This is a genomic window from Streptomyces sp. NPDC049627, assembly GCF_044465645.1.
Classification (GTDB): Bacteria; Actinomycetota; Actinomycetes; order Streptomycetales; family Streptomycetaceae; genus Streptomyces.
Genome location: NZ_JBITLW010000002.1, coordinates 230,137 through 286,277 on the forward strand (window position 1 = coordinate 230,137; position 56,141 = coordinate 286,277).

Genomic DNA, 56,141 nt, shown 5'->3' on the forward strand with positions numbered 1-56,141 from the left:
CAGGGCCCGGTAGGTGAGCCGGGCGACTGTGGGGTCGTACATCTTCGGCCTCCTACGCCGCGACCAGATACGAGAAGACGGACTCGAGGGACTCGTCGGACGGCGAGACCGTGAGCAGGCGGATGCCGTGATCGCGCGCCACCCGCGGCAGCAGGGCGGTGAAGCGGCCGAAGTCGACGGCCTGGATGTGCAACGCGCCCTCGGCCAGGTCGACCTCGATGCCGGACGTCGACGGGTCGGCGATCAGCGCGGCCGCGAGGGTGCGGTCGTCGCTGGAGCGGACCAGATAGCGGTGCGGGCGATCGGTCATCAGACGGCGGATCTTGCGGAAGTCGCCGCTGGCCGCGTGGCGTCCGGCGACCACGACCTCGATGTGCCAGGCGAGTTGCTCGACCTCTTCGAGGATGTGCGAGGAGAACAGCACGGTGCGGCCCTCGTCGCCCATGCGGCGCAGCAGGTCCATGAGCTGCATGCGCTGGCGGGGGTCCATGCCGTTGAAGGGCTCGTCGAGCAGGAGGAGGGACGGGTCGTGCACCAGGGCGCTCGCCATCTTCACGCGCTGCCGCATGCCCTTGGAGTACGTCGAGATCTTGCGGTCCTGCGCGTACTCCATCTCGACCGTGGCCAGTGCCTTCTGGGCGGCCTTGGCGCCCAGGCCGTGCAACTCGGCGTTGGCGACGACGAATTCGCGGCCGGTGAGGAAGTCGTACATCGCCTCGCGCTCGGGGACGATGCCGATGTGCTGGTAGATGGCCTCGTTGCGCCACACCTGCTGTCCGTCGAGGGTGACGGTGCCGGTGGACGGGGCGAGGAAGCCGCCCATCATGTTGATCAGGGTGGACTTTCCGGCGCCGTTGGGGCCGAGGAGGCCGGTGACGCCGGGGCCGATGGTCATGGTGATGTCGTTGACGGCGACCACGTTGCCGAACCAGCGGGAGACGTGGTCGATCTGGAGCGTGGTCACAGTCCCACCTTCTTGTAGCGGCGCATCAGGAGGCCGTAGCTGGCGGCGATCAGGCCGAGGACGGCGAGGACGTAGACCACGCCCACTCCATTGCTGGGGCCGACCCCGCCCGGGAACGCGGAGCTCGCGCCCAGGAAGGCGGACTGCACTCCGTCGATGAGCGTGACCGGCGAGAACAGGCCGATCCAGGCGATGGCGCCGCTGCTGCCGCCGCCGTCACCGAGGGACTGCGCGTCGGCGATGGCCTGGAGGGTGGAGACGGCGCCGTAGGAGATGGTCATGACGGCGATCACGGCCGCGATGCCGAAGCCGCGGCGCGGCGTGAACGACGCGATGACCAGGCCGATGCCGGCGAAGAGCAGTGAGAGCAGTGCCACGGAGACGAGTCCCTGCGCGAATCCCTTGGTCTGGTCGGCGAAGTCCAGCTTGGCCAGCAGCGCGCCCACATACAGCACGAGCAGCGGGGCCGCGGTGAGGATGAACAGGGCGGAGGCCAGCGCCGCGAACTTCGCGCGGACGTAGTCGGCGGTCTCGATGGGCCGCGAGAAGTACAGCGGTACGGTCTTGAAGCGCAGGTCGCGCGAGACGGACTGGGGTGCCTGCGAGGCGACGTACAGGCTGATCACGGCCTGCATGATGATCGCGTAGCGCGTGTAGTCGACGGGCAGGTCCTTGGCCTTGGTGGCGACCGCGACGGCGACCATGATGGCCGCGGGCACGCACATCACCACGAACAGCAGCATCGGCAGCACCTTGGACTTCACCGAGCGGCCGAGGCCGTAGGCGCCGCGCAGGGACTGCGAGTAGAGGGAACGGGTGGCGTACGCGCGGCCGAGGCGGGGGCCGTCGTAGGAGCGGTAGCCGATGTTGTGGATGCGGGTCTGGTCACCCGACGTCGCCGCTGCGGGGTGCTCAACTGCCATGGCCGACCGCCTCCTTCCGCTGTGCGTCGGTGCTCTGCTCGCTGCCCTGGTCGCCGTCCGTGAAGACCTCGGAGATGTGGTGCCGGCGCTGTTCCATGCGCACCAGGCCGAGGCCGAGGTCGGCGACCACGTCGCGCACCAGGTCGTAGGTCTCGTCGCCCTGCGCGGTGAGCAGCAGGATGTGGCCGGCGCCGGGGAGGCCGCCGCTGCCGTCGAGGACGTCCACCCCGCGCGCGTGGAGCGCGTCACGCACCGCGCGGGTGCCGTCGGGGTGGTCGTCGGTGTCGGTGACCTCGATGGCGAGGGTCGTCGTGGTCTGGGTGAAGTCGGTGGTGGAGCTGGAGCGCAGGAGCTTGCCGCCGTCGATGACGACGACGTGGTCGCAGGTGCGCTCCAACTCGCCCAGCAGGTGGGAGGTGACCAGGACCGAGATGCCGAAGTCGGTGTGGATGCGGCGGATCAGGCCGAGCATCTCGTCGCGGCCGACCGGGTCGAGGCCGTTGGTCGGCTCGTCCAGGAAGACCAGCTGCGGGTCGTGCACGAGGGCCTGCGCGAGCTTCACGCGCTGCTTCATGCCGGTGGAGTAGCCGCCGATGGGGCGGTAGCGCTCCTCGTACAGACCGACGTGGCGCAGTGTGTCCGCGGTGCGCTCGCGCGCGGCGGTGGGCGGCAGGCCGGACATGCGGGCCATGTGCACGACGAACTCGGTGGCCGAGACGTCGGGCGGCAGGCAGTCGTGCTCCGGCATGTAGCCGACGCGCTCACGGATGGCGGCGCCCTTGGTGGCGACATCGAGTCCGAGCACTTCGGCACGGCCCTCGGTGGCGGGGGACAGACCCAGCAGGATCTTGATCAGTGTGGACTTGCCGGCTCCATTGGCTCCGACGAGTCCGGTCACACCGGGCCCGACGTCCACGGAGAGCCGGTCAAGCGCGGTCACCCTGGGGAACCGCTTGCTCAGGCTTTCGGTCGCGATCACAGTCACGCTTCGAAGGTAGTGACGCGCACCACGCCGGTCGTCACCCCGCAGAGCTGTCTTGAAGTCAGACCTCAGGTGTACGGGACCCTAGGGGTCACCCTCAGGTCGAACAACGCCGCCCGGGTTTTCCCCATAGGCACGGTTGTCCACAGGCCGGGGCAGCGCTATTGACGCAACCTCTAACAACTGTCACATTCATCGGTGTCAAGTTACGGGCACGTACCGCAGTCGATGTGGACAGGTGGGGCGGTGGCATGACTTCAGCGGTGACACGCGAACTCTCCGCGCAGTTGCAGGGGTTCAGGACGGTCCAGCGGCTGGCGTACGAGTGCGCCGAGGCCGTCGCGGCGCAGCTGGAGCCGGGCATCACCGAGCGCGAGGCGGCGCGCATGCAGCGCGAGTGGCTGCGGGAGCGCGGGGTGCGGGACTGGTTCCACCTTCCGTTCGCCTGGTTCGGGGACCGCACGGCGTTCGTGAACTTCCGCATCCCGCTGCAGTTCTTCCCCACGAACCGCCGCCTGGAGCCAGGGATGCCGTTCATCCTGGACATGGCCCCTGTGTACGACGGCTGCACGGCCGACATCGGCTACTCGGGCTCGCTCGGCATCAACCCCGTCCAGGACAAGCTGATGGCCGACCTGGCGGCGCACCGGGACCTGATCCTGCGCGAGGTGCGCGAGCGGCGGCCGCTGCGGGAGATCTACGAGGACGTGGACCGGCTCATGGTCCGCCAGGGCTATGCCAACCGGCATCGCGCGTATCCCTTCGGCGTGATCGCGCACAAGGTCGACCGGGTCAAGGAGCGCCGCTGGTCACCGCATGTGTTCGGGTTCGGCACGCAGTCCCTGAAGGGCCTCGTGAGCGACGCGCTGCACGGTCACCGCGAGGGCTGGTCCCCGCTGTGGTCGCCGTACCGCTTCTCCGACCACCCGCCGCAGCCGGGTCTGTGGGCGGTCGAGCCGCATCTGGGCTTTCGGGGCACGGGCGCGAAGTTCGAGGAGATCCTGGTCGTCACCGACTCCGCGGATCCCGAGGAGAGCGCCTTCTGGCTGGACGACGATCTGCCGCATGTGCGGCGCTGGGCGGAGGAGCAGTGACAGTGCCGGTGACTCTTCTGGGCGCGCGTGAGCGCCGGGTGCGGACCGGCGGCGTCGAGCTGTGCGTCGCCGAGCTGGGCGACCCCGGACAGCCGACGGTGATCCTCGTGCACGGATATCCGGACAGCAAGGAGGTGTGGTCCGAGGTCGCGCCACGGCTGGCCGACCGCTTCCATGTCGTGTTGTACGACGTCAGGGGCCACGGCCGGTCCACGGCGCCGAAGCCGCTGCGGGGCGGGTTCACGCTGGAGAAGCTGACGGACGACTTCCTGGCCGTCGCGGACGCGGTCAGCCCTGACCGGCCCGTGCATCTGGTGGGACACGACTGGGGCTCGGTGCAGTCCTGGGAGTTCGCCACCGTCCAGCGCACCGAGGGCCGGATCGCCTCCTTCACCTCGATGTCCGGCCCGTCCCTCGACCATTTCGGCCACTGGATCAACCAGCGCCTCAAGCGCCCCACCCCGCGCGGGGTCGGCCAGCTGCTCGGCCAGGGCGCCAAGTCCTGGTACGTGTATCTGCTGCACACGCCCGCGCTGCCCGAACTGGCCTGGCGCGGCCCCCTGGGCAAGCGCTGGCCCAAGCTGCTGGAGCGCTTCGAGAACGTCCCCGGCGGCGGCTACCCGACCTCGTCGCTGCCGAGGGACGCGGCGCACGGCGCATGGCTGTACCGCGACAACGTCCGGACCCGGCTGCGCCGCCCGCGCACGGACGCGTACGCGCACACGCCCGTGCAGCTCATCACGCCCCTCGGGGACGCGTTTCTGTCCGAGCGGCTCTACGACGAACTGGAGCTGTGGGTGCCGCAGTTGACCCGGCGCACGCTCCCGGCGAAGCACTGGATCCCGCGCACCCGGCCCGACCAACTGGTGTCCTGGATCACGGAGTTCGTGACGTCCGTGGAGGGCGGGCGGCCGGACGGGGTGACGGCGACCGGGAAGTACGCCGACCGCTTCGGCGGGCAGCTCGTCCTGGTCACCGGCGCCGGCAGCGGCATCGGACGGGCGACGGCGTACGCGTTCGCCGAGGCCGGTGCGCGCGTGGTGGCCGTCGACCGGGACGCCGAGGCCGCGGCCCGCACCGCGGAGATGTCCCGGCTGATCGGCGCCCCCGAGGCCTGGGCGGAGACGGTCGACGTCTCCGACGAGCAGGCCATGGAGAAGCTCGCCGAGAAGGTCGCCGGCGAGTACGGCGTGGTGGACGTACTGGTGAACAACGCCGGGATCGGCCTGGGCGGCTCCTTCTTCGACACCACGCCGGAGGACTGGAAGAAGGTCCTCGACGTCAACCTGTGGGGCGTCCTCCACGGCTGCCGGCTCTTCGGGAAGCAGATGGCCGAGCGAGGGCAGGGCGGCCACATCGTCAACACCGCGTCGGCGGCGGCGTACCAGCCGTCCAAGGCGCTGCCCGCCTACAGCACCTCCAAGGCGGCCGTGCTGATGCTGAGCGAGTGCCTGCGCGCGGAGCTGGCCGGCCAGGGCATCGGCGTGAGCGCGATATGCCCCGGCTTCGTCAACACCAACATCACGTCGACGGCGCGCTTCGCCGGGGTCGACGCCGAGGAGGAGAAGCGGCGCCAGAAGAAGTCGGCGCGGCTGTACGGGCTGCGCAACTATCCGCCGGAGAAGGTCGCCGACGCGATCCTGCGGGCGGTGGTGCGTGGTGAGGCCGTGGTTCCGGTGACGCCGGAGGCACGCGGGGCGTATCTCATGTCCAGGTTCACGCCCAGGGCTCTGCGGGCGATCGCACGACTGGAGCCACCGCTGTGAGGATCGGAGGAGGGCGGGCACGGCCTGCGGCACCGGGCACCTTCAGACTGGCCGTACCACAGCGGACCGGGGGCGACCGAGCGTGGACGAGACGTACCGCATAGAAGACCTGGCCCACCTCAGCGGCGCCACCGTCCGCACCATCCGCGCCTACCAGGACCGGGGCCTGCTCCCCCGCCCCGAGCGCCGTGGCCGCGCCAACGTCTACGGGGACGCCCACCTCGTCCGCCTGCGCCAGATCGCCGACCTGCTCGACCGCGGCTACACCCTTGCCTCCATCAAGGAGCTGCTGGAGGCCTGGGACGCCGGCCGCGGCCTCGGTGGGGTGCTGGGGCTGGCCGCCGAGGTGGACGGGCCGTGGACCGACGAGGAAGCGGTACGGATCTCGCGCGCCGAGCTGAGCGAGCGCTTCGGCGGCGCTCCGGACGACGCGGCGGTGGCCGATGCCGTGGAGCTCGGCGTGCTGGAGCCGGTGCCCGGCGACGGGGACTCCTTCCTCGTGCCGAGCCCTCAAGAGCTCGCCGTCGCCGTCGAGTTGCACGCTGCGGGTGTCCCGCTGTCGGCCATCGCCGGTCACCTAAGGGAGTTGAGGGGGCAGGTCGAGCACATCGCCGCCCGTTTCCTGGAGTTCACCACCGAGCACGTCTTCGCCCGCTACCTCGACGGACCGTACCGGCCGACGGACTCCGAAGCGGCCGAGGCGGCCTCCCTCGTACGCCGTCTGCGCCCGCTCGCACAACAGACGGTGGACGCGGAACTCGCCCGGGCCATGCGGTTGTTGGCGGTACGGCAGTTGCGTCAGCACCTGGGGAAGGACGAGGCGCCGGAACTTCGGAATCAGACCCGAAACGTGTCGATTCCGGCGGAAACAATTCAGGCGGTGGAGAACCTGGTTGGCCCGGAGCAGGCCCCGGAGTTCATCGCACTGGCCGCCGAACGCGAAGTGCGGGCGCGCGCCTTGGACCGACTTGCCGCAAGTCACGCCCCGTCCGCTGATCTTGACGAAACTCCTTGAGACGACGCCGCGTTGTCCACAGAATCGCCAATTCCCCTGTGGATAACCGCACTTGGTTGTGGATCAAACATCCGGAGCGAAATCATTCGCGTGATTGGTGCCGCTCCCGCACCCTGAAGGTATGAGCACGAGAGATCACAAGCCGATGGACGAGAGACGCACCGTAAAGGTGTCGAAATACCTCTCGAAGCATCTGCGCCACCAGCCCGAGCGGATCGGGCTCACGCTCGACGAAGGCGGCTGGGTCGAGATCGACACCCTGATCGCCGCGGCGGCGGCCCACGGGTTCCGGTTCACGCGCGAGGAACTCGATCATGTGGTGGCCACGAACGACAAGAAGCGCTTCGCCGTCGAGGGCAACCGCATCCGCGCCAGCCAGGGCCACACCATCGAGGTCGATCTCGGTCTGCCCCCGGCGACGCCACCGCCGTACCTCTACCACGGCACGGTGGCCCGCAATCTGGACGCGATCCGCGCCGAGGGGCTGAAGGCCATGGACCGGCACGACGTGCACCTGTCGCCCGACCGCGAGACCGCGATCCGCGTCGGCTCCCGCCGAGGCCGCCCCGTCGTGCTCTCCGTGGACGCCGCTGCCATGCACCGTGACGGCTACGTCTTCCACGTCAGCGAGAACGGAGTCTGGCTGACCGATTTCGTGCCGCCGCAGTACGTGCGGTTCCCCGAGACGCACTGACCCCTCTCGTGATCCACGTCGCTGCGTGGCCGAGCAGCCGCGTGCGGTGACTGTTTCACGTGAAACCCATTCAGCCGCTTAGGCTCGAGCCATGAGTCTGCGCCTGAGCACCGTGATCCTCCCGTACCGTCGCTGGTCCGAGGGGGGTCGCGCGGCATGGCAGCGCGCGGAGCAGCTCGGCTTCCACGCCGGGTACACCTACGACCACCTGTCCTGGCGCAGCTTCCGGGACGGCCCGTGGTTCGGCGCCGTACCGACACTGACCGCCGCCGCTGCCGTGACCGACCATCTGCGGCTGGGCACCCTCGTGACCTCGCCGAACTTCCGTCATCCGGTGCCGTACGCCAAGGAACTGATCTCCCTCGACGACATCTCCGGCGGCCGGTTGACCCTCGGCGTCGGTGCGGGTGGCTCGGGGTTCGATGCCACCGTGCTCGGTCAGGACCCGTGGTCGCCGCGCGAGCGGGCGGATCGGTTCGCCGAGTTCGTCCAGCTCCTGGACCGGCTGCTGACCGAGGACTCGGTGTCGTACGAGGGCGACTTCTATTCGGCGCACGAGGCGCGGAGCATCCCGGGATGTGTGCAGCGCCCCCGGCTGCCGTTCGCGGTCGCCGCGACCGGGCCGCGCGGACTGCGGCTTGCGGCGCGGTACGGGCAGGCGTGGGTGACCACCGGGGACCCCAAGCTGTACGAGAACGGCACTCCTGAACAGTCGGTTCAAGCCATTCGCGGACAGGCCGAGAAGCTGGCCGACGCCTGTGCCGAGATCGGCCGGGACGTGGCCGGGCTCGACAAGATCCTGCTCACCGGTTTCACCCCGGATCGTGGACGTCCGCTGGAGTCCCTCGACGCCTTCGTGGACTTCGCGGGGCGTCACCAGGAGCTGGGATTCAACGAGATCGTGATCCACTGGCCGATCCCGGACTCGGACTTCGCGGCCGACGAGAAGGTCTTCGAGCAGATCGCCATGGAGGCACCGGCGCAGCTGCGCTGAGCGCGAGCCGCGAGACGGTGCTGGTCAGGGTTCTGTGGACGGTCTCCTCGGGGACGGTTTCTCCTCAGCGACCGCCTCAGATGTGCGGTCCCCCGCACGGCCGTGCGGGCATATGCGGGAGAATGGCCCGGTGACCTCAGCGACTCGACAGCCCCAGACCCCGGCCGCCGCCGTCCGCCCGCGGCTCATCGCCACCGACCTGGACGGCACCCTGCTGCGGGACGACAAGTCGGTCTCGCCGCGCACGGTCGCCGCACTGGCCGCCGCCGAGGAGGCGGGCATCGAGGTGTTCTTCGTCACCGGCCGCCCGGCCCGCTGGATGGACGTCGTCAGCGACCACGTCCACGGTCACGGCCTGGCGATCTGCGGGAACGGCGCCGCGGTGGTCGACCTGCACGGTGGTCCGGGCACCCACCGGTTCGTGAAGGTGCGGGAGCTGGCGCGGGCGAACGCGCGGGACGCCGTACGGCTGCTGCGTGAGGCGGCGCCGGGCACGATGTACGCCGTGGAGCAGACGTACGGCTTCTACCAGGAGCCGGACTATCCCAAGCTGCACATGGAGATACCGGACGATCTCGCACCGGCCGAGGACCTCCTGGCACCCGACGGCCCCGGCGCCGACGAGCCGGTGCTCAAGATCCTCGCCTACCACGCCACCCTCGACCCCGACGCCTTCCTCACTCTCGCCCGCCTCGCCATCGGCGACCGAGCCAACGTCACCCGCTCCAGCCCGAGCGCCCTGCTGGAGATCAGCGGCCCCGGGGTCTCCAAGGCCAGCACGCTCGCCCTGTGCTGCGCCGAGCGCGGTATCTCGCACGAGGAGGTCGTGGCCTTCGGTGACATGCCGAACGACGTGGAGATGCTGACGTGGGCGGGCCAGTCGTACGCGATGGGCAACGCGCACCCCGATGTCATCGCCGCCGCCTCGGGGCGGACGGTCGCCAACAACGACGACGGTGTGGCGGTCGTGATCGAACAGCTGCTGGAGCGGAGGGACTAGCCGGGCTCGCGCCGGGACGGCCGCCCTATCCGAGCGGCACTCCCCGCGCCGCCAGCCAGGGCACCGGATCCACCGCCGAGCCCATCTGCGCGGTGACCCGTGTCTCGAAGTGCAGATGCGGGCCGGTGGAGTTTCCGGTCGTGCCCGACTGGCCGATCCACTGCCCGGTGTCGACCCGTTCGCCCTGGTCGACGGCGACGGCGGCGAGATGGGCGTACTGCGTGTAGTAGCCGTCCGCGTGCCGGAGGACGATTTCCATCCCGAAGGCGCCCCCGCACGACACCTTGACCACGCGTCCGTCCCCCACGGCCCGCACCGGCGTGCCGATCGGCACAGCGAAGTCCTGCCCGGTGTGCCGGTTCGCCCACCGGAGCCCTCCGCTGCCGAACCCCGCGGACAGCTCGTACGACTCCACGGGCGCGACCCACTCGCTCGTGAAGTCCGTCTTCGGCTGGTCGAGCCGGACGGCACCACTGCAGGAACCGGCGGCCACGGACGCTTCGGCCTGCCCCTGCAACTGCCACCGCGCCTGTTCCAGCTTCTGCTCGATGCCCTTCTTCAGTTCGGCAAGTGCGGCGTTGCGCTTCTCCAGGGTCTGCCAGGCCGTCGCGGCCTTGGCCTCGTCCGTGGCGAGCCGCTTCTCGGCGCGTCGGCTCTTCTCGATGGCGTTGCCGACGGCCAGGTTCGTCTGCGAGAAGACATGCTGACCGCGCATCAGCTGCTCCGGGCTCTTCGCGAGGATGATCTGCGCGGTGAGCGGCATCCCACCGCTGGTGCGGTACTGGGCGCGTGCGATCCGGCCCAGGTCCTCGCGCAGGACGCCGATTTCCTTCCGTTCGCGTTCGAGCAGCGCCTCGATCCGCTGTGCTCTGGCCCGCTGAGCCTCCGCCTCCAGCCGCCCGGCCTCGTACCGCTGCGTCGCCCGGGCCGCGTCCGCGTACAACTGCACCACCTGCGCGCTGAGGACGGCGTCGCCATCGGTTCCGGTGTCGTTGTCGCCCGGGGTCCCCTTGCCGTCGGCGGGTCGGGCGGCAAGTGAGGCGAGCACGCACAGCAGCGCCGGAAGCAGCAGGAGACGGCGGCGGTATGAGCGCATGTCAGCGATCGTCGCCCGCGGGAAGGGTCGGGGTCCTGTTCGGGTGGTACGCCTGGGGGACGTGTTGCTGCGGACGGGTCAGTACGCAGGTTGACGCGAGCGGCGGAAGCGCTGTCGATCCCTCTCGACACCGACGGATACAGACGATCCGGCGCTACGGCGTCCCCACGAGCAGATCCGCCTGCTCCTCCCGCTCCACCATCTCCCGCAGGGGCCCGTCCGCAGCGGCCAGCTCCGCGAACGTCCCCCGCTGCACCACACGTCCCTCCGCCAGGACGACCACTTCGTCCACGGCCTCCAGTCCGGCCAGTCGGTGGGTGATGAGCAGGGTCGTCCGGCCTTCGGTGGCGGCCAGCAGGTCGGCGGTGAGCGCGTCGGCGGTGGGCAGGTCGAGGTGCTCGGCGGGCTCGTCGAGCACCAGGACGGGGAAGTCGGCGAGCAGGGCGCGGGCCAGCGCGAGCCGCTGCCGCTGTCCGCCCGACAGGCGCGCCCCGTGCTCGCCCACGAGCGTGTCGAGGCCGTCGGGCAGCCCGTCGGACCAGTCCAGCAGCCGGGCGCGCCTGAGGGCGTCGCGCAGTTCGTCCTCGGTGGCGCCCTTCTTGGCGAGGAGCAGGTTCTCGCGCACGGAGCTGTCGAAGAGGTGCGCGTCCTGCGCGCACAGCCCCACGAGCCGCCGTACGTCATCGCCGTCCAGCGCGTACGCGTCCACGCCGCCCAGCGTGAAGGAGCCGGCCCTCGCGTCCAGGAAGCGCAGCAGCACCTGCGCCAGTGTGGTCTTGCCTGACCCGGACGGCCCGACGACGGCGATCCGACGGCCCTGTTCCAGGGTCAGGTCGAAGCCGGCGAGGGCGTCCCGGTCCTGGCCCGCGTGGCGGGCGGTCAGGCCCCTGACAGCGACCGGGAACGGCGACGCGGGCGCCTCCTGGGGCCGCTCCGGTTCCCGTACCGGCTCGGGGGCGTCCAGCACCTCGTACACCCGCTCGGCGCTCTTGCGCACCCGCTGCCGGTACTGCACGGCGAGCGGCAGCCCGAGGACGGCCTCGAAGGCGGCCAGCGGGGCGAGGACGACGACGGCCATCGTCACGCCGCCCAGCCGCCCGTCGGCGACCGCCTGGGCTCCCACGAGGGCGGTGGCGGCGACGGTGAGCCCGGAGATCAGCGCGGTGAGTCCGTCGCCCAGCGCGGTGGCGGTGGCGGCCCGCGAGGCGATCCGGGTGAGCGCCCAGTCGGCGCGGCGCGCTTCGGCCGTACGACTGGGCAGGGCGCCGGCGACGGTCAGCTCGGCGGTGCCGGTGAGCAGGTCCGTCACGCGCGTCGCGAGCACTCCGCGGGCGGGGGCCAGCCTGCGCTCGGCGCGGCGGGCGACCGGGCCGGTGAGGAGCGGGACTCCGGCGCCGGCCGCCAGCAGCCCCACCGCGAGTACGGCACCGGCCGCGGGCAGCAGCCAGGCGGTGAAGCCGACGGCCCCCGCGGACACGACGGCCGCCGCGGCGGCGGGCAACAGCCACCGCAGCCAGTAGTCCTGCAGCGTGTCCACATCCGCGACGAGCCGCGACAGCAGATCGCCCCGCCGCGTGCGGCGCAGCCCTGCGGGCGCCAGCCGCTCCAGCCGCCGGTACACGGCGACCCGGGTGTCGGCCAGCATCCGCAGCACCGCGTCGTGCGACACGAGCCGCTCGGCGTACCGGAACACGGCCCGCCCGATGCCGAAGGCCCGGGTCGCCGTCACCGCCACCATCAGATACAGCACGGGCGGCTGCTGCGAGGCCCGCGAGATGAGCCACCCGGAGGTGGCCATGAGCCCGACGGCACTGCCGAGCGCGAGGCTCCCGAGCAGCAGTGCGAGGGCGAGGCGGCCGCGCCGGGCGCCGGACATGGCGCGGACGCGGGCCAGGACATCGCGACCATCGCGGTTACCGGCCGTGTCCGGCGCGGCGTCGGGCTCGTCCGCCGGTTCCTCCGCGCTCGGGCGGGTGGTCGTCACCCTGGGTCCGGTCTCCGTGCCGTTGTGGGACGCGCTCTCCACGTGAGCGGGAGTGGCTGTCTCCTCCAGCCGCACCACGCGGTCCGCCACCCCCAGCAACGCCGGCCGATGCACCACCAGCAGCACCGTCCGCCCCACCGCCAGCCTGCGCACGGCTTCCACGACCTCGGCCTCGGTGGCCCCGTCGAGCGCGGCTGTCGGTTCGTCCAGCAGCAGCACAGGCCGGTCCGCGAGGAACGCCCGGGCCAGCGCGAGCCGCTGCCGCTGCCCGGCGGACAGCCCGGCCCCGTCCTCACCGAGCACGGTGTCGACGCCCTGGGGCAGCGCGTCGACGAACTCCAGCGCCCCGGCGTCCCCCAGCGCCCGTCGCACGGCGGCGTCGTCCGCGTCGGGACGCGCCAGCCGTACGTTCTCGGCGATGGTCCCGGCGTACAGGTGCGGCCGCTGCGGCACCCAGGCGATCCGCGAGCGCCACTCCGCCGGATCGAGGTCGGCGAGGTCGGCTCCCCCGACCAGCACCCGCCCCGCGCTGGGCCGCACAAACCCCAGCAGTACGTTCAGCAGCGTGGACTTGCCCGCGCCGCTGGGCCCGACGAGCGCGACCGTCTCGCCGGGCTCGACGGCGAAGGACGTGCCCGCCACGGCATCGGTGGAGCGGCCGGGGTAACGGACCGAGATCCCGTCGAACGCGAACGACATCGCCCCCGCCGGCACCGCCGCCGCACCCGAGGCCGGCGCCGGAGTCTCCAGCACCTCGAAGATCTCCTCGGCCGCGGAGAGCCCCTCGGCCGCCGCGTGGTACTGCGCGCCCACCTGACGCAGGGGCAGATACGCCTCGGGCGCCAGCACCAGGACGACCAGACCGTCGTACAGATGCATCTCGCCGTGGACGAGCCGCATGCCGATCGTGACGGCGACCAGGGCCACGGAGAGCGTCGAGAGCAGCTCCAGCGCGAAGGAGGAGATGAAGGCGATCCGCAGGGTCCGCATGGTCGCCCTGCGGTACTCGCCGGTGATCCGCCGGATCGACTCGGCCTGTGCCTTGGCCCGCCCGAACACCTTCAAGGTCGGCAGCCCGGCGACGACGTCCAGGAAGTGTCCGGACAGCCGGGACAGCAACTGCCACTGACGGTCCATCCGGGACTGCGTGGCCCAGCCGATCAGCATCATGAAGATCGGAATGAGCGGCAGGGTGCCGACGATGATGGCCGCCGAGACCCAGTCCTCGGTCACGATCCGCGCCAGCACCGCCACGGGGACGACGACCGCGAGCCCCAACTGCGGCAGGTACCGCGAGAAGTAGTCGTCCAGGGCGTCGACACCCCGTGTGGCAAGGGCAACCAGCGATCCGGTCCGCTGCCCGCTGAGCCAGCCGGGCCCCAGCGTGGCCGCCCGCTCCAGCAGCCGCCCCCGCAACTCCGACTTCACGGCGGCGCTCGCCCGGTGTGCGGCTAGCTCCGTGAGCCAGGAGACCAGCGCGCGGCCGACCGCCACGGCCCCCAACAGCAGCAGGGGAGTGCGGAGGTCAGCGGCGGACAGCCCGTGCTGGAAGGCCCCGACCACCACCTCGGCGATCAGCATCGCCTGGGCGATGACCAGCAGCGCTCCGACAGCGCCCAGGCTGACGACCGCGCCCAGGAAGAGGCGGGTGGCACGGGCGTACCGCAGCAGACGCGGATCGATCGGTTTCACGTGAAACACACCTCAGTGCACTGTTTCAGCGATGTGCTGGGTGCCGATCCGCTTGCGGAACACCCAGTAGGTCCATCCCTGGTAGAGCATGACGACCGGGGTGGCGATCACCGCGCACCACGTCATGATCTTCAGGGTGTACGGGCTCGACGAGGCGTTGGTGACCGTGAGGCTCCACTCGTCATTGAGGGAAGACGGCATGACGTTCGGGAAGAGCGTCAGGAAGAGCATCGCCACAGCGGCCACGATCGTGACGCCGGAGAAGGCGAACGACCATCCCTCACGTCCGGCCTGGTTCGCCGCCAGCGCCGCCACCAGCGCGGCCACGGCCACCACGAGCGCGACCAGGCTCTGACCGTCGCCGCTCTCGATCTGCGTCCAGAGCAGGAAGAGCAGCGCCAGCACGGCAGTGACGAGGCCGACGCGCAGGGCCAGCGCCCGCGCCCTCTCCCGGATCTCCCCGACGGTCTTGAGCGCGGCGAACACCGCCCCGTGGAAGGTGAACAGCGTCAGCGTCACCAGGCCCCCGAGGAGCGCGTACGGGTTGAGCAGGTCCAGGACGGAGCCGACGTACTCATGACTCCGGTCGATCTTCACGCCCCGCACGATGTTGCCGAAGGCCACGCCCCACAGGAACGCCGGGATCAGCGAGCACCAGAAGATCGCCTGCTCCCAGTTGCGCTGCCAGTTCTCCTCGGGCCGCTTCGCCCGGTACTCGAAGGCGACGCCCCGGACGATCAGGCAGACCAGGATGAGCAGCAGGGGGAGGTAGAAGCCGGAGAAGAGCGTGGCGTACCACTCGGGGAAGGCGGCGAAGGTGGCGCCGCCCGCCGAGAGCAGCCACACCTCGTTGCCGTCCCAGACCGGCCCGATGGTGTTGATCAGCACCCGCCGCTCCGGCCTGTTGCGGGCCAGCAGCTTGGTGAGGACGCCGACTCCGAAGTCGAACCCCTCCAGGAAGAAGTAGCCGATCCACAGAACGGCGATCAGGACGAACCAGACGTCGTGAAGTTCCATGACTGTGCAGCTCCCTCGGCCTAGTACGAGAAGGCCATCGGCTTGTCGGCGTCACGGGAGTCGCCGCCGATCTTCGTGGGCGGGTTCAGGTCGGCCTCGGTGAGTTCGGGCGGGCCGGCCTTGACGTACTTCACGAGCAGCTTGACCTCGACGACGGCGAGGATGGCGTAGAGCGCGGTGAAGATGATCATCGAGGTGAGCACCTCGGCCTGGGAGACGCCGGGGGAGACCGCGTCCCGGGTCTGCAGCACGCCGTAGACGACCCACGGCTGACGGCCCATCTCGGTGAAGATCCAGCCCCAGGAGTTGGCGATCAGCGGGAAGCCCAGCGTCAGGATCGCGATGCGCCAGTACCACTTGGTGAGCTTCGGGCCGAGGGCCTTCTTGGGCAACAGCACCAGATGCGGCACCTCGTCGTCGCCGACCCTCAGGTGCTGCGGCAGCATGAACTTCTTACGGGTCAGCCAGAGCCCGGCCAGCCCGATGGCGAAGGACGCCATGCCGAAGCCGATCATCCACCGGAAGCCCCAGTAGGCGACGGGGATGTTGGGCCGGTAGTCGCCGGGCCCGTACTTCTCCTGCTCGGCCTTGTTGACGTCGTTGATGCCGGGGACGTACGAGGTGAAGTCGTCCTTGGCCAGGAAGGACAGCAGGCCCGGGATCTCGATGGCGACCTTGTTGTGGCCCTTGTCGACGTCACCGACGGCGAAGACCGAGAAGGGCGCCGGCTTCTCGCCGTCCCACAGCGCCTCGGCCGCGGCCATCTTCATCGGCTGCTGCTCATACATGATCTTACCGAGGACGTCACCGCTGATTGCGGTGAGCATGCCGCCTATGACGACGGTGACCAGGCCGAGCCGCAGCGAGGTCTTCATCTCGCGGATGTGCTTCTTGCGCAGCAGGTGGAACGCGGAGATGCCGACCATGAACGCGCCACCGGTGAGGAAGGCGGCCGAGAGGGTGTGGAAGGCCTGGGCGAGCGCGGTGTTCTGGGTCAGCACGAGCCAGAAGTCGGTGAGCTCGGCCCGCCCCTTCGCCTCGTTGATCCGGTAGCCGACGGGGTGCTGCATCCAGGAGTTGGCCGCGAGGATGAAGTAGGCCGACAGGATCGTGCCGATCGAGACCATCCACATGCAGGCCAGGTGGATCTTCTTCGGCAGCTTGTCCCAGCCGAAGATCCACAGGCCGATGAAGGTGGACTCGAAGAAGAAGGCGATCAGGGCCTCGAAGGCTAGCGGAGCGCCGAAGACGTCACCGACGAAGCGGGAGTAGTCGGACCAGTTCATGCCGAACTGGAACTCCTGCACGATGCCGGTGACCACACCCATCGCGATGTTGATCAGGAAGAGCTTGCCCCAGAACTTCGTCGCTCTGAGGTACTTCTCCTTCTCCGTACGCACCCAGGCGGTCTGCAGTCCGGCCGTCAGAGCGGCCAGCGAGATCGTCAGGGGGACGAACAGAAAGTGGTAGACGGTGGTGATACCGAACTGCCAGCGCGCCAGAGTCTCCGGCGCCAAAGCCAGGTCCACGTCGCCGCTCCTTACCTACGCTTGTGAAAGCGTTCACATTCACAAGCAATTATGCAACATGGCTGTTCGGCGGTCGATGGGCGGGGGGTCCCTAAGTCGACCCACCCAATCCCCCCAGGTAGGGCCCGACAGGCCCATGGCGCACGCAGGGTTCCCAACCGATTCAACATATTGTTGAATTCGCCGCATGGACACACCTCAGCACATGCGGATACGGATCTCCTGGCCCGCAGGTCACCTCACCGCGACCCTCGACAACACGCCAACGGCACAGGCCCTCACCAAGGCCCTGCCACTCGTCTCCACCGCCCGAACCTGGGGCGAGGAGGTGTACTTCGACACAGGAGTGTCTGTTTCACGTGAAACGGACGCCCGGCAGGTCGTCGAACCGGGCACGGTCGCCTTCTGGACCGACGGAGATGCGCTCGCCCTCCCCTACGGACCCACGCCGATCTCGCGAGGCGACGAGTGCCGCCTCGCAAATCCGTGCAACATCCTGGGCGCCATCGACGGCGACCCCCGCCTGCTGGCGACGGTGCGCAACGGTGACCCCGTGCGCGTGGAACTGGCCGAAACCGCCGACGCCTAGAGCTCCTTGCGGAACCCGTCCGTCACCTTCAGGAAGATGTCGTTCGCCTCGGCCTCCCCGACCGTCACCCGCACACCCTCGCCCGGGAACGGCCGGACAACCACACCGGCCTGCTCACACGCCTCGGCGAAGGCCACCGTCCGCTCCCCCAGCCGCAGCCACACAAAGTTGGCCTGGGTCTCGGGCACCGTCCAGCCCTGAGCGCGCAACCCGTCGACCACGCGGTTGCGCTCACACACCAACGAGCCGACCCGGCCGAGCAATTCGTCCTCGGCCCGCAGCGACGCGATGGCCGCCTCCTGCGCGAGCTGGCTCACCCCGAACGGTACGGCCGTCTTGCGCAGCGCCGCCGCGACCGGCTCATGGGCGATCGCGAAGCCGACACGGAGGCCGGCGAGACCGTACGCCTTGGAGAACGTCCGCAGGACACAGACATTGGGCCGCTCGCGGTAGATCTCCACACCGTCCGGCACCTCGGGGTCGCGAATGAACTCGCGGTACGCCTCGTCGAGCACCACCAGCACATCCCCGGGCACCCGGTCGAGGAACCGCTCCAGCTCGGCCCGCTTCACCACCGTGCCCGTCGGGTTGTTGGGGTTGCAGACGAAGATCAGCCGGGTCCGGTCGGTGATGGCGGCGGCCATCGCGTCCAGGTCGTGCACATCGCCCGGCGTCAGCGGCACCTTCACCGACGTCGCCCCGCTGATCTGGGTGATGATCGGGTACGCCTCGAAGGACCGCCAGGCGTAGATGACCTCGTCGCCGGGTCCGGAGGTGGCCTGCAGCAGCTGCTGGGCGACGCCGACCGAGCCGGTGCCGGTGGCCAGGTGGGAGGCGGGGACGCCGAAGCGCTCGGAGAGCTCGTTCATCAGCGCCGTGCACATCATGTCCGGGTAGCGGTTGAAGGACGAGGCGGCGGCTGTCACCGACTCCATCACGCCCGGCAGCGGTGGATAGGGGTTCTCGTTGGAGGACAGCTTGTAGGCCACCGGTCCACCGGCCGCGGCAGGCTTGCCCGGCTTGTAGGTGGGGATACCCTCCAGCTCGACGCGCAGCTTGGGGCTCGTCTCGCTCACCGCAGTCCTCCTCGCGACCACTGGCGGCCCATCATCACCGCCGCCTCCAATACCCCTCACCTTATGAGGATTCCCCGCCGATGCGTACAGGTGCGACGTCCTCGACTGCCAACCTCTTCTGTCACACAGGCATCAGGGGCATCACTGTACGAAGCTGTACGAATTGGGGGGCGCGTCACACATATATCTATGCGCCGGTGGCTCGCGCCGTAGCGCGCATCACCCGTGAAGGTGAGTTGAGACCTCTTCGAAACATCGAGCACTTGGCAGGCCCATACGCGCCGACAAGTCAGGTCTTACCATTGGATCGTTCAACTCCCTTGCTTTCCAAGGCTTTTGACGCTCCATGACCTTGCAGAAACGTGCCTGTCAACGCGTGCATATGCGTCCGCACTACCCCACCGCATGAGCCCTACTATCGGCTCGCCATGACAGCAGCAGGGAAGCACCAGGTGAGCCGCGCGGAAACCTCACGCCGAGGCAGTCGGCCCGGGCGGGCCGGCATCAGAGACGTGGCCGCCGCTGCCGGAGTCTCCATCACAACCGTCTCCGACGCCCTCAACGGCAAGGGCCGGCTCCCGGACGCCACGCGACGCCATGTCCGCGAGGTCGCCGACCGGCTGGGCTACCGGCCCTCGGCCGCCGCCCGCACGCTCCGTACCGGCAAGTCAGGACTCATCGGCCTGACCGTGACGACCTACGGGGATGAACCTTTCACCTTCACCGAGTTCGCGTACTTCGCCGAGATGGCCCGCGCGGCCACCTCGGCCGCGCTCGCCCGCGGCTACGCCCTCGTGATCCTCCCCGCGACCTCGCGCCACGACGTCTGGTCCAACGTCGCCCTCGACGGCACGGTCGTCATCGACCCGTCCGACCAGGACCCGGTCGTCAGCGAACTGGTCAGACAGGGTCTGCCGGTCGTCTCCGACGGCCGCCCGGCCGGTTCGCTCCCGGTCACCGCATGGGTCGACAACGACCACGAGGCCGCCGTACTCGGCATCCTCGACCACCTGGCCGACGCCGGTGCCCGCCGGATCGGCCTGCTGACGGGCACCACGACGGACACGTACACCCACCTGTCGACCACCGCATATCTGCGCTGGTGCGAGCGGGTGGGCCAGGACCCGGTGTACGAGGCCTATCCGGCGCACGATCCCTGCGCCGGCGCCGTCGCCGCCGACCGGCTGCTCGCCCGCCCCGACCGCCCCGACGCCGTCTACGGCCTGTTCGACCCGAACGGCACCGACCTGCTCGCCGCAGCCCGCCGCTACGGACTGCGCGTACCGGACGACCTGCTTCTGGTCTGCTGCAGCGAGTCCACCGTGTACGCCAACACCGAGCCGCCCATCACCACGCTCTCCCTGAAGCCGCGCCGCATCGGCACCGCCGTGGTCCAGCTCCTCATCGACGCGATCGAAGGGGTGGAGTCGGACCAGCCGGTCGAGCAGGTGATACCGACGGAGCTGATCGTGCGTACCTCGTCCCAGCGACGGCCGCCGCGTACGACGGTCAGCCCGCCTCGGTCGCCCGAGGAGCGGTAGAAGCAGGTCGGGGAAGTGGCAGACGCGGGGCGGGGGAGGCCCGGGAGCAGGTCCGGGAGTGCCGGAAACAGGTCGGGAAGCGGCGGGTGGCGCGGTCATCAGGTGGCCGAAGCCCTGCCAATCGGGGCGAAAGCCGCGGTGAACAGGAGTCCTGCTCCGATTCACCACCCCTGGGTCATCACATGGCGCGATCGGCATTCCTATGATGGGCCCACGACACCGCGGGCCGCTGCGACCAGGCAGTCCGATGCGGTGCAGCTGCGGCGCGATGGTGGAGGGGTCTGATGACTCAGGGGGCCGGTCAGGGACCCGAGGTGGAGCGGACGGCGACGTTGCGCGACTTCCGGGTGCCCGCTTACGTCCATGAGACCGGTCCCTACGCCCACAGCACTCACCCGGGCGAGGTGGCCCCGCTCCTCGACGAGACGTATCCGGAGGGGTACACGCCCACCCAGCGCGACCTGCCCGTCATCAACCGCGGTGACACGGTTCAGGTGCATGTCGACCCCTCCTCCCTGCCGGTCCAGCAGTCGGCGGGCGGGCCCGGTCCGCTGTTCGTCGTCGGCGACGTGCACGGCTACCTCGACGAGCTGATGGCCGCCCTCCAGGAGAAGGGCCTGATCGACGCCGCCGGGAACTGGTGCGCGGGCACCGCCCGGCTGTGGTTCCTCGGCGACTTCACGGACCGCGGCCCCGACGGCATCGGCGTCATCGACCTCGTGATGCGGCTGTCCGCGGAGGCGGCCGCGGCCGGCGGCTACTGCAAGGCCCTCATGGGCAACCACGAGCTGCTCCTGCTCGGCGCCAAGCGGTTCGGCGACACCCCCGTCAACTCCGGCGCCGGCACCGCCACCTTCCAGGCGGCCTGGCTGCTCAACGGCGGCCAGAAGACCGACATGGACCGCCTCCAGGACCACCATCTGCAGTGGATGTCCCGGCTGGACGCCATGGAAGAGGTAGACGGCCATCTGCTCGTGCACTCGGACACCACCGCCTATCTCGACTACGGCGACTCGATCGAGGCGGTCAACGACACCGTCCGCGAGACACTCACCCGCAATGACGCCGACGAAGTCTGGGATCTCTTCCGCAAGTTCACCAGGCGTTTCTCCTTCCGCGACGAGGGCGGCGCGGACCATGTGCGCTCCCTGCTCGATACGTACGGCGGCACCCGCATCGTTCACGGCCACAGCCCCATTCCGTACCTGCTGGGCGAGGTCGGCTCCGAGGACGGCGAGGACGACAGCGGGCCCTCGGTCGAAGGACCGCACGTCTACGCCGACGGCCTCGCCATCGCCATGGACGGCGGCGTGACCATGGCCGGAAAGCTGCTGGTCCAGCAACTTCCCCTGGATATTTGACCGTTCACGGGGCAGGCGTCGCCCCATGCGGCAGTGACGGAAGTCGGCGCAGGCCAGGGCCCAATTTTGTCAAACCCCCTGTCACCGTGTGCCGTCACCGCTCTACCATCGGCTTATCCGTAGCAGGCTCCCCTCCGTTTCTGCCCGACGGCTCGTTGCCATGCGAGCCCCAAGCCCTACGGAGCATCGGGGGATGCACATGAACAGCGTTCCGCAGCACCTGCTCAGCGAGGACCGCCAGGACTACGAGCGGATCCTCGACGAGGCGCTGCGCTCCGCACCACACCGCCCGGAACTGACCGCTGTCGGACAGCGGCTCAACCCCGAACAGCTGCGCACCATGGCGCTCAACGCCACCGCACTCATCACGGCGGCCGCGGCGACCGAGTACCAGCACTACGTGAAGGTCCGCGAGGAACTGCGCCAACCGGCGCCGTCCACCCCGTCGTCCGCCCGCGAGACCGGCTCCATCGAGCCGGGCACGGGCGCGATGGGGCTCGCCACCACCATGGGAGAGGTCGCCGAGACCGCCGGCCCCGGTGTCATCGCCGTGGTCGCCGTCCTGGCACCCGTCCTCGCCGGCACCGCCGCGGCGATCTTCCTGCTCGTCGGCTACATCCTCAAGATGTTCGACCCCGAGGCGGCGTTCGCCCAGACGATGCTCACCACCGGGTGGGTGTTCGGCGCCGTGGCAGCGGCCGCGATCCTGGTCGCCGCCGTGGGACTCGTGCTCACAGCACTGCGCAACCGGCCCGCGTTCGACGCCGGACCGTACGGCGAACTGAGCGAGGAGGTCGCCCGGGCCAGGGAAGCCTGGCGCGAGGCCCTGCTGGAGCGCGGCATCGTGCCCTTCCTGCGCGAGGCACTCACCGACCCCGGCACGGCATCGGCAATGCACCGCACGCCACCGTCGACGCCGGCCGGCCGCATCCCGAGCCTCGGCTACGACCGCCCGGGTTTCAGCAGCCCGGACGACGGAGCCTCCTCGGGCTCGCGACCGAGCTTCAGCAGCCCGGACTACACGAGCCCGGACTTCGGAGGGCCGGAACACCAGCCGGAGTAGCTCCTCGGCTTGCGCCCCCGCCGTAGGAGAGCCCCCTCTCGGGGAACCCTCCTTCTCGACGGAGCCCCGAGGGACCTCCTCGGGGAGGCGCAAGCCGAAGATCTCGGCAGCACGCCCGGCACCGGGGCATGGCGCCCTGGGTCAGGACGTCGACGTCAGTCCGCGATCGGCAGGTACACCCGGTTGCCCGCCGCCGCGAACTCCTTCGACTTCTGAGCCATGCCCTCCTCGATCTCCTCCTGGGACCCGCCGTGTTGGCGGCGGATGTCCTGGGAGATCTTCATCGAGCAGAACTTCGGCCCGCACATCGAGCAGAAGTGAGCCGTCTTGGCGGGCTCCGCCGGCAGCGTCTCGTCGTGGAACTCCCGTGCCGTGTCCGGGTCGAGGGCGAGGTTGAACTGGTCCTCCCACCGGAACTCGAAACGGGCGTCGGACAGCGCGTCGTCCCACTCCTGCGCCCCGGGGTGCCCCTTGGCGAGGTCGGCCGCGTGGGCGGCGATCTTGTACGTGATGACGCCGGTCTTGACGTCGTCCCGGTTGGGCAGGCCCAGGTGCTCCTTGGGGGTGACGTAGCAGAGCATCGCCGTGCCCCACCAGGCGATCATCGCGGCGCCGATGCCGGAGGTGATGTGGTCGTACGCCGGTGCGACGTCCGTGGTCAGCGGGCCGAGCGTATAGAACGGAGCTTCATCGCAGATCTCCTGCTGAAGGTCGATGTTCTCCTTGATCTTGTGCATCGGGACATGTCCCGGGCCCTCGATCATGGTCTGTACGTTGAAACGCTTGGCGATCGTGTTGAGTTCCCCGAGCGTCCTCAACTCCGCGAACTGCGCCTCGTCGTTGGCGTCCGCGATCGAGCCGGGCCTGAGGCCGTCGCCCAGCGAGTACGTGACGTCGTACGCGGCGAGGATCTCGCAGAGTTCCTCGAAGTTCTCGTACAGGAACGACTCCTTGTGGTGCGCCAGGCACCACGCCGCCATGATCGAGCCGCCGCGCGAGACGATGCCGGTCTTGCGGTTGGCGGTGAGCGGGACGTACGGCAGGCGCACGCCGGCGTGAACCGTCATGTAGTCCACGCCCTGCTCGGCCTGTTCGATGACCGTGTCCTTGTAGATCTCCCAGGTCAGCTCCTCGGCGCGGCCGTCGACCTTCTCCAGCGCCTGATAGAGCGGCACCGTGCCGATGGGCACGGGGGAGTTGCGCAGCACCCACTCGCGGGTGGTGTGGATGTTGCGGCCGGTCGACAGGTCCATGACCGTGTCGGCGCCCCAGCGGGTCGCCCAGGTCATCTTCTCGACCTCTTCCTCGATGGAGGAGGTGACCGCGGAGTTGCCGATGTTGGCGTTGACCTTCACCAGGAACCGCTTGCCGATGATCATCGGCTCGATCTCCGGGTGGTTGACGTTCGCGGGAAGCACCGCACGGCCTGCGGCGATCTCCTCACGCACCACCTCAGGAGAAACGTTCTCGCGGAGGGCCACGAACTCCATCTCCGGCGTGATCTCGCCCCGGCGTGCGTAGGCGAGCTGCGTGACCGCCTTGTCGTCACGGCTGCGACGGGGCTGCCGCGGCCGTCCGGGGAAGACCGCGTCGAGGTTGCGCAGGCCGCCGCGTGGCGAGGTGTGCTTGATCCCGTCATCCTCGGGACGGACGGGACGACCCGCGTACTCCTCGGTGTCGCCGCGGGCGATGATCCAGTTCTCCCGTAGCGGAGGCAGTCCCCTGCGGACGTCGGTATCGGCGAGTGGATCGGTGTACGGGCCCGACGTGTCGTACAGCGTGACCGACTGCCCGTTGGTGAGATGCACCTGGCGGACCGGCACCCGCAGATCGGGGCGGGAGCCCTCGATGTACGCCTTGTGCCAGCCGATGGACTTCCCGGCCTCCTGGGACTTGTCGTCCTGGACGGAGGCAGGCGTGCGTGCGTCCTTGTTGGTCATGAGACCTACTCCCTACGCCGGCATTACCCGGTAACAGGTTCGGCGGTCGACGCAGCGGTTTCCGTCTGCCGACGTTTCGTGTGAAACATCACTCGCGATGGGTGATGTTTCATGTGAAACATCGCTGGGACGGAGGTCAGCGCCCTCTCAGCCCGGTGCTCCGAGCTCCCGCGTGTACAAAGGTGGCACCACGCTAGCGTCAATTCGGGCGCGGTGAACAGGGGGCCCCCGTCGTTCTTGCGATGATCGGTCGGTGACCACACCGCATGAACCTCCGTACCCACCGCCCGAGCGGCCCCGCGGCTCCGGGCCCGGAAACGGCCCCGGGCGCGGCAACGGCCGTGCAGACGGCCGGGGTTCAGGGATGCCCGGAGCAAGATACGACGGCGGATACGGCCGTGGCTCCGACGGTGGCGGTCACGACGAGCACTCGGCTGGATCCGGCGGCTGGCACGAGCACGGTCCCAGGACCGAAGGGATGCAGGAGCACGGCAGCGAGGCCGGCGGCGGGCACCGGCACGGCTTCGGTTCCGGCGGGCCGTACGGTCACCGTCCCGGTTCCGGCGGCCTGCACGATCATGGTCCCGGCTCCGGCGGCTCAGCGGAGCAGGGGTCCGGCCCGGATGACGGACACGGGCATGATTTCGGTGGTGGCCATGGGCACGATTCCCATGGCGGCCATGGGCACGGTCCCGGATCCGGCGGTTCGCGCGGCGGCGGAGCCGGTGGCGGCGGGCACGGACACTCCCACAGTCACGCCCACGGTCCCGCGGCGCCCGTCTCCCAGCACCTGCGCAAGGTCATCGCGGCGATCCTGATTCCGTTCGCCGCGGCGGTGGTGGTGGGGCTCGCGGTGCTGTGGCCGGGTGGGGCCCCGCCGCACGAGCGCACGGGGGTCGGCTTCGACCGGCAGACGCAGCAGGCCACGGTCACCAAGGTGGTCGAGGTGAGCTGTAAGGCCGCCGGGGCCTCGGGAGTGCCTCCGACCGGTGACACCTCCACCGCCGAGGGCTCCTCAGCCGTGCAGCAGGAGAAGGGCACCTGCAAGAAGGCGACGATCCGCGTCGACACGGGCAAGGACAAGGGCCGTACGTTCACGGAGATCGTGCAGCCCGACCAGTCACGGCAGTTGCACGAGGGCCAGGAGGTCGTGGTCGCCTACGAGCCCTCGGCGCCCAAGGACCTGCAGTACTCGGTCACCGATGTGAACCGCCGAGTGCCGTTGGCCGTGCTCGCCGGCATCTTCGCACTCGCCGTCGTGGTCGTCGGGCGGATGCGAGGCGTCATGGCGCTGATCTCGCTGGCCATCAGCTTCCTGGTGCTCAACTTCTTCATTCTGCCCGCGATCCTGCAGGGCTCGAACCCGCTCGTCGTGGCAGTGGTGGGATCGAGCGCGATCATGCTCATCGCCCTTTATCTGTGCCACGGCCTCTCGGCCCGCACATCGGTGGCGGTGCTCGGCACGCTGATCTCACTGCTGCTGATCGGCATTCTCGGCTCGGTGTTCATCGACTGGGCCGCGCTCACCGGCAACACCGATGACAACACCGGCCTGATCCACGGGCTGTACCCGGCCATCGACATGAGCGGTCTGCTGCTCGCCGGCATCATTATCGGCTCGCTCGGTGTCCTCGACGACGTGACCGTCACGCAGACGTCCGCGGTCTGGGAGCTGCACGAGGCCAATCCGACGATGGGCTGGCGTGGGCTGTACCGCGCGGGCATCCGGATCGGCCGCGACCACATCGCGTCCGTCGTCAACACCCTCGTCCTCGCCTACGCGGGCGCCGCGCTGCCGTTGCTGCTGCTCTTCTCGATCGCGCAGAGCGGGGTCGGCACGGTCGCCAACAGTGAGCTGGTGGCGGAGGAGATCGTGCGCACGCTGGTGGGTTCCATCGGCCTGGTCGCCTCGGTGCCGGTCACCACGGCTCTCGCGGCCCTGGTGGTCGCGGCCGACCGGCCGGAGAAGGGGACGGGGCCGGCGGGTACTCAGCCGGCCATGGCGGGCGCACAGCCGCCCACTGGGCAGCCGGGTCCGGGGCGCGGCGGGCGGGGACGACGGCGGAAGCGGTGACGGCGCGCCGGGGCGAGCCCGGCGTCGTCGAGGCGGCACGGTCGACGGGCCCGGCGAGATCGCTATGGCGCTGCGCGTCAGTACGGCCGCGGGGAATCGGTGCGTGAGACGGCCGCGGTGGAAGCGGTGACGGATACGGCCGCCGGGAAGCAGCGACGGGTACGGCCGCGGCGGAAGCAGTGACAGGTACGGCCGCGGCGGAAGCAGTGCGGACACGGCTGCCGATATCGGGCACCCGTCCCTGCCGCTCCGGCGGAGCCCCGAGTACGCCCCGCGCAGAAGAAGCGTTCCCGCGCGCCCCCACAGCGCCCGGCGAAGCGTTACGCCACCCCCCGCGCTGCCGTAACGCCTCAGCCCGCGCTCTGCTCCTCCGCCAGGATGCGGTCCAGGGCTTCGTCGAGGTGGGCGTCGAAGTCGGCGAGCGCTCCCTCCTGCCCGAGCGGTACCAGCTTGTCGGTGCGGTCGAGGAAGGCCACGAGCGGCGCCACCGAGGACCGGAACAGCGCTTGGTCGGCACCCACCTGAAGCCGGATCAGGACATCACCCAGTGTCTCGGAGCCGGCCGGCGAGACCCGTACGTCACCCTCGCCGCACGGCCGGCCCACCCCGTCGACCAGGAGCTCACGGCCGAAGGCCCAGGTCACCGGGGCATCGCCGGGCAGATGGAAGGTCAGCCGTACGGCATAGGGATCACAGGTCTCGTAGCACAGCTCCACCGGGATGCGGAAGGACAGCTCCTCGGAGACGAGAAAGCTCATCATGACCTCTGCCTGTACGGACTCGCGCATCGCTTACCCCGTCGGTTGCCTTCGACTGGCCGGGAACGGACCCCGACACTGGTGGAATCTTGCTGAACGTACACGAGAGATCACAAGGAGTGAGTTTTCAGATACTGATAGAGATCGCCAGTGACCCCAGGAGTCGCCCGATTTCGTCCTGCAGCTGCCGCGCCGCAGTCAGCAGCCGGTCGGCCTGATGGACGGGCAGCGAAATGGCCATCGTCGCGGCCGTGGTGCCCACCGTGATCGGGATCGCGGCGCACACGGTGCCCAGCGCGTACTCCTGGCGCTCGGTCACGGGCTCCATCCGGCGGGTCCGTTCGAGGCGTTGTAGCAGCGTGCGGCTGTCGCGCACGGTGTACGGGGTGATGGACTGCACGGGATGGCGGGCGAGGTGATCCCGGCGGGCGTCCTCGTCCAGTTGGGACAGCAGACACTGGCCGATGGCGTGCGCGTGGCCGGTCTCACGGAAGTCGGCCCACTCCTCGACCGCCGGATTGCCCGGAGTGTCGGAAACGCACATGACCTCGATCTCGCCGTCTCGGTACTGCGCGTAGTAAACGGGGACACCGATGGCATCACGCCATTGGGCGAGCGCGTCAGCAACCGTGCTGCGACGTTTCTGCTGGGCTCCACTACTGCTCAGCCGTACGGCTGCGTCGCCGAGGAAGAACAGCCCCTTGTCGCGGTGCAGATAGCCCTCGTGCACCAGCGTGCGCAACAGGTGGTAGGCGGTGGGCAGCGCCAACCCGGTCTCGCGGGCCAGTTGCTTGGCGGGGGCGCCGTACTCGTGCGAGGCGACGCATTCCAGCAGGCGCATCGCCCGCTGGACGGATCCGATGAGGGTCGCGGAATGCGGCTGTTCGGTGGGGGTGCGGGACGCCTGCCGCGGAACCTGGGGTGCTGAGGAAAGCGGCTGTCCCAAGGGCGTGTGAGGCTCTGAGGGTGCGTGGGGGTCTGAGGGTGCGGTGTCAACCGTGGCCAAGGGTCACTCCCGAAGCGCGAGGGGGGAGCCCGTGCGGGGGAACACGGGAGGGGGTGCACGCCGCTCACGGGGTCGTCCCCGCGTCGATTTCCGGACTCTATTCGTCCGCCACCGCTCGCAGACGCCCTGCCCGGAAAACTTCCCTCGCCCGAGGGAACCGGCGATTCCTGTTACCGCCTCCCTGTCCCCACGGCTCTCACCAGTCGCTGCGGGACGAGGAACTCGAGGTGAACTTCCGTACGACGTAGATCAGTCCACCGACCAGGGCCACGAAGACCAGCACCTTGAAGAGCAGTCCGATGACGAACCCGACGACGCTGGCGATCAGCCCGCCGAACACGACCAGGGCGATGACCGGCACCGCGACCCACTTCACCCACCACGGCAGTCCTGCGAAGATCTCGCGCATCGCTCTCGTCCTTATCTCTCCGCCCGTCACTGTGCCGGGTCCTGATTCTTCGAATCTGCTGATTCCCTGCACTCGATGCTAGGGCGGGCAGGTGCCCCGGCGGGGGCCTCGCAGCCCTTGTCCTCCCCTGATCGATCCCCTAGGGAACCCTGAGGCCGGAAGTCAGCTCTCGGGTGGAGAGAACACGACGAGCACCCGCAGGTCCTCGCTGATGTGGTGGAACTTGTGGGCGACCCCGGCCGGCACGTACACCACGCTGCCGCGCGCCACCTGCGTGGTCTCCATGCCGACCGTGATGTGGGCGCGGCCGCTCACAACGAAGTAGACCTCGTCCTGGTTGTGCGGCTTCTGTGGATCGTGCTCGCCGGCGTTGAGTGCGTACAGGCCGACCGACATGTTCCGCTCCCGCAGAAACTGCAGGTAGGCGCCCTCGTTGGCGGCGCGCTCCGCCTCCAGTTCATCCAGCCGGAATGCCTTCATCGCTGTCGTCCGCCCTTGTCCCACTGCTCATGGCCGATTTCGTCTGCCACGATCAGACACATGAAGAATTTCGTAGTCAAGACGATCGCCAACGCGGGTGCCCTGGCGGTCGCCGTATGGCTGCTCGACAAGATCACCCTGACCGGTGACAGCACGGGCAAGAAGGTCGGCACCCTGATCATCGTCGCGCTGATCTTCGGTCTGGTGAACTTCCTGGTCAAGCCAATAGTCAAGCTGCTCAGCCTGCCGCTGCTCATCCTGACGCTCGGACTGTTCACCCTGGTCGTCAACGCGCTGATGCTGCTGCTCACCTCGTGGCTGGCCGACCAACTCGACCTGAGCTTCCACGTCGAAGGCTTCTGGACCGCGGTTCTCGGCGGCCTGATCATCTCGATCGTCTCCTGGGCGCTGCATGTCGCCCTGCCCGACGGGGACTGAGCCTTCGATGACCTACCGCGTCTGCTTCGTCTGCACCGGCAACATCTGCCGCTCGCCCATGGCCGAGTCCGTCTTCCGAGCCCGGGTGGAGGAGGCCGGGCTCGACGGGCTGGTCGAGATCGACAGTGCCGGCACCGGCGGCTGGCACGAGGGCGACCCGGCCGACCCGCGCACCGTGTCCGTCCTCGAGGAACACGGGTACGACAGCGGCCACACGGCCCGGCAGTTCCAGCCGTCCTGGTTCGAACACCTCGACCTCGTCATCGCGCTCGACGCCGGCCACCTCAAGGCCCTGCGCCGCCTCGCCCCCTCGCCACAGGACGCGGAGAAGGTGCGGCTGCTGCGTTCCTACGATCCCGCCGCGGGCGACGACCTGGACGTTCCGGACCCGTACTACGGCGGCCGGGACGGCTTCGAGGAGTGCCTCGAGATGGTGGAGGCGGCCGGCACGGGACTCCTCGCGGCGGTCCGCGAGCAGGTGAAGGGACAGTCGGCATGAGCGATACGGGTGGGCAGCGGCTGTCATCCGGTGACGGGGAGGGCACGCGCGCAGTGCGGGCCGGGCTGCCCGAGCCGGTCAAGTACGAGCCCGCTCTGCCCGGCCCGGTGTTCGCCGCGCACTACCACCTGCCGGGCGAGCCCACGGGCCCGTACACCTACGGCCGCGACGAGAACCCGACCTGGACCCACCTCGAGCGCGCCATCGGCGAGTTGGAGACGCCGGGAGAGGGCGGCGTCGAGACGGTGGTCTTCGCGTCGGGCATGGCCGCGACGTCGTCGGTGCTCTTCTCCCAGCTGCGCGCCGGGGACGCGGTCGTCCTGCCCAGCGACGGCTACCAGGCGCTGCCCCTGGTGCGCGCGCAGCTGGAGACGTACGGCATCGAGGTGCGCACGGCGCCGACCGGCGGGGACGCCCAGCTCGGTGTCCTGGACGGCGCGAAGCTGCTGTGGATCGAGACCCCGTCCAACCCCGGCCTGGACGTGTGCGACATCCGGCGGCTCGTCGAGGCGGCACACGCGCGTGGCGCCCTCGTCGCCGTCGACAACACTCTCGCGACGCCGCTCGGGCAGCGGCCGCTGGAGCTCGGCGCCGACTTCTCCGTGGCCAGCGGCACCAAACAGCTGACCGGGCACGGCGATGTGCTGCTGGGGTACGTCACCGGCCGGGACGCCGAGGCCATGTCCGCCGTACGGCGCTGGCGCAAGATCACCGGGGCGATTCCGGGGCCCATGGAGGCCTGGCTCGCGCACCGCTCCCTCGCCACGCTCCACCTGCGCGTGGACCGGCAGAATGCCAGCGCACTCGCGGTGGCGGAGGCGCTGCGGGGGCGGCCCGAGGTGACCGGACTGCGCTATCCCGGGCTGCCCGACGACCCTTTCCACAAGGTCGCCGCGCAGCAGATGCGGCGCTTCGGCTGCGTGGTGTCCTTCACGCTGCCCACGCGCGCCCGTGCCGAGCGTTTCCTCGACGCCCTGCGGCTCGTCGACGACGCGACCAGCTTCGGCGGGGTGCGGTCCACGGCCGAGCGGCGCGGACGCTGGGGTGGCGACGCGGTGCCGGAGGGCTTCATTCGTATGTCGGTCGGTGCCGAGGATTCCGAGGATCTGGTCGCGGATGTGCTGCGTGCGCTGGACGAATCGGCTCGGTGACGGGGTTCGCCCGTGCGCCTTTCGGCGTGCGGCTGCATAGAACGGCGGTCCGAGCCTCCCCCCTCGTGGCTCGGACCGCCCTCGGTTCTGCGCGCGAAGAACCGCGCGAACAAGGCTAGTTGACTCTCTGTCAGTGTCCAATCACGGTAGCGACAGCGACCTATCGACTTATTTATAGTTGGGCCCTGCCCTGGGGGTGGGGAGAAGGGCGGGGAAAGGGAGGGTGCGGTATGGATCTGGCCTTGTTGCGCACCTTTGTGACCGTGCACCGGGCCGGTTCTTTCACCCGTGCTGCCGCGTTGCTCGGTCTGTCGCAACCGGCCGTGACCTCGCAGATCCGCACGCTGGAACGACAGTTGGGCCGTCCCCTGTTCCTACGGCAGGCCCGCGGGGTGACGCCGACGACCATCGGCGATGAGCTCGCCCACAAGGCCGCGCCGCACCTCGACGCCCTGGTGGAGATCGCCGAGACCGGCCTCGACGACGACTCTTCCTTACGCACCCTGCATCTCGCCGGCCCGCCCGAGTTCACCGCCGAGCGGGCGCTGCCCGCACTCACCGAGCTGACCGGGGAGGACGGCCAGGCCTTTGCGCTGCGCGCATCCTTCGGCAACGCCGAGGAAACTCTGGAAGGGCTGGCCGCCGGGCATCACGATCTGGCCATCAGCACGGCCCGTCCGCGCGGCGCTCTGCTCACCGCGACTCCGCTCTGCGACGAAGAGCATGTCCTCGTCGCCGCTCCCCACTGGGTCGACCGGATCGGCTCGGGGCACCTGCGCCACAAGGGAGCGCATGCCCTGGAAGACGTCCCGGTGGTGGAGGTGCACGAATCGCTGCCCTTCGTCTCCCGTTACTGGGCTTCGGTCTACGACTCCCGTCCCGCCGCCCCGGGAACCGTGATCGTCCCTGATCTGCGCGCGGTCCTCGCCTGCGCGACCGCCGGGGCAGGTCTTGCGGTATTACCTCGCTATTTGTGTGCGGCCGCCCTGGAGCATGGCGACGTCGTTGCTCTGCATGATCCGCCGGTGCCGCCGCTGCGGACGTACTTCCTGGTGGTCCGCACCGGCACCCTGGCGATGCCGCAGATCGCGCGGGCTCACGAGTGGCTGCTGCAAGCGGCTTCCGAGTGGGCCTGACCAGGGATTCTCTGGCCATTACCCGGTGAGCTCGATCGGTGACTATTCGCGATGTTTCACGTGGAACCAGCCGGGCCACATTTCTCCCATGACCGTCCGACCCGTGGTCAAGCGCACCGCCCGCGCCGTTCTGCTGCACGGTGACGACCTGATCCTGATCAAGCGCACCAAGCCCGGCATGGATCCCTACTGGCTCACTCCCGGTGGCGGGGTCGAGCCGACGGACGCCACCGTTGTCGAGGCCCTGCACCGCGAGGTCTACGAGGAACTCGGCGCGAAGATCATCGACGTGGTGCCCTGCTTCGTCGACACCGTCGAGCACATAGGCGAGGACGGCGGAGCGACCGGGGTGAAGGTGCAGCACTTCTTCGTCTGCCGTCTGGAGTCCATGGACACGTCCTTGCGCCATGGCCCCGAGGTCGACGAGCCCATCGGCGAGTACGAGATCGTGCGGGTGCCGTTCACCCGGGTCGGGATCGCCTCCGTCCATCTCGTACCGCTGTCGCTGCGGCACTACCTGGACGGGAACATCGAGGGCGTCCGCGCCATGCACGCCCCCGACCTGGGCTGATACTCACCGCCGGCCCCGCCTGCAGCGACGGCCGCTCAGCTCCCGATGACGACCAGTTCCTCCACCGAGTCATGGCGTATGCGCTCGAACGGCATGCCGATGTCTCTCAGCGCATCCACACCGCTGCGGATCATGCCGGGTGGTCCGGAGACGTAGGCGTCGTACTCGGTCCAGGGTCCGTGCTCGCGTATGGCGTCGGGAAGCTGGAGGAGCCCGTGCCGGTCCACGACCGGGCGGACATCCAGCCACGGGTGGGACTGCTGAAGCCTCAGCATCGTGTCGATGTCGTACAGGTCGTGGTCGGTGCGGGCGCCGTAGAAGACCTCGACCGGTCGCCGTTCGCCGTGCTCGGCGACGTCCTCGACGAGTGCCTTGATGGGCGCTATGCCGGTGCCTCCGCCCAGGCAGAGCAGGCCGCTGTTCGTGGTGTGGTCCACGGTCATCGAGCCGGCCGGCGGGCCGAGCCGGATGATGTCCCCCGGCCGGGCGCGGTGCACCAGCGCGTTGGAGACCCAGCCCGCGGGCACGGCCTTCACATGGAACGTCAGCAGGCCGTCGGACCGGGGCGCCGAGGCGAAGGAGTAGTGGCGCCAGATCCGCGGCCACCAAGGCGTCTCCACGCTCGTGTACTGCCCGGCGAGGAAGGGATAGGGCTGGTCGGGGCGGACGGTGACGACCGCGATGTCCCTGGTCCTGAGATCGTGCGACACCACCTCCGCGTACCACCAGGCGGGGGCGCGCAGTTCATCCGCCGCGGCTGCGTCGATCATGACCTGCGAGATCGTCGTGTAGGCCCGGACCCAGGCGGCCTCCATCTCCCCGTCCCAGACGCCGGCCGCGTACTTGCTCAGCGCGCCGATGAGGCACTCGCCGACGGCCGGGTAGTGCTCCGCCCGAGTGCCGTATTTGCGGTGACCGCGGCCGAGGTTCTGCAGGTACTCGACGAGGACGGGCTTGTTGTCGATGTGCTCGGCCGCGGTGAGCAGAGCCTTGAGCAGCCGGTCCCGCTGGGTGTCCATCGCGGCCGGGAACAGGGAGCGCAGGTCGGGGTGGCGTACGAAGAGCAGGGCGTAGAAGTACGAAGTGACCTTGTCGGCCACGGGCGCGACCTCGGCCATCGTCCGCCGGATCAGGATGGCGTCCGGTGAGGCGGGTTGGGCCGGGGCGGGGCGCTGGGTCGGAACGCTCAGTTGGAGGGAGGGCGGGGACATCGGGGTGGGTGGAGCCGGGGTCGGAGGTCCAGCAAGGTCCGGTGTGCGGTGACCGGAGTCCTCGTCCGCGGGGGCCGGCTCTGCGGGGTCATCGGTCACGGCGAGCTGTGTGCTGTCCTCGGCCGGCTTCTGTTCGGTGTCCGGGGTCGTCGCCGGCTGCTTGCGCGGCGAGAACCAGCCACCCCCGCCGCCGGAAGTGCCGTTGTCGGCCGACGTGGTGGTCGGAGCGTCCATGGTCTGCCTCGCCTCGAACATCTTTCGGTCGGTCTGCGCACTTCCCGGTCGGAAGGTGCCTGCTTCCCCCGTGACGGCTTGCTCTCCCCGTTCTTCGCTGTGACCAAGACGGCCACATTCAACCCGTCTTCACACTCGGTACGGACAAGTAGGGCGAGAGTGTGACATTGGCCGCAGTATTCACACCGCAGCATCCCATCGTGTGGGGGCACCCCGGCCACATACCGGAGAATGCGGGTCTTCGATCTCTCCGTCCCGTTAGGCTGCATTGCCTTGTGCTCGGTCCGCGCCGGGAGTCTGCATCACAGCTCGGACACGAACCGGAGTCGACCCTACCGGCCGACGCCCCGATCACAAGTCCCCCCTTCCTCTCTCACGAATGGGGCGAGGAGGCGAACGGGCAATTGCTTCAATTAGCGGCCTCTGCGCACCAATTCATAGGCTTCCCACAGATCCATCCCCATGTAGGAGTGGGTCGCGAGGCCGGCCAGATGGCGGTCGGCGTTGACCGCGACGGACACAGGGACGGCACCGAACAGGTCCTTGTCCGACAGCGAATCGCCATACGCAACGCAGTCACCCCGCTCCACCCCGAACTCCTCACAAAGCCGGTCAGCGATGCGGACCTTGGCTGCGGCGCTGAGCACCCCCGCCGGATCGACGGGTTCGGTGAACGGCACGGCCGGAAAGCGCGAGCCGTACGCCGCATGCGCGCCCCAGTCCGTCAGTCGCTCCACGAAGAAGGAGGGCGAGAGCGATATGACGGCGCAGTAGTCGCCCTGTCCCCTGATCTCCGCCCACACGTCACGGATCCGGGCCAGCCAAGGAGCGCCCTCGAACGCGGCCGTCACATGGGCCTGGGTGAGATCCACCCAGAGCTCGTGCACCCGCGTCGCATACTCCGGAGGCCCGATCAGCCCCGCCGAGATCTCTCGGTCGAGCGCCACGGTCTCGGCTTCCAACCCGAGTTGCCGTGAGATCTCCACCGGCGCCGACGTTCCGTGCAGAAGCGTGCCGTCGAGATCGAAAAGGTGAAGTCTCGCCATGGGCCATGAGGCTAATGCGACGGGCTGTCGCTCCCCCGGGCGATCGGAAACAGTTGAGCGGTCGCCGCATGGCCTCGCCTCGCGGCTCGGCGCACGCTCGCCTCTCGCCCTCAATGACCGCTCTCCTGATGGACGCTCGACGTTCGTCCATGTTTCACGTGAAACACCCGGCATCAGTCCGGCGCGTTGTGCGGTGGGCCATGACATGGCCAAAAGCTCGTACGTCTCCCCGGAAACGGCTGGACGATCAGGGCCATCGTCAGACAGCCTGACCTGCGTGCCGACTCCTTCCCTCGCCGCTCTGCCCATCCGCCGTCTGACGCCTCGCGATCTCACCGCCTGTGCCGACTTGTCCGAGGATCGGGGCTGGCCCCGTGAGGAACACAAGTGGGGATTCCTCCTCACCGCAGGGAAGGGCTACGGCATCGACGACCCCGACGGCGGCCTTGTCAGCGCCTGCGTCGTCACGGCGTACGGACCTCAGAACCGCCCCGATCTGGGTGCGATCGGCATGGTCCTGGTCGCCGAGCGGCATGCCCGCCGGGGCGTCGGACGCCGATTGATGCGTCATGTCATCTCCGCGATGGGCACGACACCGCTGACGCTGCATGCGACGCCGAACGGCCAACCGCTCTACGAGGAACTCGGCTTCAAGACCACCGGCCGGGCAGAGATGGTGCGCGGGCACTTCACGACCGGCGGCTCGGGGTCCAGGGTCACCACGCGTGCGGCCACCGCCGAGGACCTCACGGCGATCCTGCGCCTCGACGAGGAGGTGTTCGGCACCGACCGTACACACATCATCACGCGGTTGCCCGCTTTCACCGACCAGCTGCGCGTGGCTGAGGAGAACGGCCGCATCATCGGGTACGCGGGCGCCTGGCCCAATATGGACACGCAGGTCGTCGGCCCGCTGATCGCCCGCGACACAGAGACTGCGAAGGCGCTCATCGCCTCCCTCGCCGCCCACACCGATCGCCCGTTGCGCACCGACATCGACGTACGCCACGACGAGCTGCTGACCTGGGTGAAAGAGCACGGCCTGACCTCCGTCGCCTTCAACTCGGTCATGACGCATGGCATCACGGAACTGCCGGGCGACTGGACCCGGCGATTCGCTCCCCTGACGGTGGCGGCGGGCTGAGGTTCTCCGCTGCGGATTACGGCACGGAGCTGCGGGTCGAGACCCCTGGAAACGCCGGTACCCGTGAGGAACCGGCGTTTCGTCGTCGATACGGAAAACTGTCTGCCGGCTCAGTGGTGCACGGCGGCTCGCTGCTCGGCGGGCACGGTGCCGGTGACGACGGTGCCGCCGGGTGCTCCGCCGCAGCGCTCCAGTGCTGCCGAGAGGAACGCCAGCAGTAGTGCGGCCGCGGCGAGGGCGGCGCCGACCCAGTTGGGGGACGTGTAGCCGAAGCCGGCCGCGATGACGAGGCCGCCGAGCCAGGCGGAGAGGGCGTTGCCGAGGTTGAAGGCACCGATGTTCACGGCCGAGGCCAGGGTCGGGGCACCGTGGGCCTGGTCGAGGACCCTCTTCTGCAGGGGAGGGACGGTGGCGAAGCCCAGGGCGCCGATCAGCGCGATGGTGACCGCCGCGAGGACCTTGGTGTGCGCCGTGAGCGTGAAGAGCGCGAGAACGACGGCGAGGGCGCCGAGGGAGACGTACAGCATGGGCATCAGGGCTCGGTCGGCGTACTTGCCGCCGACGAGGTTGCCGCCGACCATGCCGAGGCCGAAGAGGACCAGCAGCCAGGTGACGGAGCCGTCGGCGAAGCCGGCGACATGGGTCATCATCGGCGCGATGTAGGTGATGGCCGCGAAGACGCCGCCGAAGCCGAGGACCGTCATCGCCATGGCGAGCAGGACCTGGGCGTTCTTGAACGCTGCCAGCTCGTGGCGCAGGTGCACGCCCTGCGGCTTGGGCATGTCGGGCACCAGCTTGGCGACGCCGACCAGGCCGATGACGCCGAGAGCGGCAACGATGCCGAAGGTGACACGCCAGCCGGCGGCCTGCCCGACGAATGTGCCCAGCGGGACGCCGACGACATTGGCGACGGTCAGGCCGGTGAACATCATCGCGATGGCTCCGGCCTTCTTGTCCGGGGCCACCAGGTCGGCCGCGACGACCGATCCGATGCCGAAGAAGGCGCCGTGGGCGAGCGAGGCGACCACACGGCCGATCAGCATGACGGCGAAGACGGGGGCGAGGGCCGACAACAGGTTGCCCGCGATGAAGAGGCCCATCAGCAGCATCAGCATCCTCTTGCGGGGCACCTTGGTGCCGAGCACGGTCATCAGGGGAGCGCCGAGGACCACGCCGAGCGCATAGCCGGTCACCAGGAATCCGGCGGTGGGGATGGAGACTCCGAAGTCGCCCGCGACCTCGGGCAGCAAGCCCATGATCACGAACTCGGTCGTTCCGATTCCGAAGGCCCCGATCGCGAGGGCGAGAAGCGCGAGAGGCATGAAGGGGGACACCTACCCAGAAGATTGCGAGAGCGCTTTACGTGTCACGACAATACTTGCATACGCCTGATACTTGCAAGCGCGGGCTATTGCGCTCACCGACCGCCCCTGCGACCCCACGGTGCCGCCATAGGGTGGAGACATGGGAGATCTTGAAATACGGCCCGCCGTCGCCGATGACATTCCCGCGATCGTCGCCATGCTCGCGGACGATCCGCTGGGCGCACAGCGCGAGTCACCGGACGACCTGACCCCCTACCTGTCAGCGATCGAGCGGCTCAGCAACGATCCGAATCAGCACTTGGTCGTCGCCGTCCGCGAGGGCCGCGTCGTGGGCACGCTCCAGCTCACGGTCATCCCCGGACTGTCGCGGCGAGGCTCCACCAGGTCGATCATCGAAGCCGTCCGCATCCACGCCGACGAGCGAGGCAGTGGTCTCGGCACGCAGCTCATCGAGTGGGCGATCGGCGAATCCCGGCGCCAGAAGTGCCAGCTGGTGCAGCTGACCTCCGACAAGAGCCGTACGGACGCCCACCGCTTCTATGAGCGGCTCGGTTTCACCGCCTCGCACGTGGGCTTCAAACTCGCTCTGTGAAACAGCGAAGCGCCTGTTTCACGTGAAACAGGCGCTTCGCCGGACCATCAGAACGAGCCGCTGCCCCGCCACCCGTCGGGATCCACACCACCCGGCACGGCTGCCCCCTCGTCGTACGGCTGACGCGTGAAGACGAACGACCCGAGGTCCAGATGGTCCACGGACCCGTCCGGGCGTCGCACGGCCTTCAGAAGCTCGCCCGCGTAGTAGCCCTCCAAGCCCGTCCAAGTGCCGTCGCCGTTGGCGCGGAACCGAGAGCGGCGCCCCTTGCCCGACAACGGCTCCAGTGAGACGAGTCCGTCGGCGGTCAGCCGCAGGGCGAAGGCATACGTGCCCCAGTACCACTGGCCCGTCAGCTCCAGGATCGCCGGGTCGATCTCGGACATGGGCCGCCAGGGCTCCGGAATCCTCGGCTCGGCCTCGGCGACGATACGGACGAGGTCGGCGGCGACGAGAGAGACCAGCGGACCGGAGGTGCAGTTGGCCAGCACCACGGCCGCGACGTCGTCCTCCACACTGAGGGTCAGGCTCGCCAGAAATCCCGGCAACGACCCACCGTGCCCCACGAGGAGCCGTCCGTCCCGGTGCTGGATCTGCAGACCGAGGCCGTACGCCGCACCGTCCACCACGTCGACGGCCTCGGGTGGCGCCGCAGGCGTCCGCATCTCCCGCACGGTCTCGGCGCTCAGCACCCGGTCGTCCCCCTTGGCCAGAAACACCGCGAACCTCGCCAAGTCCTCTGTTGTCGACCACAGTTGACCAGCCGGTGCCATCCGTCCCAGGTCTTCTCCAGGCTCGGGAAGCATCGCATCGGCCCAGGGATGCACCGCCCAACCTCCCGCGTGCGGCGCCTGCGGTCGCGCGCTCGTACGCTTCAGGCCCAGGGGTTCGAGCACTTCACGCCGGAGTACGTCCTCCCACGGAGCCCCACGCAGCTTCTCCACCAGAGCGCCGAGGAGCGTGTAGCCGGGGTTCGAGTAGTGGAACCGGCGGCCGGACGGATGCAGCAAGGGCCGTTCGCCCAGGACGTCGGAGAGTTCGGGCCGCAGGGATCCGGAGGTCCGTTCCCACCACGGAGCGGGTGACTCGGCCGCCAACCCGCTGGTGTGGGCGAGCAGTTCGGCGATGGTGGCCTCCCCTACACCGGTGCCCGGTAGGTGCTTCTCCAGCGGATCACCGAGGCCGAGCAGGCCCTCGTCACGCAGTCGCAGCACGAGAACGGCGGTGAAGGTCTTGGTGATCGAGCCGATGCGGTACTGCACGTTCGCGTCCGGCCCATGCCCGTCCACCGACGTACGCGAGCCGTGCCACACGGCCCGCCCGTCCCGTACGACCGCGGCCACCAGTGAGGGCGCACGCCCTTCGGCCTGGGCCACGGCGATGCGGTGCAGCAGTGCCCGGCGCGTGGTGGGGAGCAGCTCTTCCTGAGATGTCGTCATGCCCCCAGTGCATCCCGGTGGCCGTTCGGGAGTCGAGCGGATATCCCCCAACTGCCGGATCAGGTCTGTGCCATGTCCACGAATCGCGAGTAGTGCCCCTGGAAGGCGACGGTGATCGTCGCCGTCGGACCGTTACGGTGCTTGCCCACGATGATGTCCGCCTCGCCCGCGCGTGGTGACTCCTTCTCGTAGGCGTCCTCACGGTGCAGCAGGATCACCATGTCGGCGTCCTGCTCGATGGAACCGGACTCACGCAGGTCGGACACCATCGGCTTCTTGTCCGTACGCTGCTCGGGACCACGGTTCAGCTGCGAGAGCGCGATCACCGGGACCTCCAGCTCCTTGGCCAGAAGCTTGAGGTTACGGGACATGTCCGAGACCTCCTGCTGACGGCTCTCGGAGCGCTTGCCACCGGACTGCATCAGCTGCAGATAGTCGATGATGACGAGCTTGATGTCATTGCGCTGCTTCAGCCGGCGGCACTTCGCGCGGATCTCCATCATCGACAGGTTCGGGGAGTCGTCGATGTAGAGCGGCGCCGCCGAGACCTCGGGCATCCGCCGCGCCAAGCGTGTCCAGTCCTCGTCCGTCATGGTGCCGGAGCGCATGTGATGCAGGGCGACTCGTGCCTCGGCCGACAGCAGACGCATCGCGATCTCGTTGCGCCCCATTTCCAGGGAGAAGATGACGCTCGCCAGGTTGTGCTTGATCGACGCCGCCCGCGCGAAGTCCAGCGCGAGCGTGGACTTGCCCATGGCGGGACGGGCAGCGATGACGATCATCTGACCCGGGTGCAGGCCGTTGGTGAGTGAGTCGAGGTCTGTGAAACCGGTGGGTACACCGGTCATCTCACCGGTGCGGGAGCCGATCGCCTCGATCTCGTCGAGCGCGCCCTCCATGATGTCGCCGAGCGGCAGATAGTCCTCGCTGGTGCGCTGCTCGGTGACCGCATAGATCTCGGCCTGGGCGCGGTTGACGATCTCGTCGACGTCGTCGTCGGCCGCGTATCCCATCTGTGTGATGCGGGTGCCGGCCTCGACCAGGCGGCGCAGCACGGCCCGCTCATGGACGATCTCCGCGTAGTACTCGGCGTTCGCCGCCGTCGGCACCGTCTGGACCAGGGTGTGGAGATACGAGGCGCCGCCGACCTTGTTGATCTCGCCGCGTTTGGTCAGTTCGGCGGCGATGGTGATGGGGTCGGCCGGCTCACCCTTGGCATAGACGTCGAGGATCGCCTGGAAGATCGTCTCGTGTGCGGGCTTGTAGAAGTCGTGGCCCTTGAGGACCTCGACGACATCGGCGATGGCGTCCTTGGACAGGAGCATGCCGCCGAGGACGGACTGTTCGGCGTCGAGGTCCTGCGGCGGTACCCGCTCGAAAGCCGAACCGCCGTCCCACTCGCCGGTGTCCCGGCCACGCTCATGCTGGTCGTCGCGGCCACGGCCGCCGTCGCTGCGTCGGCGGGAGGCGGGCAGACGATCACTGGGACCGCTGTCGGCCCAGGGGTCGTCCAAGGGCTCGGAAATGCTCACCGAGCCACCTCCTCCCGTCCGCCGAGCGGACCTCAGCGTGCCCCTCTGTTCTACGGCACGCCACTGACAAATGAGAGGCCCAACTCCGTTTCTGCTGCGTCGGCTTTGCGGCGTTTGCACGGCCGACGGACGGAGCGGGCGCCGGACCACGGTAGGCCCCCCGGCACCGTCAGCCAATCTGGTTATCCACAGGCCATGTGGACGACGGCCCGGATGCTGTGGAGAACTCCGCAAAACCTGTGCACGACCCGGTGGACAGCCCTGTGAACAAGCCCCGCGCGATTCCCCGATAGATCTGTTGACCTGCACGTTTACCGTCCACCGGCTGTGCAGAAGAAAAACTTCCCCAGTCGGATCAAGATCGCTTCGAACAGTGCGCAAGAGCACATGCGACCAGACCCTAAGTAAGGGTCAGAGACCCATTGCATCTCTTACCTGTGGACGATTAGATTGGTGGTCATGACACAGGCTCCCGCGACCCCCAAGGCCGCCCGACGACAGCACGACCGAGAGATCGTCGCACTGGCCGTCCCGGCCTTCGGCGCACTCGTCGCCGAGCCTCTCTTCGTCATGGCCGACAGCGCCATCGTCGGCCACCTCGGCACCGCACAGCTCGCCGGTCTCGGCGTCGCCTCGGCCCTCCTCATGACAGGGGTCAGCGTCTTCGTCTTCCTCGCCTACGCCACCACGGCTGCCGTTGCCCGACGCGTCGGCGCCGGGGACCTTCAGGCCGCCATCCGCCAGGGCATGGACGGCATCTGGCTGGCCCTCCTGCTCGGTGCCGCCGTCGTCGCGGTCGTCCTGCCCACGGCACCGTCCCTCGTCGAACTCTTCGGAGCCTCGGACACCGCAGCCCCGTACGCGACCACCTATCTGCGGATCTCGGCACTCGGCATCCCCGCCATGCTCATCGTGCTCGCCGCCACCGGCGTTCTACGCGGCCTGCAGGACACCAAGACGCCCCTCTACGTCGCCATCGCGGGCTTCGTCGCCAACGCCGCCCTCAACGCGGGCCTCGTCTACGGCGCCGACCTCGGCATCGCGGGTTCCGCCTGGGGTACGGTCATCGCCCAGTGCGGCATGGCCGCGGTCTATCTCGTGGTCGTCGTCCGCGGTGCCCGCAAGCACGGCGCCTCTTTGCGCCCCGACGCGGCCGGGATAAGAGCTTCGGCACAAGCCGGAGCGCCCCTGCTGGTCCGCACGCTCTCGCTGCGGGCCATCCTGATGATCGCCACAGCCGTCGCGGCCCGCCTCGGTGACGCCGATATCGCGGCGCACCAGATCATCCTGTCGCTGTGGAGCCTCCTCGCCTTCGCGCTGGACGCCATCGCCATTGCCGGGCAGGCCATCATCGGACGGTATCTCGGTGCCGGCGACGCCGAGGGCGCCCGGGCGGCCTGCCGCCGCATGGTGGAGTGGGGCATCGCCGCGGGTGTCGTCCTCGGACTACTCGTGGTGATCTCGCGCCCCGCGTTCCTGCCCTTGTTCACCGGTGACTCCTCGGTCAAGGACACCGCGCTGCCCGCCCTGGTGATCGTGGCGCTTTCGCAACCGATCTGTGGCGTCGTCTTCGTCCTGGACGGCGTCCTCATGGGAGCAGGCGACGGCCCTTACCTTGCCTGGGCCATGGTGCTCACGTTGGCGGTCTTTGCTCCGGTCGCACTGCTGGTCCCCGTGCTCGGTGGCGGTCTCACCGCACTCTGGGGAGCAATGACGCTGATGATGGCGGTGCGCATGCTGACGCTCTGGCTACGCGCCCGCTCGGGCCGTTGGCTCGTCACGGGAGCGACCCGCTGACCGTTTCACGTGAAACAGCGTGTTTCACGTGAAACAAGTCCGAACCACAGTGCACAGGAAGAGGCCACAGAGAAGGGGCCGTACCCGTGGGTACGGCCCCTTCTCTCAGCTGTTCAAGCCGAGCGCAGCGGTCAGGCCGCGACAACCTCGATGTTGACCTTGGCGGCAACCTCGGGGTGCAGACGCACGGACGTCTCGTGGGCGCCCAGGGTCTTGATCGGCGAGCCGAGCTCGATGCGGCGCTTGTCGACCTCGGGGCCACCGGCAGCCTTGATCGCGGAGGCGATGTCGGCCGGGGTGACGGAACCGAAGAGACGACCGGCGTCGCCGGAGCGGACGGCCAGACGGACCTTCACACCCTCGAGCTGGGCCTTGACAGCGTTGGCCTGCTCGATGGTCTGGATCTCGTGGATCTTGCGAGCACGACGGATCTGCTCGACGTCCTTCTCGCCACCCTTGGTCCAGCGGATAGCGAACTTCCGCGGGATGAGGTAGTTGCGAGCGTAACCGTCCTTGACGTCGACGACGTCGCCCGCGGCACCGAGGCCGGAGACCTCGTGGGTGAGGATGATCTTCATTAGTCGGTCACCCTTCCCTTAGCGCGCGGTGGAGGTGTAGGGCAGCAGCGCCATCTCACGGCTGTTCTTCACGGCCGTGGCGACGTCACGCTGGTGCTGCGTGCAGTTGCCGGTCACGCGGCGGGCACGGATCTTGCCGCGGTCGGAAATGAACTTCCGCAGCATGTTCGTGTCCTTGTAGTCCACGTACGTGACCTTGTCCTTGCAGAATGCGCAGACCTTCTTCTTCGGCTTGCGCACAGGCGGCTTCGCCATGGTGTTTCTCCTGTGTGATCAAGAAGTTTGGGGTCGAGCCCGCCCCTAGAAGGGAGGCTCGTCCGAGTAGCCGCCGCCACCGCCGCCGCCGCCGGAGTTTCCACCCCAGCCGCCGCCACCGCCCTGGCCACCGGCGGGAGCGCCGGTCGCCCACGGGTCGTCGGCGGGAGCGCCGCCGCCCTGCTGGCCGCCACCGGGGCCTCCGCCCCAGCCGCCGCCACCCTGGCCGCCACCGCCGCCGAAGCCGCCGCCCTGGCCACCGCGGCCGGCGGTCTTGGTGACCTTGGCCGTGGCGTTGCGCAGGCTGGCGCCGACTTCCTCGACGTCCAGCTCGTAGACCGTGCGCTTGACGCCCTCACGGTCCTCGTAGGACCGCTGCTTCAGCCGGCCCTGCACGATGACGCGCATGCCTCGCTGGAGCGACTCGGCGACGTTCTCCGCAGCCTGACGCCAGACCGAGCAGGTGAGGAACAGGCTCTCGCCGTCCTTCCACTCGTTGGTCTGACGGTCGAAGGTGCGCGGGGTGGACGCGACACGGAACTTCGCGACCGCCGCACCGGAGGGGGTGAAGCGCAGCTCGGGGTCATCGACAAGATTGCCGACGACCGTGATGACGGTCTCGCCTGCCATGGGGAACCTCTCGGCGGGTTTGCTCTGGCTGCTTGGTTGCTGCTACTCGAATCCCGAGATCAGCTGAGCGGGAGAGCTCAGTGGGTCTCGGGGCGGAGGACCTTGGTCCGGAGGACCGACTCGTTCAGGTTCATCTGGCGGTCGAGCTCCTTGACGACCGCAGGCTCGGCCTGCAGGTCGATGACCGAGTAGATGCCCTCGGGCTTCTTCTTGATCTCGTACGAGAGACGACGACGGCCCCAGGTGTCGACCTTCTCGACCTTGCCGTTGCCCTCACGGACGACGGAGAGGAAGTTCTCGATCAGGGGGGCGACAGCGCGCTCCTCCAGATCGGGGTCGAGGATGACCATCACCTCGTAGTGACGCATGTGGAACCCACCTCCTTTGGACTCAGCGGCCACGGTCGTTCCGTGGCAGGAGGGTTGTGATGCGTACGCAACGGTATCGGCCGCCACTGACAATCGGGGGTGACCTCGCGGTTTCCCCGAGCTGGCCTGGGCAGACACCAATGCAGACGGTACAGAGTACCCGCACACGTGCTTCCGGTTGAAATCAGCCCACGGAGCCCGTCAATCTGTACACATCGGGTGTGTACGGCGCTACGATGCGCCGCCTTCCGCAGGAGGTGCCCTATGGCACAGGCAATGCGACCCAACACCGTCGGAGGCCTTTTCGCCACGGACGGGAAGCCCCACCCGCTCCAGGACACCTTGCTCGCGGTGACCCTGGTGCTCGGCATCACGTCCTTCGTCGTCGCGCTCGCCGACGACGACCTGCACCTGCTCAGCTCCTGGACCGGTCTGGTGGGCATCCTCACCGGCGCGTACGGCCAGTGGGTCTCGGAGACGACCCGCGAGCGCTTCGGCCTGATCATCGGTCTCGGCGCCTCCGCGGTCGGCTTCTTCCTGGGCATGGCGCACGGCGGCCTCTTCGGCGGGGTCTTCTGACGCCAGGGACACCGCTCTCCTCCCGTCGGCCGCGGAGGCCGCCCTCCGAACGCCGGCGGAGCACCGCATAGAACACCGTCGAACGCCGCGGCCAGGCACGGGCCGGGGCGCAGCTGCCGTACGCCCAGTCGGGGCGCTTCCCAGGCGCAGTAGGCTTCCGCGAGAGCCGGAGCCCCTGTACCCATGGGGACACACCAGCCCGAGGAGCGCCCCGAATGAGCCTGACCCTGAGGACGATCAGTCGCGAGCAGCATCTGGCGTACATCCAGAGCCTGCCGTCGGCGAGCCACATGCAGGTCCCGGCCTGGGCGGACGTGAAGGCAGAGTGGCGCTCGGAGAGCCTCGGCTGGTTCGACAAGTCCGGTGAGCTGGTCGGCGCGGGTCTCGTCCTCTACCGGCAGCTGCCGAAGATCAAGCGCTATCTCGCCTACCTGCCCGAGGGCCCGGTCATCAACTGGTTCGCGCCAAATCTGACCGACTGGCTGGAACCGATGCTGGCACATCTGAAGCACCAGGGCGCCTTCTCCGTGAAGATGGGCCCGCCGGTGATCATCCGGCGCTGGGAGGCCGGCTCCATCAAGCAGGGCATCCAGAACCCGGACGTGAAGCGCCTGCGCGACATCGAGGCGGACTTCATCGAGCCGCGTGCCTTCGAGGTCGCCGACAAGCTGCGCCGTATGGGCTGGCAGCAGGGTGAGGACGGCGGGGCCGGCTTCGGCGACGTACAGCCCCGCTATGTCTTCCAGGTGCCGCTCGCGAACCGCTCTCTGGAAGAGGTCCACAAGAACTTCAACCAGCTGTGGCGCCGCAACATCAAGAAGGCCGAGAAGGCCGGCGTCGAGGTCGTCCAGGGTGGCTACGAGGACCTCGCCGAGTGGCAGCGGCTGTACGAGATCACGGCCGTGCGCGACCACTTCCGGCCGCGCCCGCTGTCGTACTTCCAGCGCATGTGGACGGCCCTCAACACCGAGGACCCCAACCGCATGCGGCTGTACTTCGCCCGGCACAACGGGGTGAACCTGTCGGCGGCGACGATGCTGATCGTCGGCGGGCACGTCTGGTACTCCTACGGGGCCTCCGACAACATCGGCCGTGAGGTCCGGCCCTCGAACGCGATGCAGTGGCGGATGCTGCGCGACGCCTACGCGCTCGGCGCGACCGTCTACGACCTGCGCGGCATCTCCGACTCGCTGGACGAGACCGACCACCTCTTCGGCCTGATCCAGTTCAAGGTGGGCACGGGCGGCCAGGCCGCCGAGTACCTCGGCGAGTGGGACTTCCCGCTGAACAAGCTGCTCCACAAGGCGCTCGACATCTACATGTCGCGTCGCTGACCTCGCACTCCCTGCTTCGATACCGTCAACTGCTGCGCCGTCGATAGCTTCCATATCTCTGATACACCGCAGCCACGAGAAAGGTTCCAGGTCCGGCCATGGCGCTCACGCTCTACGTCGACACCGCGCGCTGGCGGGCGCACCACAAGCACGTGCAGGAGCAGTTCCCGGGGCTCGTCCCGGTCTGCAAGGGCAACGGCTACGGGTTCGGGCACGAGCGGCTGGCGGAGGAGGCCACGCGGCTGGGCTCCGACGTTCTCGCCGTCGGGACGACGTACGAGGCCGCGCGCATCAAGGACTGGTTCGGCGGTGACCTGCTGGTGCTGACGCCGTACCGGCGCGGCGAGGAGCCGGTGCCCCTGCCGGACCGGGTCATCCGGTCGGTGTCGTCGGTGGACGGCGTGTACGGCCTCGTGGGCGCGCGTGTCGTCATCGAGGTGATGTCGTCGATGAAGCGGCACGGCGTGAACGAGCACGACCTGCCGCAGCTGCACGCCGCCATCGAGAACGTCCGGCTGGAGGGCTTCGCCATCCACCTGCCGCTGGACCGCACCGACGGCTCGGACGCGGTCGAGGAGGTCATCGGCTGGATGGACCGGCTGCGCGCGGCCCGGCTGCCGCTGCACACGATGTTCGTCAGCCATCTCAAGGCCGAGGAACTCGCCCGCCTGCAGCAGCAGTTCCCGCAGACCCGGTTCCGTGCCCGTATCGGCACGCGGCTGTGGCTGGGGGACCACGAGGCCACCGAGTACCGCGGCGCGGTCCTGGACGTCACGCGCGTGGCGAAGGGCGACCGGTTCGGCTACCGGCAGCAGAAGGCGGCCTCGGACGGCTTCCTGGTGGTCGTCGCGGGCGGCACCTCGCACGGGGTGGGTCTGGAGGCTCCCAAGGCCCTGCACGGCGTCATGCCGCGCGCCAAGGGCGTCGCCCGGGCCGGCCTGGCCACGGTCAACCGGAACCTTTCTCCGTTCGTCTGGGGCGGCAAGCAGCGCTGGTTCGCCGAGCCGCCGCACATGCAGGTCTCGATCCTGTTCGTCCCGGCGGACGCCCCCGAGCCGAAGGTCGGCGACGAGCTCGTCGCCCATCTGCGGCACACCACCACGCAGTTCGACCGGCTCGTCGACCGCTGACACCGGGCAGCCGCCGCTCGGCAGCGCCGCAACGGGCAAAGGCCGTACACGGACCCTTCCGCGTACGGCCTTCTGCGTGTCCTTCCTACGTCCTGTTCGCTCAGAGCGAACCGCCGGCCGTCCCCTTGTCGCCCCACTCCACCTGCGGCCCGTCGAAGTGGGCCGCGTGCCGCGGTGGATGGGCCGCGGAGCCGAGCACGAACACGTCCTCCGCCCGGTCGAGCACCCCGCCCGAGGGATCGTCGTCGCCCGCCCTGCGCACCGGATCCCGCTCCGGCATGAGGATGTCCCGTACGACGACGGCGCACAGGTACAGCGTCCCCAGCAGGTGCACGCCGATGGCCCAGTGGTAGCCGTCGGGCGGCAGCCCCTTGTGGGCGTCCCCGCTGGTCGTGTACGCGAGGTACATCCAGATGCCCAGGAAGTACGCCACCTCGCACGCCTGCCAGATGAGGAAGTCCCGCCACCTCGGCCGGGCCAGCACGGCCAGGGGAACCAGCCACAGGACGTACTGCGGTGAGTAGACCTTGTTGGTGACGATGAACGCCGCCACGATCAGGAAGGCCAGCTGGGCGAAGCGCGGACGGCGCGGGGCGGTGAGCGTGAGTGCGGCGACCCCGGCACAGCACAGCAGCATCAGCAGCGTGGCGATCGTGTTGACGGTCTCGGTGCTGAGCGGGTCGGTGGAGTTCTGCGCCATGATCAGCCAGAAGGAGCCGAAGTCGACGCCCCGTTCCTGGCTGAACCGGTAGAACTGCGACCAGCCGTCCCAGGCCAGGAGCATCACCGGAAGGTTCACGACCAGCCAGGCGAAGACCGTGCCGCCCAGTGCCCTGCCGAAGTCCCGCCACTTGCCCGCACGCCAGCACAGCACGAACAGCGGGCCGAGCAGGAAGACGGGGTAGAGCTTCGCGGCCGTGGCGAGCCCCAGCAGGATGCCGAAGGCCAGCGAGCGGCCACGCGACCACATCAGCATCGCTGCGGCTGTCAGGGCGACGGCCAGCAGGTCCCAGTTGACGGTCGCGGTCAGCGCGAACGCGGGGGCCAGGGCGACCAGCAGGCCGTCCCAGGGGCGGCGGGCGTGCGTGCGGGTCACGCAGACGGCGATGACGGCCGCGCAGACCATCAGCATCCCGGCGTTGACCATCCAGTACCACTGCTCCTGGTCCTGGATGCTGCCGCTGCCCGGGGTGAGCCAGGAGGCGACCTCCATGAACACACCGGTCAGCACCGGGTATTCGAGGTACTTCATGTCGCCGGGGAGCTCGTCGAAGTACGGCACGAGCCCGTCGGCGAAGCCGCGCCCCTGGTAGAGGTGCGGGATGTCCGAGTAGCAGGCGTGCGTGTACTGCGAGCTGGCGCCGAAGAACCAGGCGCCGTTGTAGCAGGGCGCCTTCTGGACGAGGCCGAGGGCGAACATGCCGATCGCCACGAGCGCGACGATCCGCACGGGGGTCCACCAGGACGTCCCGAGCAGGGCGCGCCGTCCGATGGGGCCGCCGATCAGCTCACTCCCGCCGGCGGCGACCTCGTCCTCCTTGGTCGGCCGCACCGTGTCCGGCTCGTGCCCGCTCGTGGGCGTCGTCTCTGCACTGGGCATGGGGGACATCCTGCCGTACGAGACTGAGAACGGAAGCCGGGCCTCATGGTTCTGTTCGGGAATCCCGGGGTTTCCCCTCCATTTGAAAACCTCGACGGCATGGCGTAATTACGCCAAAACTTTGTCCGGTAGATGCCCATCCGGCAGCATTATTGATCTTGCCGACGTAGCTTTTTCGGCAGTAAGGTGCCCGACTGGGGGTTTCGGGCCCAAAACCGTCGGCATTTTCTTCGCATCACGACTTCGCGCCGAATCGGGCTCCGGGTGCGCGAATCAGGGGAGGCTTCATGAACAGGAAACTGTCGTCCAGGATTTCCGTGGTCGCCACCGCGGCCGTGGCAGGCGTACTGATTCCACTGGCCGGCACGTCGTACGCGGCGGGCTGCAATTCGACGGGGTGTGACAACAAGGGCCCTGTGACCATGGGCTGCAACGACCAGTACACGACCACGGCGCGGACCGTGAACAACAACGGCCGGATCGCCGAGCTCAGGTGGTCGAGCACCTGCGACGCGGCCTGGGTGCGCGTGCACAACGAGTCGAGCAACCCGGTCTACAACGCCTACGGGTACATCGAGAAGTACAGCACGTCCGGGGCCTTCATCAAGTCGCTTTCCGTTCGCGTGCCGGACTCCGGTTCCGACTGGTCGAACATGCTGGGCGGAGCCTCGTACAACTACCGTGTGTGTATCAGCTTCGTCGGGAACGAGTACCCGCTGAAGTGCAGCACGAAATTCTGAGAGTTTCCTCCGCGCGCCGAGGAGTTTCCTCCGCCCGCTGAACGTGGAATGGCCACCGACTGCTTCAGTCGGTGGCCATTCCACGTTCAGACGGTCAGTCAGAGGGGCCTCAGCCCGACGGGCCTCCGAAAATGCCTCCATTGCCGTTGCCATTGCCGTTGCCGTCGGTCGCCGTCTCCGTCGGAGTCGGCTCCGTGGTCACGCCGCCGTCGGTGCCGGCCGTGCCCGATCCGCCGTTGTCGTTGCACTGCCAGCCGAACTGGCAGGACTCGGTCGGCGTGGGCGTCGGCGAGGTCAGCGACTCGCTGGGCGACGGGCTCGGGGTCGGGCTGGCCTCCTCCGTCTGGCTGGGCGTCGGAGTGGGCGTCGGGGTCGGGACGTCGTTGATGACCTCACCGATGGGCTCCGGCGTGGGGAACTGCTCCGGGTCGGTGCCCTTCAGCGCTTGTTCCATGTAGTCGTGCCAGATGATGGACGGGAACGAGGCACCGTGGATCTTCTTCTGCCCGCCCGTGCCGAACATCTTCAGGAACTCGCGGTTCTGGTTCTTCTCGTTGTCGTCGTAGCGGAACATCGAGATCGCCGTCGACAGCTGCGGGGTGTAGCCCACGAACCAGGCGGAGCGGTTGCCGTCGGTGGTACCGGTCTTGCCGGCTACGTCACGACCGGTCAGCTGGGCCTTGGTGCCCGTGCCCTTCTCGACCACGGTCTTCAGAACGTCCGTGACGTTGTCGGCGACCAGCGGGGTGAAGGCGTTCCTGGTCTCGCTCTCGTGGACGAAGACCTCGCCGTCCTTGTCCTTGACCTTCGTGACGGAGAACGGAGAGTTCTGCTTTCCGCTGGCGGCGAAGGTCGCGTACGCGCCCGCCATGCGGATCGCGCTGGGCTGCGAGGTGCCGATGGAGAAGGACGGGTAGTCGGTGCCGGTCAGGCTGCTCTCCAGGAGGCCCGCGTCCTCGGCAGCCTCCTTCACCTTGTCCAACCCGACGTCCATGCCGAGCTGCACAAAGGCGGAGTTCACCGACTCCCGCATCGCCTCGCGGAGGTCGATCTGGTAGTTCGGGGGGCTGCCGTACGACTCGTCACCGTCGTTGACCTGGTTCCACTGCTTGCTCTTCTCGTCCGTCCAGATCTCCCCGTTGTAGTCCTTGATCTTCAGCTTGTTCTTGCCGCTGTAAAGGCTCTTCGGGGAGACCTTGGTGCGCTCGTCCTGCGCCTGTTCCGGCCCGAGGTTCTTGTTCCTCACGCCCCACTTCATCGCGGCGGCGAGCACGAACGGCTTGAACGTCGAGCCGACCTGGGCACCTGTCACGTCACAGTTGTTGGTGAAGTGCTTGGTCGCGTCCGTGCCTCCGTAGCAGGCCTTGATCGCACCGGTGGCCGGGTCCACGGTGGCCCCGCCGAACTGGACATGGGTGTCGGTCTCCGGGCGCTCATCGGGCTTGATGTTGGCCTTGTAGACCTTCGTCACGGCCTTCTCGAGCTCGTTGACCTTCTTCTTGTCGAAGGTCGTGAAGATCGAGAGCCCGCCCTGCCGCAGCCTGCGCTCGGTGATCTTGGTCTTTTCGCTGTTGTTGACCAGGTAGCTGTTCGCCAGGTCGACGAGGTAGCCGATCTGGCCGCTCAGCGCGCTGTTGAAGCGGGGGTTCTGCACCTTGGGCAGCTCGGTGTACTTGGCGCGGATCGCGGGGTCGAGGTGCCCGTACTCGACCATCTTGTTGAGGGTGTCCTGCATCTGGGCCTTGGCCCGCCTGCTGTTGGCCTCGGGAGTGGCCGCCGGGTCGATGGACGTCGAACCCGCGGGGTCGTAGTACGTGGCGCCCTTGAGCATGGCCGCCAGGAAGGCACATTGGCCCTCGTTCAGCTTGATGGCGTCCTTGTTGAAGTACGCGCGGGCGGCGGCCTGGATGCCGTAGGCGTTACGACCGTAATAGGCGGAGTTCAGGTAGCCCGCCATGATGTCGTCCTTCGACACCGTGGTGCCCACCTTGATCGAGACGAAGATCTCCTGGAACTTCCGCGAGAGCGTCTGCGACTGGTCGTCCAGCATCGCGTTCTTGACGTACTGCTGCGTGATCGTCGAGCCGCCCTGGGTCTCACCGCCCCTGGCCATGTTGAACAGGGCGCGGGCGATGCCCTTGGGGTCGATACCGCTGTCGCTGCGGAAGGTCTTGTTCTCCTGCGAGATCACCGCGTTCTGCATGGCCTTGGGGATCTGCGACAGGTTGACGATCTGCCGGTTCGTCTCACCGCCCGTGGAGACCATCTCGGTGTTGTCGGACCAGTAGTAGACGTTGTTCTGCGCCGTCGCAGTCTTGGCGACGATGGGGACGTCCACCGTGGCGAACCCGATGCCGGCCACCGCGACCAGGCTCCCGAGGAAGCCGAGGAAGAGGCCCGTCACCAGCTTCCACGACGGCACCCACCGCGCAACGCCGTACTTCCCGGCACGCGGGTAGTCGATGAACCGCTTCCTGCCGGGCGCGGCTGCGCGCCCTCTGCCTCGTCCAGGACCGTTCGGACCACCGGGAGCGGCACGCCGGCCGCCTCGGCCCGGTTCAGCCGCTCTGCGGCGGCCGCCTCCACTTCTCTGTGCCGCGCGTCGGGCCTCGGCACGGCCGCCGTACGGCCGCTCCTCGTCTCTGGACCCGTAGCCCAGCCCGTACGCGTCGGCGGAGGACCCGGTGGCGCCTCGCGGTGCCGCTCGGCGACCGGAGGACGAGCCGGACTGGCCGCGTCGGGCCGCGGCACGTCCGCCTCCCTGCGGCTGCGGCGGTTTGCGACGGTGCTCGCTCATCGAACGACTACTCCTCGGGCAGGCGCACCCCTGGGCGCCTGTCAACGACGGCTGTTTTCCGGTCCCCCCGGAGTACGGATGTGGTCCGTTCGGCATTCACCCGTACTGCACCAAGGACAACGACGCCCTCAGGCGTCGCTCGGTTCCCGGTGGTCTGCATGGCGCACAGACTACGCACCGCCAAAGCCCACCCAGCCCCGAACTTCACCCCAAATCAGGCAACTCGCTCCACATGAATCGTTGATGTGATCCCGTTCACCATTCCCCCACTTGTCGCGCCCGGAAGGCCGTTCTATCGTCGTGATGTATCGAGTCGATACATCAGCGCGAGATATGACCGAGATACGACGAGGAGGCGAGGGGATGAGCCGGCGTTCCGGGATCCTTGAGTTCGCCGTACTCGGACTGCTCCGCGAGTCCCCGATGCACGGCTATGAGCTGCGCAAACGACTCAATACATCGCTGGGCGTGTTCCGTGCCTTCAGCTACGGCACGCTCTATCCCTGCCTCAAGACGCTGGTCGCCAACGGCTGGTTGATCGAGGAACCGGGGAACACCGCCGAGGACGCGCTCGCCGCCCCCCTCGCCGGGCGCCGCGCGAAGATCGTGTACCGATTGACCGCGGAAGGTAAGGAACACTTCGAGGAACTGCTCTCGCAGACGGGGCCCGACGCGTACGAGGACGAGCACTTCGCTGCCCGATTTGCTTTCTTCGGCCGCACGCCACAGGACGTACGCATGCGCGTGCTGGAGGGTCGCCGCAGCCGGCTGGAGGAGCGTCTGGAAAAGATGCGCGCCTCCCTGGCCCGCACGCGGGAGCGCCTCGACGACTACACGCTTGAGCTCCAGCGCCACGGGATGGAGTCCGTGGAGCGCGAAGTGCGCTGGCTGAACGAGCTCATCGAGAGCGAGCGGGCCGGGCGGGACCTGAAGGGGTCCGCCTCCGGGGAGCCCGACTCGCGGGACACCACATCTGGAGCGCCGGGCGGCCTGCCCCGGCCGGGGAACGACCCCCGGCCGGATACGCCCGACGACACCGCCACGTGAGGTCCATTCAGGGCCTCACTCGTACACACAGGGAGCAACCGGAATGGGTTCGGTTCGCGTAGCCGTCGTCGGCGTGGGCAACTGCGCCGCGTCACTGGTTCAGGGAGTCGAGTACTACAAGGACGCCGACCCGGCGTCCAAGGTCCCCGGCCTGATGCACGTGCAGTTCGGCGACTACCACGTCCGCGACGTCGAGTTCGTCGCCGCCTTCGACGTCGACGCGAAGAAGGTGGGCCTCGACCTCGCGGACGCCATCGGCGCCAGCGAGAACAACACCATCAAGATCTGCGACGTGCCGCGCACCGGCGTGACCGTCCAGCGCGGCCACACCCTCGACGGCCTCGGCAAGTACTACCGCGAGACCATCGAGGAGTCCGCCGAGGCCCCGGTCGACGTCGTCCAGGTCCTGAAGGACAAGCAGGTCGACGTCCTCGTCTGCTACCTGCCCGTGGGCTCCGAGGACGCGGCGAAGTTCTACGCCCAGTGCGCCATCGACGCCAAGGTCGCCTTCGTCAACGCCCTGCCGGTCTTCATCGCCGGTACGAAGGAGTGGGCGGACAAGTTCACCGAGGCCGGCGTGCCGATCGTCGGTGACGACATCAAGTCCCAGGTCGGCGCCACCATCACGCACCGCGTCATGGCCAAGCTGTTCGAGGACCGCGGTGTCATCCTGGACCGCACCATGCAGCTGAACGTCGGCGGCAACATGGACTTCAAGAACATGCTCGAGCGCGACCGCCTCGAGTCGAAGAAGATCTCCAAGACGCAGGCCGTCACCTCCCAGATCCCCGACCGGGAGCTCGGCGAGAAGAACGTCCACATCGGCCCGTCCGACTACGTCGCCTGGCTCGACGACCGCAAGTGGGCCTACGTCCGCCTCGAGGGCCGCGCCTTCGGTGACGTCCCGCTGAACCTGGAGTACAAGCTCGAGGTCTGGGACTCGCCGAACTCCGCCGGCGTCATCATCGACGCCCTGCGCGCCGCGAAGATCGCCAAGGACCGCGGCATCGGCGGCCCGATCCTGTCGGCGTCCTCGTACTTCATGAAGTCCCCGCCGGTCCAGTACTTCGACGACCAGGCCCGCGAGAACGTCGAGAAGTTCATCAAGGGGGAGGTCGAGCGCTAGCTCGACACAGCATGGCGCGCTAGCTCGACACAGCATGGCGCGCTAGCTCGACACCACTCTGCGCGCTGCGGCTCGCTCAGAATCGCTCCTGCCAGAGCTGCCGAGGGTCCCCGGGTTGTACCGCCCGGGGACCCTCCCCGTATGTGAGGCTGTGCCCCATGTCCGTCGTACGCGACCTGCGGGTCCTGCTGCGCTTCCGGGACTTCCGGCGCCTGCTCGCCGTACGCCTGCTCTCGCAGGGCGCCGACGGCGTCTACCAGACAGCGCTCGCCACGTACGTCGTCTTCTCCCCGGAGAAACAGACCTCCGCCGCCGCGATCGCCTCCGCGATGGCGGTACTGCTCCTGCCGTACTCCCTGGTGGGCCCCTTCTCCGGCGTCCTGCTGGACCGCTGGCGCCGCCGCCAGGTCCTCCTGTACGGCAGCCTCCTGCGCACCGTGCTGGCCTCGGTGACGGCCGTCCTGATCCTCACCGAGGTCCCGGACTGGCTCTTCTACGTCTCCGCCCTGTGCGTCACCGCCGTGAACCGCTTCGTCCTGTCCGGCCTGTCCGCCGCACTGCCCCGCGTGGTCGACGAGGAGCGCCTCGTGATCGCCAACTCCCTGTCCCCGACCGCGGGAACCCTCGCCGCGACCGCGGGGGCCGGCCTGGCCTTCGTCGTACGGCTGGCGGTCTGGGACTCCGATGCCGCCGTGGTGCTCCTGGGCGCCGCCCTGTACCTGTGCGCGGGACTGGCGTCACTGCGCATGTCCCGGGAACTGCTGGGCCCTGACCGTGCGTTGGTGCGGCCACGCC

General features: G+C 68.8%; 51 protein-coding genes and 1 riboswitch (2 of these 52 only partly in view). Of the genes, 26 read left to right on the top strand and 25 right to left on the bottom strand.

All coding sequences use genetic code 11. The features are described from left to right. The 4 genes in view from ACIBU0_RS06015 to ACIBU0_RS06030 are tightly spaced (at most 10 nt apart) and all read right to left on the bottom strand, a layout consistent with a single transcriptional unit that may run on beyond the window. Window positions 1-42 carry the beginning of an ABC transporter permease subunit gene (locus ACIBU0_RS06015; RefSeq protein ID WP_398812306.1) on the bottom strand. Its footprint begins 678 nt before the window's first position, so 42 of the gene's 720 nt are visible here — the first part of the coding sequence; the start codon lies at window positions 40-42; its stop codon lies beyond the left edge, outside the window. 10 nt (window positions 43-52) lie between these two features. Beyond that, a complete protein-coding gene (locus ACIBU0_RS06020; protein ID WP_398812309.1) occupies window positions 53-964 on the bottom strand; it encodes an ABC transporter ATP-binding protein in 912 nt (303 codons plus the stop codon). Next, a complete protein-coding gene (locus tag ACIBU0_RS06025; RefSeq protein WP_398812311.1) occupies window positions 961-1,887 on the bottom strand; it encodes an ABC transporter permease in 927 nt (308 codons plus the stop codon). Before ACIBU0_RS06025 ends, ACIBU0_RS06020 begins: the two co-directional genes overlap by 4 nt. After that, a complete protein-coding gene (locus ACIBU0_RS06030; RefSeq protein ID WP_398813962.1) occupies window positions 1,877-2,866 on the bottom strand; it encodes an ABC transporter ATP-binding protein in 990 nt (329 codons plus the stop codon). Before ACIBU0_RS06030 ends, ACIBU0_RS06025 begins: the two co-directional genes overlap by 11 nt. A gap of 254 nt (window positions 2,867-3,120) precedes the next feature. Between ACIBU0_RS06030 and ACIBU0_RS06035 the strand changes: the two genes are divergently transcribed. The 6 genes from ACIBU0_RS06035 to ACIBU0_RS06060 all read left to right on the top strand — a co-directional run bounded on the left by ACIBU0_RS06035 (window position 3,121) and on the right by ACIBU0_RS06060 (window position 9,432). Then, window positions 3,121-3,963: a M24 family metallopeptidase gene (locus ACIBU0_RS06035; protein ID WP_398812314.1), complete on the top strand. Its 843-nt coding sequence runs from the start codon at window positions 3,121-3,123 to the stop codon at window positions 3,961-3,963. A gap of 8 nt (window positions 3,964-3,971) precedes the next feature. Further along, window positions 3,972-5,729: an SDR family oxidoreductase gene (locus ACIBU0_RS06040; RefSeq protein WP_398813965.1), complete on the top strand. Its 1,758-nt coding sequence runs from the start codon at window positions 3,972-3,974 to the stop codon at window positions 5,727-5,729. A gap of 82 nt (window positions 5,730-5,811) precedes the next feature. Continuing rightward, on the top strand, window positions 5,812-6,744 hold the full coding sequence (locus ACIBU0_RS06045; protein WP_398812317.1) for a MerR family transcriptional regulator: 933 nt from the start codon (window positions 5,812-5,814) through the stop codon (window positions 6,742-6,744). 145 nt (window positions 6,745-6,889) lie between these two features. Continuing rightward, a complete protein-coding gene (locus ACIBU0_RS06050; RefSeq protein ID WP_398813967.1) occupies window positions 6,890-7,438 on the top strand; it encodes an RNA 2'-phosphotransferase in 549 nt (182 codons plus the stop codon). Window positions 7,439-7,529: 91 nt separating this feature from the next. Then, window positions 7,530-8,432: an LLM class flavin-dependent oxidoreductase gene (locus ACIBU0_RS06055; RefSeq protein WP_398812319.1), complete on the top strand. Its 903-nt coding sequence runs from the start codon at window positions 7,530-7,532 to the stop codon at window positions 8,430-8,432. A gap of 112 nt (window positions 8,433-8,544) precedes the next feature. Further along, a complete protein-coding gene (locus ACIBU0_RS06060) occupies window positions 8,545-9,432 on the top strand; it encodes a Cof-type HAD-IIB family hydrolase (RefSeq protein ID WP_398812322.1) in 888 nt (295 codons plus the stop codon). Between the two features lie 25 nt (window positions 9,433-9,457). Here ACIBU0_RS06060 and ACIBU0_RS06065 read toward each other — a convergent pair whose 3' ends face one another. From ACIBU0_RS06065 to ACIBU0_RS06080, 4 genes are all read right to left on the bottom strand, one after another. Further along, entirely contained in the window at window positions 9,458-10,528 is a 1,071-nt protein-coding gene (locus ACIBU0_RS06065) for a peptidoglycan DD-metalloendopeptidase family protein (RefSeq protein ID WP_398812325.1), read from the bottom strand. A 154-nt stretch (window positions 10,529-10,682) separates the two neighbouring features. After that, entirely contained in the window at window positions 10,683-14,204 is a 3,522-nt protein-coding gene (cydD, locus tag ACIBU0_RS06070; RefSeq protein WP_398812328.1) for a thiol reductant ABC exporter subunit CydD, read from the bottom strand. Window positions 14,205-14,216: 12 nt separating this feature from the next. Next, window positions 14,217-15,221, bottom strand: coding sequence for a cytochrome d ubiquinol oxidase subunit II (gene cydB, locus ACIBU0_RS06075; RefSeq protein WP_398812330.1), 1,005 nt, complete (start codon window positions 15,219-15,221; stop codon window positions 14,217-14,219). Window positions 15,222-15,241: 20 nt separating this feature from the next. Beyond that, on the bottom strand, window positions 15,242-16,750 hold the full coding sequence (locus ACIBU0_RS06080) for a cytochrome ubiquinol oxidase subunit I (RefSeq protein ID WP_398812333.1): 1,509 nt from the start codon (window positions 16,748-16,750) through the stop codon (window positions 15,242-15,244). A gap of 205 nt (window positions 16,751-16,955) precedes the next feature. Between ACIBU0_RS06080 and ACIBU0_RS06085 the strand changes: the two genes are divergently transcribed. Beyond that, entirely contained in the window at window positions 16,956-17,339 is a 384-nt protein-coding gene (locus tag ACIBU0_RS06085; RefSeq protein ID WP_398813970.1) for a cyclophilin-like fold protein, read from the top strand. Here ACIBU0_RS06085 and hisC read toward each other — a convergent pair. Further along, window positions 17,336-18,415, bottom strand: a complete 1,080-nt coding sequence (gene hisC / locus ACIBU0_RS06090; protein WP_398812336.1) for a histidinol-phosphate transaminase — start codon at window positions 18,413-18,415, stop codon at window positions 17,336-17,338. The genes ACIBU0_RS06085 and hisC overlap by 4 nt on opposite strands. 428 nt (window positions 18,416-18,843) lie before the next feature. Between hisC and ACIBU0_RS06095 the strand changes: the two genes are divergently transcribed. From ACIBU0_RS06095 to ACIBU0_RS06105, 3 genes are all read left to right on the top strand, one after another. After that, window positions 18,844-19,956, top strand: coding sequence for a LacI family DNA-binding transcriptional regulator (locus ACIBU0_RS06095; RefSeq protein ID WP_078504158.1), 1,113 nt, complete (start codon window positions 18,844-18,846; stop codon window positions 19,954-19,956). Window positions 19,957-20,240: 284 nt separating this feature from the next. Then, window positions 20,241-21,317: a metallophosphoesterase gene (locus tag ACIBU0_RS06100; protein ID WP_398812339.1), complete on the top strand. Its 1,077-nt coding sequence runs from the start codon at window positions 20,241-20,243 to the stop codon at window positions 21,315-21,317. A 193-nt stretch (window positions 21,318-21,510) separates the two neighbouring features. Next, window positions 21,511-22,380 (top strand): hypothetical protein, encoded by an 870-nt coding sequence (locus ACIBU0_RS06105; protein WP_398812342.1) that lies wholly within the window; start codon window positions 21,511-21,513, stop codon window positions 22,378-22,380. A 155-nt stretch (window positions 22,381-22,535) separates the two neighbouring features. Here ACIBU0_RS06105 and thiC read toward each other — a convergent pair whose 3' ends face one another. Then, entirely contained in the window at window positions 22,536-24,320 is a 1,785-nt protein-coding gene (thiC, locus tag ACIBU0_RS06110) for a phosphomethylpyrimidine synthase ThiC (RefSeq protein ID WP_398812344.1), read from the bottom strand. Then, a riboswitch (TPP riboswitch) is annotated at window positions 24,313-24,502 on the bottom strand. Its footprint overlaps the gene before it by 8 nt. 182 nt (window positions 24,503-24,684) lie before the next feature. Here thiC and ACIBU0_RS06115 point away from each other — a divergent pair. Then, window positions 24,685-26,394: a YibE/F family protein gene (locus ACIBU0_RS06115; protein ID WP_398812347.1), complete on the top strand. Its 1,710-nt coding sequence runs from the start codon at window positions 24,685-24,687 to the stop codon at window positions 26,392-26,394. A 350-nt stretch (window positions 26,395-26,744) separates the two neighbouring features. On the opposite strand, the gene ACIBU0_RS06120 is transcribed toward ACIBU0_RS06115, so the two are convergent. The 4 genes from ACIBU0_RS06120 to ACIBU0_RS06135 all read right to left on the bottom strand — a co-directional run bounded on the left by ACIBU0_RS06120 (window position 26,745) and on the right by ACIBU0_RS06135 (window position 29,047). Next, window positions 26,745-27,182, bottom strand: coding sequence for an SsgA family sporulation/cell division regulator (locus ACIBU0_RS06120; RefSeq protein ID WP_398812350.1), 438 nt, complete (start codon window positions 27,180-27,182; stop codon window positions 26,745-26,747). Window positions 27,183-27,279: 97 nt separating this feature from the next. Further along, window positions 27,280-28,158, bottom strand: a complete 879-nt coding sequence (locus ACIBU0_RS06125) for an IclR family transcriptional regulator (RefSeq protein ID WP_398812353.1) — start codon at window positions 28,156-28,158, stop codon at window positions 27,280-27,282. A 196-nt stretch (window positions 28,159-28,354) separates the two neighbouring features. Further along, window positions 28,355-28,567: a DUF5326 family protein gene (locus ACIBU0_RS06130; RefSeq protein WP_003991465.1), complete on the bottom strand. Its 213-nt coding sequence runs from the start codon at window positions 28,565-28,567 to the stop codon at window positions 28,355-28,357. Between the two features lie 162 nt (window positions 28,568-28,729). Further along, on the bottom strand, window positions 28,730-29,047 hold the full coding sequence (locus tag ACIBU0_RS06135; protein WP_062721140.1) for a cupin domain-containing protein: 318 nt from the start codon (window positions 29,045-29,047) through the stop codon (window positions 28,730-28,732). A gap of 60 nt (window positions 29,048-29,107) precedes the next feature. Here ACIBU0_RS06135 and ACIBU0_RS06140 point away from each other — a divergent pair, with 60 nt between their 5' ends. From ACIBU0_RS06140 to ACIBU0_RS06160, 5 genes are all read left to right on the top strand, one after another. After that, window positions 29,108-29,485: a phage holin family protein gene (locus ACIBU0_RS06140; RefSeq protein WP_398812357.1), complete on the top strand. Its 378-nt coding sequence runs from the start codon at window positions 29,108-29,110 to the stop codon at window positions 29,483-29,485. Between the two features lie 7 nt (window positions 29,486-29,492). Beyond that, entirely contained in the window at window positions 29,493-29,984 is a 492-nt protein-coding gene (locus ACIBU0_RS06145; protein ID WP_398812360.1) for a low molecular weight protein-tyrosine-phosphatase, read from the top strand. After that, on the top strand, window positions 29,981-31,135 hold the full coding sequence (locus tag ACIBU0_RS06150; RefSeq protein WP_398812363.1) for a cystathionine gamma-lyase: 1,155 nt from the start codon (window positions 29,981-29,983) through the stop codon (window positions 31,133-31,135). The genes ACIBU0_RS06145 and ACIBU0_RS06150 overlap by 4 nt, the downstream gene beginning before the upstream one ends. Window positions 31,136-31,365: 230 nt before the next feature. Then, a complete protein-coding gene (locus ACIBU0_RS06155; RefSeq protein WP_398812365.1) occupies window positions 31,366-32,271 on the top strand; it encodes a LysR family transcriptional regulator in 906 nt (301 codons plus the stop codon). Window positions 32,272-32,359: 88 nt separating this feature from the next. Then, window positions 32,360-32,842: an NUDIX domain-containing protein gene (locus tag ACIBU0_RS06160; protein WP_398812368.1), complete on the top strand. Its 483-nt coding sequence runs from the start codon at window positions 32,360-32,362 to the stop codon at window positions 32,840-32,842. 35 nt (window positions 32,843-32,877) lie between these two features. On the opposite strand, the gene ACIBU0_RS06165 is transcribed toward ACIBU0_RS06160, so the two are convergent. Further along, entirely contained in the window at window positions 32,878-34,287 is a 1,410-nt protein-coding gene (locus ACIBU0_RS06165; protein ID WP_398812371.1) for a globin domain-containing protein, read from the bottom strand. Between the two features lie 413 nt (window positions 34,288-34,700). Continuing rightward, the gene (locus tag ACIBU0_RS06170; RefSeq protein WP_398812374.1) at window positions 34,701-35,333 is read right to left on the bottom strand and encodes an HAD family hydrolase; all 633 of its coding nucleotides are present in this window, start codon (window positions 35,331-35,333) and stop codon (window positions 34,701-34,703) included. Window positions 35,334-35,610: 277 nt separating this feature from the next. On the opposite strand from ACIBU0_RS06170, the gene ACIBU0_RS06175 reads away from it, so the two are divergent. Next, window positions 35,611-36,477, top strand: a complete 867-nt coding sequence (locus ACIBU0_RS06175; protein ID WP_398812378.1) for a GNAT family N-acetyltransferase — start codon at window positions 35,611-35,613, stop codon at window positions 36,475-36,477. Window positions 36,478-36,587: 110 nt separating this feature from the next. Here ACIBU0_RS06175 and ACIBU0_RS06180 read toward each other — a convergent pair whose 3' ends face one another. Then, window positions 36,588-37,799 carry an MFS transporter gene (locus ACIBU0_RS06180; protein ID WP_398812381.1) on the bottom strand — a complete coding sequence of 404 codons (1,212 nt, stop codon included), beginning with the start codon at window positions 37,797-37,799 and terminating at the stop codon, window positions 36,588-36,590. 142 nt (window positions 37,800-37,941) lie between these two features. Here ACIBU0_RS06180 and ACIBU0_RS06185 point away from each other — a divergent pair, with 142 nt between their 5' ends. Next, window positions 37,942-38,394 carry a GNAT family N-acetyltransferase gene (locus tag ACIBU0_RS06185; RefSeq protein ID WP_398812384.1) on the top strand — a complete coding sequence of 151 codons (453 nt, stop codon included), beginning with the start codon at window positions 37,942-37,944 and terminating at the stop codon, window positions 38,392-38,394. A 47-nt stretch (window positions 38,395-38,441) separates the two neighbouring features. Here ACIBU0_RS06185 and ACIBU0_RS06190 read toward each other — a convergent pair whose 3' ends face one another. Next, window positions 38,442-39,833, bottom strand: a complete 1,392-nt coding sequence (locus tag ACIBU0_RS06190) for a serine hydrolase domain-containing protein (RefSeq protein WP_398812386.1) — start codon at window positions 39,831-39,833, stop codon at window positions 38,442-38,444. 59 nt (window positions 39,834-39,892) lie between these two features. Next, window positions 39,893-41,365 (bottom strand): replicative DNA helicase, encoded by a 1,473-nt coding sequence (gene dnaB, locus ACIBU0_RS06195; protein WP_398812389.1) that lies wholly within the window; start codon window positions 41,363-41,365, stop codon window positions 39,893-39,895. Between the two features lie 459 nt (window positions 41,366-41,824). Between dnaB and ACIBU0_RS06200 the strand changes: the two genes are divergently transcribed. Then, on the top strand, window positions 41,825-43,162 hold the full coding sequence (locus tag ACIBU0_RS06200; protein ID WP_398812391.1) for an MATE family efflux transporter: 1,338 nt from the start codon (window positions 41,825-41,827) through the stop codon (window positions 43,160-43,162). 131 nt (window positions 43,163-43,293) lie between these two features. Here ACIBU0_RS06200 and rplI read toward each other — a convergent pair whose 3' ends face one another. From rplI to rpsF, 4 genes are all read right to left on the bottom strand, one after another. After that, window positions 43,294-43,740: a 50S ribosomal protein L9 gene (gene rplI, locus ACIBU0_RS06205; protein WP_398812394.1), complete on the bottom strand. Its 447-nt coding sequence runs from the start codon at window positions 43,738-43,740 to the stop codon at window positions 43,294-43,296. Window positions 43,741-43,758: 18 nt separating this feature from the next. After that, entirely contained in the window at window positions 43,759-43,995 is a 237-nt protein-coding gene (gene rpsR, locus ACIBU0_RS06210; protein WP_003949403.1) for a 30S ribosomal protein S18, read from the bottom strand. A 45-nt stretch (window positions 43,996-44,040) separates the two neighbouring features. After that, complete coding sequence (locus ACIBU0_RS06215) at window positions 44,041-44,625, bottom strand: single-stranded DNA-binding protein (RefSeq protein ID WP_398812397.1); 585 nt, start codon at window positions 44,623-44,625, stop codon at window positions 44,041-44,043. 77 nt (window positions 44,626-44,702) lie between these two features. Then, complete coding sequence (rpsF, locus tag ACIBU0_RS06220) at window positions 44,703-44,993, bottom strand: 30S ribosomal protein S6 (RefSeq protein ID WP_005482942.1); 291 nt, start codon at window positions 44,991-44,993, stop codon at window positions 44,703-44,705. A 264-nt stretch (window positions 44,994-45,257) separates the two neighbouring features. Between rpsF and ACIBU0_RS06225 the strand changes: the two genes are divergently transcribed. The 3 genes from ACIBU0_RS06225 to ACIBU0_RS06235 all read left to right on the top strand — a co-directional run bounded on the left by ACIBU0_RS06225 (window position 45,258) and on the right by ACIBU0_RS06235 (window position 48,036). Further along, window positions 45,258-45,572: a hypothetical protein gene (locus tag ACIBU0_RS06225; protein WP_398812400.1), complete on the top strand. Its 315-nt coding sequence runs from the start codon at window positions 45,258-45,260 to the stop codon at window positions 45,570-45,572. A 215-nt stretch (window positions 45,573-45,787) separates the two neighbouring features. After that, the gene (gene femX, locus ACIBU0_RS06230) at window positions 45,788-46,906 is read left to right on the top strand and encodes a peptidoglycan bridge formation glycyltransferase FemX (protein WP_398812403.1); all 1,119 of its coding nucleotides are present in this window, start codon (window positions 45,788-45,790) and stop codon (window positions 46,904-46,906) included. A 98-nt stretch (window positions 46,907-47,004) separates the two neighbouring features. Next, window positions 47,005-48,036 carry an alanine racemase gene (locus ACIBU0_RS06235; RefSeq protein WP_398812406.1) on the top strand — a complete coding sequence of 344 codons (1,032 nt, stop codon included), beginning with the start codon at window positions 47,005-47,007 and terminating at the stop codon, window positions 48,034-48,036. Window positions 48,037-48,136: 100 nt separating this feature from the next. On the opposite strand, the gene ACIBU0_RS06240 is transcribed toward ACIBU0_RS06235, so the two are convergent. Continuing rightward, window positions 48,137-49,636, bottom strand: coding sequence for a glycosyltransferase family 87 protein (locus ACIBU0_RS06240; RefSeq protein WP_398812409.1), 1,500 nt, complete (start codon window positions 49,634-49,636; stop codon window positions 48,137-48,139). 287 nt (window positions 49,637-49,923) lie between these two features. Here ACIBU0_RS06240 and ACIBU0_RS06245 point away from each other — a divergent pair, with 287 nt between their 5' ends. Next, window positions 49,924-50,376 carry a DUF2690 domain-containing protein gene (locus ACIBU0_RS06245; protein ID WP_398812412.1) on the top strand — a complete coding sequence of 151 codons (453 nt, stop codon included), beginning with the start codon at window positions 49,924-49,926 and terminating at the stop codon, window positions 50,374-50,376. A 109-nt stretch (window positions 50,377-50,485) separates the two neighbouring features. Here ACIBU0_RS06245 and ACIBU0_RS06250 read toward each other — a convergent pair whose 3' ends face one another. Next, window positions 50,486-53,173 carry a transglycosylase domain-containing protein gene (locus ACIBU0_RS06250; RefSeq protein WP_398812415.1) on the bottom strand — a complete coding sequence of 896 codons (2,688 nt, stop codon included), beginning with the start codon at window positions 53,171-53,173 and terminating at the stop codon, window positions 50,486-50,488. Window positions 53,174-53,536: 363 nt separating this feature from the next. On the opposite strand from ACIBU0_RS06250, the gene ACIBU0_RS06255 reads away from it, so the two are divergent. From ACIBU0_RS06255 to ACIBU0_RS06265, 3 genes are all read left to right on the top strand, one after another. Next, complete coding sequence (locus tag ACIBU0_RS06255; protein ID WP_398812417.1) at window positions 53,537-54,220, top strand: PadR family transcriptional regulator; 684 nt, start codon at window positions 53,537-53,539, stop codon at window positions 54,218-54,220. Window positions 54,221-54,263: 43 nt separating this feature from the next. Beyond that, window positions 54,264-55,346: an inositol-3-phosphate synthase gene (locus tag ACIBU0_RS06260; protein ID WP_398812420.1), complete on the top strand. Its 1,083-nt coding sequence runs from the start codon at window positions 54,264-54,266 to the stop codon at window positions 55,344-55,346. A gap of 158 nt (window positions 55,347-55,504) precedes the next feature. Further along, window positions 55,505-56,141, top strand: partial view of an MFS transporter gene (locus tag ACIBU0_RS06265; protein ID WP_398812423.1) — the 5' portion only. The gene runs 641 nt beyond the window's last position; the window shows 637 of its 1,278 coding nt (coding positions 1-637); it begins with the start codon at window positions 55,505-55,507; its stop codon lies off the right edge, out of view.

Excerpts from the sequence above, each read along its gene's own strand:
- cydB (WP_398812330.1), bottom strand. The coding sequence starts at position 15,221 with ATGGAACTTCACGACGTCTGGTTCGTCCTGATCGCCGTTCTGTGGATC.
- ACIBU0_RS06115 (WP_398812347.1), top strand. The coding sequence starts at position 24,685 with ATGCCCGGAGCAAGATACGACGGCGGATACGGCCGTGGCTCCGACGGT.
- ACIBU0_RS06130 (WP_003991465.1), bottom strand. The coding sequence starts at position 28,567 with ATGCGCGAGATCTTCGCAGGACTGCCGTGGTGGGTGAAGTGGGTCGCG.
- ACIBU0_RS06035 (WP_398812314.1), top strand. The coding sequence starts at position 3,121 with ATGACTTCAGCGGTGACACGCGAACTCTCCGCGCAGTTGCAGGGGTTC.
- ACIBU0_RS06240 (WP_398812409.1), bottom strand. The coding sequence starts at position 49,636 with ATGCCCAGTGCAGAGACGACGCCCACGAGCGGGCACGAGCCGGACACG.
- ACIBU0_RS06190 (WP_398812386.1), bottom strand. The coding sequence starts at position 39,833 with ATGACGACATCTCAGGAAGAGCTGCTCCCCACCACGCGCCGGGCACTG.
- ACIBU0_RS06085 (WP_398813970.1), top strand. The coding sequence starts at position 16,956 with ATGCGGATACGGATCTCCTGGCCCGCAGGTCACCTCACCGCGACCCTC.
- ACIBU0_RS06255 (WP_398812417.1), top strand. The coding sequence starts at position 53,537 with ATGAGCCGGCGTTCCGGGATCCTTGAGTTCGCCGTACTCGGACTGCTC.
- ACIBU0_RS06095 (WP_078504158.1), top strand. The coding sequence starts at position 18,844 with ATGACAGCAGCAGGGAAGCACCAGGTGAGCCGCGCGGAAACCTCACGC.
- ACIBU0_RS06050 (WP_398813967.1), top strand. The coding sequence starts at position 6,890 with ATGGACGAGAGACGCACCGTAAAGGTGTCGAAATACCTCTCGAAGCAT.
- ACIBU0_RS06250 (WP_398812415.1), bottom strand. The coding sequence starts at position 53,173 with ATGAGCGAGCACCGTCGCAAACCGCCGCAGCCGCAGGGAGGCGGACGT.
- ACIBU0_RS06225 (WP_398812400.1), top strand. The coding sequence starts at position 45,258 with ATGGCACAGGCAATGCGACCCAACACCGTCGGAGGCCTTTTCGCCACG.
- ACIBU0_RS06140 (WP_398812357.1), top strand. The coding sequence starts at position 29,108 with ATGAAGAATTTCGTAGTCAAGACGATCGCCAACGCGGGTGCCCTGGCG.
- ACIBU0_RS06180 (WP_398812381.1), bottom strand. The coding sequence starts at position 37,799 with ATGCCTCTCGCGCTTCTCGCCCTCGCGATCGGGGCCTTCGGAATCGGA.
- ACIBU0_RS06215 (WP_398812397.1), bottom strand. The coding sequence starts at position 44,625 with ATGGCAGGCGAGACCGTCATCACGGTCGTCGGCAATCTTGTCGATGAC.
- thiC (WP_398812344.1), bottom strand. The coding sequence starts at position 24,320 with ATGACCAACAAGGACGCACGCACGCCTGCCTCCGTCCAGGACGACAAG.
- rpsF (WP_005482942.1), bottom strand. The coding sequence starts at position 44,993 with ATGCGTCACTACGAGGTGATGGTCATCCTCGACCCCGATCTGGAGGAG.
- ACIBU0_RS06120 (WP_398812350.1), bottom strand. The coding sequence starts at position 27,182 with ATGCGCGAGTCCGTACAGGCAGAGGTCATGATGAGCTTTCTCGTCTCC.
- ACIBU0_RS06160 (WP_398812368.1), top strand. The coding sequence starts at position 32,360 with ATGACCGTCCGACCCGTGGTCAAGCGCACCGCCCGCGCCGTTCTGCTG.
- ACIBU0_RS06145 (WP_398812360.1), top strand. The coding sequence starts at position 29,493 with ATGACCTACCGCGTCTGCTTCGTCTGCACCGGCAACATCTGCCGCTCG.
- ACIBU0_RS06135 (WP_062721140.1), bottom strand. The coding sequence starts at position 29,047 with ATGAAGGCATTCCGGCTGGATGAACTGGAGGCGGAGCGCGCCGCCAAC.
- ACIBU0_RS06055 (WP_398812319.1), top strand. The coding sequence starts at position 7,530 with ATGAGTCTGCGCCTGAGCACCGTGATCCTCCCGTACCGTCGCTGGTCC.
- femX (WP_398812403.1), top strand. The coding sequence starts at position 45,788 with ATGAGCCTGACCCTGAGGACGATCAGTCGCGAGCAGCATCTGGCGTAC.
- ACIBU0_RS06260 (WP_398812420.1), top strand. The coding sequence starts at position 54,264 with ATGGGTTCGGTTCGCGTAGCCGTCGTCGGCGTGGGCAACTGCGCCGCG.
- rplI (WP_398812394.1), bottom strand. The coding sequence starts at position 43,740 with ATGAAGATCATCCTCACCCACGAGGTCTCCGGCCTCGGTGCCGCGGGC.
- rpsR (WP_003949403.1), bottom strand. The coding sequence starts at position 43,995 with ATGGCGAAGCCGCCTGTGCGCAAGCCGAAGAAGAAGGTCTGCGCATTC.
- ACIBU0_RS06155 (WP_398812365.1), top strand. The coding sequence starts at position 31,366 with ATGGATCTGGCCTTGTTGCGCACCTTTGTGACCGTGCACCGGGCCGGT.
- ACIBU0_RS06025 (WP_398812311.1), bottom strand. The coding sequence starts at position 1,887 with ATGGCAGTTGAGCACCCCGCAGCGGCGACGTCGGGTGACCAGACCCGC.
- ACIBU0_RS06100 (WP_398812339.1), top strand. The coding sequence starts at position 20,241 with ATGACTCAGGGGGCCGGTCAGGGACCCGAGGTGGAGCGGACGGCGACG.
- ACIBU0_RS06060 (WP_398812322.1), top strand. The coding sequence starts at position 8,545 with ATGCGGGAGAATGGCCCGGTGACCTCAGCGACTCGACAGCCCCAGACC.
- ACIBU0_RS06235 (WP_398812406.1), top strand. The coding sequence starts at position 47,005 with ATGGCGCTCACGCTCTACGTCGACACCGCGCGCTGGCGGGCGCACCAC.
- ACIBU0_RS06200 (WP_398812391.1), top strand. The coding sequence starts at position 41,825 with ATGACACAGGCTCCCGCGACCCCCAAGGCCGCCCGACGACAGCACGAC.
- ACIBU0_RS06105 (WP_398812342.1), top strand. The coding sequence starts at position 21,511 with ATGCACATGAACAGCGTTCCGCAGCACCTGCTCAGCGAGGACCGCCAG.
- ACIBU0_RS06245 (WP_398812412.1), top strand. The coding sequence starts at position 49,924 with ATGAACAGGAAACTGTCGTCCAGGATTTCCGTGGTCGCCACCGCGGCC.
- ACIBU0_RS06165 (WP_398812371.1), bottom strand. The coding sequence starts at position 34,287 with ATGGACGCTCCGACCACCACGTCGGCCGACAACGGCACTTCCGGCGGC.
- ACIBU0_RS06185 (WP_398812384.1), top strand. The coding sequence starts at position 37,942 with ATGGGAGATCTTGAAATACGGCCCGCCGTCGCCGATGACATTCCCGCG.
- ACIBU0_RS06065 (WP_398812325.1), bottom strand. The coding sequence starts at position 10,528 with ATGCGCTCATACCGCCGCCGTCTCCTGCTGCTTCCGGCGCTGCTGTGC.
- ACIBU0_RS06170 (WP_398812374.1), bottom strand. The coding sequence starts at position 35,333 with ATGGCGAGACTTCACCTTTTCGATCTCGACGGCACGCTTCTGCACGGA.
- ACIBU0_RS06150 (WP_398812363.1), top strand. The coding sequence starts at position 29,981 with ATGAGCGATACGGGTGGGCAGCGGCTGTCATCCGGTGACGGGGAGGGC.